The organism is Shouchella miscanthi (assembly GCF_007725405.1).
In the GTDB taxonomy this organism is placed as follows: domain Bacteria; phylum Bacillota; class Bacilli; order Bacillales; family Bacillaceae_D; genus Shouchella; species Shouchella hunanensis.
On sequence record NZ_CP042163.1, the window covers coordinates 1,779,718 to 1,835,176 of the forward strand.

Below are 55,459 nucleotides of genomic sequence, written 5' to 3' on the forward strand. Positions count from 1 at the left end.
GCAAAGCCTGAGTACATTGAAAAAGTGGCCACTCATTTAGCTACCGTGACGAATTTACCGTTCAAAACCGCAGAAGATCTCGTTGATGCGACTCAAAATACAGATGCGTATACAGAGCTATCTAGTTCATTAAAAATATTAGCAATTAATTTATCAAAAATAGCAAATGATTTACGCTTAATGAGTTCAGGACCTCGTACAGGTTTAAATGAAATTAATTTACCAGCACGTCAGCCTGGTTCCTCCATCATGCCAGGTAAAGTGAACCCGGTTATGTGCGAAGTCATTAATCAGCTCTCTTTCCAAGTGATTGGCAATGATCATACAATTAGTCTTGCTTCTGAAGCTGGTCAGTTAGAGTTAAATGTGATGGAGCCGGTACTTGTATTTAATTTATTACAGTCACTTACCATTCTTGAAAATGGAATGCGTGTGTTCCGTGAATATGCGATTTCTGGCATTACAGCAAATATTGAACGTTGTAAAGAACTTGTGGAGAATAGCGTAGGTATTGTGACCGCCATTAATCCGCATGTTGGGTATGAAGTGGCAACAAGAATTGCGAAAGAGGCATTAGAAACAGAGCGACCAGTTCGGGAAATTTGCTTGGAGCGAGGCATCTTATCTGAAGAGGAATTAAATGAAATCCTTGATCCAAAAGAGATGACCAAGCCTGGTATCGCTGGGTCTCGATTCTTACCACTTTAAAAATAAAAGCACTTATGTCATACTAAAATAAATAGCAAAGACTAGGGGTGCCCGATGAAGTTGGGCTGAGAATAAGAACGTGTTTCTTTTACCCTTTAACCTGATCTGGATTACACCAGCGGAGGGAAGTCGGCATACGCAGATGAAACAATGTAGCGTGTAAACCGTAACCCTTGTGGTTACGGTTTTTTTGCGAAAGGGAGTGCAGTGAAGATGAAAGATTTTCAACTTTATGTGATAACAGGAGAAGCATTTCATAAAGGCAAAGAGCTTGTGACGGTAATGGAGGATGCGATAAAGGGCGGCGCCGATTTTATACAACTTCGCGATAAAACAAGCAGTCGAAAAGAAGTTTTCGAAAAAGCTAAGCAGCTCAAAGAACTTTGTCGGTCATATGAAATTCCTTTTATCGTAAACGATTATATCGATATCGCTATGGCTGTTGATGCAGATGGCGTTCACGTAGGACAAGATGATATGCCTCTCGCTCATGTTCGTAAGCTAGTGGGCGACGATAAGATTATTGGTGTCTCTACTCATAAATTAGAAGAAGCGTTAGAAGCCGAGCGAGGTGGTGCTGATTATATTGGTGTCGGCCCAATCTTTAAAACCAATAGTAAAGAAGATGTCGTTGATCCGGTAACAACATCCTATATTAAAGAAATTAAAGCCAATCTTTCCATTCCATTTGTAGCAATCGGCGGTATAAAAACCCATAACGTTCGCGAAGTAATTGAAGCAGGAGCGGATGCGGTATGTGTGATTACAGAGGTTGTTGCAGCTGACGATGTGCAGGCAGCTGCAGAACGGCTGACTAAAGCGATTAATGAGGCGAAAGCATGAAACTAACGATAAATGGAAAAGAACGTATTGTAGAAAGTAAGACATTGCTTGATTTAATGACAGAGTTAAATGTAAATGGGCAGCTTGTCGTAGTGGAATTAGCTGGAGACATCATTCCAAGAGAAAAATGGAGTGTAACCGAGCTCGACGAACAAAAGCCTGTTGAGCTTGTTCATTTTGTTGGAGGAGGTTGAACATGAAAAAAGAATCATTGACTATTAACGGAAAGACACTTCAATCACGCTTTTTCTTGGGAACAGGTCGCTATCCGAACCCGTTTGTTCAAAATGAAGCCATCAAAGCATCGGGAGCAGAGGTGCTAACTTTTGCTTTAAGACGTGTTAATTTGGAGGCGCCAATGGAAGATTCCATTTTGCAACATTTACATGGTGAAACCTTTCAATATTTACCTAATACGTCTGGTGCTTCCACTGCAGAGGAAGCCATTCGAATTGCACGTCTCGCAAAAGCATCTGGTTTAAGCGATTGGATTAAAATTGAAATTAGTGCTTCGGAAAAAACGTTGCTACCTGATCCGATTGAAACGTTAAAAGCAACCGAAGTTCTTGTATCAGAAGGGTTTACTGTTTTACCATATACGTCAGATGACCCTATTCTCTGCAAACGATTAGAAGAAGCAGGTGCACATGCGGTTATGCCAGGCGCAGCGCCCATTGGAACAGGTCTAGGTATACTCAACGAATACAATTTAGGTTTAATTGTAGAAGATGCGAGAGTACCGATTATTGTTGATGCTGGCCTGGGCACAGCTAGCGATGTGACAAAAGCGATGGAACTTGGTGTGGATGGAATTTTAATGAATACGCCAGTTGCAAAAGCAAAAGACCCTGTAAAAATGGCAACGTCCATGCGCTTAGCTATTGAAGCAGGTGAATTGGCGTATGAGGCGGGAAGAATAGCTAAAAAACCATATGCAAGTGCAAGTAGTCCAACAAGTTATTAGATGAACGAGTGAGGTTTTATTATGCAGAAAGTCGTTATTGTTGGCGGGGGTATTATCGGATTATCGATTGCCTTAAGGCTCGCAAATAAAGGGGTACATGTAACCGTTTTGGAAAAGAATACATGTGGGGGACAAGCTTCAGGTGCAGCAGCAGGCATGCTAGCACCTTTTTCTGAAATCGGGGAAGATCAAGATGTGTTTTTTGACTTTAGCTTAGCAAGCCTTCGAATGTACCCTGAGTGGCAAGCGTTCGTTAGAGAAACATCTGGAGTGGATTTTGAATTTTCTCCATCCGGGACCCTACATTGCGTGTACCATGAAGCGGATTTATTGCCCCTATCATCGAGGATATCTTGGCAAAGTGAATACAATGAAGACATGCGCATATTAACTCAAGAAGAAGTATTAGAACGAGAACCCCACTTATCAAGAGACATAAAAGGGGCCATTTATTATCCAAATGAAGCCCATATTTATGCCCCAGATTTTGTGAAGGCTTTAATAGCAGCATGTAGAAATTTAAAAGTAGACATTTATGAGCAATTAGGTGAAGTGGAAATTGTAGAAGGTTCGTCTGTTCGTCTCAAGACTGATACAATGGAATGGGAAGCTGATCAAGTAGTCATTGCCACAGGAGCGTGGGCAATGAAGCAAGGAGAAGCGCTCGGGCTGCAGTTGCCCGTCTATCCAATTCGAGGGCAAATTTGTGCCTATCGACCAGAAAAGCCGCTCTTAAGTCACATTGTTTATACGAGTCAAGGCTATCTCGTACCAAAAGCAAATGGTACAATTGTTAACGGAGCTTCTGAAGACATTGCGGGATTTGAAACAGCTGTTACTGCCAAAGGGATTGATCGCTTAAAACGCTGGAACAAAAAAATGGTACCAGCTCTTGAAGAAGAAACCCCGTTTCATGAGTGGGCAGGCTTGCGTCCGGCCACACAAGACGGTTTTCCGTTTATTGGACGTTTAACCAATCACCCCTCTGTGTATCTAGCATGCGGTCATTACCGTAACGGGATTTTATTAAGTGCGATAACAGCAAAAGTGGTGGCGGAAGATCTTTTAGGCGAAAAGGTTTCATTCCCACTTCAAGCGTTTCATCCTGAACGCTTTTCATAGGAGGAAAAAATGACAATTCCTAAAATGTTGTCCGTCGCTGGATCTGATTCTGGTGGAGGGGCTGGCATCCAAGCAGATATTAAAACAGGTCAAGAGTTAGGTGTCTATACGACAACTGCCGTTACGGCATTAACAGCGCAAAATACAGTGGGTGTGCAAGAGGTTTTTCCGGTTAGTACTGATTTTCTGAAGGCTCAGCTTGAGGCAGTGCTCAGCGACATTGGAACCGATGTTTTAAAGACGGGTATGCTTGTTAGTGAGGAACATATTCAAGTTGTCTGTCATGTAATAGACGCATATTCAATTAAAAATGTTGTTGTCGATCCGGTAATGGCATCAACGAGTGGATCGGGTTTGTTAAATGAGGCTGGTGTTACAGCCTTAAAAGAAACGTTGTTGCCGCGAACGACCGTCTTTACACCGAATATACCAGAAGCGCTACGATTGACTAACACACATGAACCAATCACCATTGCAGATCTAAAGGAACTCGCGGTACAATTGTATCAGTTTGGTCCTGATGTTGTTGTATTAAAAGGTGGGCACTTTAATGGAGACGCAGTGGATGTATTTTACGATGGAACGAAATTAGAATTGCTGACTGAAAAGCGAATTCAACTTACGAATACGCACGGAACGGGTTGTACATTTGCTTCGGCTATAGCAGCTGAACTCGCCAAAGGATCAATCCCTCTTGAAGCAGTAAAGCGAGCAAAAGTTTTTATAACAGAAGCGATCCGTTATGGTCTACCGATCGGTAAAGGGAACGGGCCTACCAATCACGCCGCTTACAAAAAGAGCAGATAAGGAGTAAGAAAAGTGAAAAGGCACTGGGTTGTATTTATTCTACCTGCTATTTTAATGGTTTTTATCGCGCTAGGAGGCTTTATCTATTTATCGCAAGACGATACGTTGAGTAACGAGGAACTACAGAAAGAAGTAGAATTTACTGCTGACTTCCAGCAGCAAGCCGTTACAATCGAATGGGCGTGGCCGCAACTTCCGACAGAAGGCATTTATGGCATAGATTATATCGGGTTGTCGTTTGACGGAGATCCACAAGCCGTTGAAATAGGTCAGGTAACGCTTCCTGTCGAACCAGAACAAACCTATGACGGTTTCGCTGTAGAGAATGGGATTATTTTTGCATTTCCGACAGAGATGCAAGAGCATCAAAGTGTCGGTACAAGAGGCCAACTTATTCAAGGGTTACCGCCAGAAGTAGATGTAGAAAATGTTAAGGTGACGTTGTTACATACTTGGACAAACCATGAGGACCTACTACTTGAAGACGCAACGTTTGCAAATCCTCAATTCGGACAAGCGAAAAATGTTCAGCATTGGGTTAAGACGTATTCATTGGGGGACTTACTTGAGAATTAGTGGAATGTCGTTTGAAAAAGGTGTATTTTTCATGACAAATCAAACACTTGCTTGTAGCTTTCATGATCGAGAGGGTGAGCTTCGTTCATGGAGTAAGCCTCTAAATGCAAAGACACTTGGTCATGCAACACTGCTCGTGTGGCGATCAAGTTCTTTCTGGTTTAAAGCGATTTGTGGACTAGTTATTCTTTTCATTGTTGTACCTAAGCTACTGCCGATATCATGGCAAGGCATTCCCTTTTATAGTTTTTTCTACTTATTATTTGGTACGCATTTTTTCTTTCCGGGCGAGTTAAAACAATATCACGCAGCAGAGCATCAAGTATTTAGCACAAGAGGAAAAGTAAATCATCAAGAGATGGAAAAGGTGGCACAGGCATCGGTACGTAACCGTGGCTGTTCGACTGGACTTGTGGTACTCTACTTTTTGAGTGTCGCCATACTCACTCTGCTTAGTGTGAGCTTCTTTTCTATAATGACAAGCTTAATGCTTGGCTCCTATGTTGCTTTATTGTTTGTAGCGCTATATGTTAGGTTTAATCGCCATTTTACTTTTAAGTGGGTTGTGGCAATTGTATTGCCTCTCTCGTATTGGTTACAAGAACGGGTTACGACAAAAACGCCTACACAAAAGCATCTTGAATGTGCAATTGAAAGTTATGTTCAACTAGGGAAAGTAGCGTTTTCAAGATCACTATTTAAAAAAAGAATGGAAGAGGAGGATAAGTCATGGCAATAGTCGATGTCACCATTATACCAATTGGAACGGAAACCCCTAGTGTCAGCAGCTATGTGGCTACTATCCAAGAAGTTCTAGAAGAAATAACAAAAACCCACGACATTACTTACCAATTAACTCCCATGAGTACGTTAATTGAAGGTGATGTATCCACTTTACTGGATGTGGTTAAGAAAATTCATGAGGTTCCATTTAAACGTGGAATAGACCGAGTGGCTACAAATATTCGGATAGATGATCGACGTGACCAAAAATCTACGCTGCAAAGTAAACTTCAAGCAGTGGAAGCAAAGTTAAAGAAGGAAGATGAACAATAAGTCATCTTCCTTTCTTCATGGAAAAATGAGGAATACCCGCCTCAAAAAAACGCTCTGATGTCTTTAAGTAGCCAAGTCGTAAATAGAAAGCAAGAGCCGGTTCTTGAGCGTTTAGCACCAATTCATCTACGCCTTTTGCGAAACCTACTTCTTCTATTTTTTTCATCAATTGTTCCCCATATCCTTTATTGCGATAAGGTTCTAAAATACTTACTCGTTCAATTTTTCCTGCCTTGCCTACCATTCGTATACGAGCAGCACCGATAGCTTTCTGGTTAGCTGTAAGTAAAAGGTGGGTAGCGGTTTTATCATGCTCGTCTCTTTCTACCTGTGCAGCCACGCCTTGCTCCTTAATAAACACGTCTTCTCTAATCTCGAAGCACTGTGCTTGTAGCGACTCACTAGTAGCAACTTGTACATCAATGTGTTCAATCATGTTGACTGGCCTTGCAAAAGAAATGTTTCATAAACAGTCCACGATTCGTTATCGAGTTGGTAAAGAAGTTGAATACGATCAATGGTCTCTTGATGAGACACATCAATCATTTTAAGTTGACCTACAATATCATCATGTTCTGCCTGCTGTAGCTTTTGTGCAATGGTAATATGGGGTATAAAGACTGAATGCGCACGATCAGTCGGAAACGGTTCTTGATAAAGCTTCTCGTTCAACCAAGAAAGCTGTTTGTTTTCTTTAAGTTTGTAGAAAATGGTAGTTGATTGTGGAAAGAATGTATCTACCTTATACACATGAATATCAATTGGTGGACATTGACGAGCAATATCTCGTAACACGTGAATCATTTTTGGTAATTCCTCATTGCTTATTGAGAAACTTTCTTTTAACGTAATATGAGGTGGGATGTTCGCATAATGGGCATCATAACGCCGCCTTAATCCGTTAGCTGTGTCTTGAAAGGGTTTTGATGGAAAAAGAACAATTCCGTAATTAAGCATTAATCATACCTCCTTTATAATGGAAACAACGATTTTAATCCAGTGGAAAGATAGTTCTGCCAGTAAGTCCACGTATGATCACCATCAAACTCTTCGTACGTGTAGTGAAAAGGTGTGTTGTGGAATACTTCTTTTAGTTGTCTGTTAGGTGTTAAGAAATCTGCTTCTTTTCCGTCTGTCGTTTTGACAACATCTTCTTTTTTGCCAATAATGTGATAAATGGATAAGATGTCTTTTTTCTTGAATTGACTTACTTTATCCTCAACCACTTGATTGACATAAGGGGAGAATAATAAAAGCTTTTTAAATAATGTAGGATATTCTAAAGCAGTTAGCAAGGAAATCGTTGCTGCCAATGAATCTCCCGCCAACATACGTGCTTCTGCCAATGGTTCGACACTGTAGTTTTTTTCTAAATAAGGAAGTAGTTCGCACGCTAGGAATCGTGTATAGGCTACATGGGTCTCATTATTAGGATGATACCAAGTATGTCTCATTGCTACACTTGGGTATGGAACACCAACAACGATAAGTTCTTCAATGTCTAAATCGTCTATTAATGAATCTACCTGCCGGTGCACACGTCCAAAGCGAAAGAAATCTTGTCCGTCTTGACAAATCATTAACCGGTAAGATTTTAGTGGTGTATAATTTGCTGGTAGATAGACAGATAATGAAATGGTGCACTGTAATTGTTCACTTTCAATCGTTGCTTCTGTTATACTGCCTTCGATGTTCGCCATGAATAACTTCCTTTCTAAGGTCTTCTCATACATTAGTTTACCATATTTTTGTGAAAGTGAGGGAGTCTCCGTTTTTTTGACAGTTCTATGATAAAATGAATGATTAAGGATAAACTATTTTTACCAATATCCATCATGAATGGTTAATGGAGGAGTCCGTATGAAATCTAAAAGACCTCATTGGATTTATTATCGAGAGGTATTTCGATCAAAATTTCAAGCAAAGTGTATTCAAGCGAAATTGGAAGACAATTGGGAAAATGGCTATGAAATAGGGCCACTTGTGGAAGTGAAGCGTTTAAAAACGAATAAATATATTGTGCGTTATACGTACGATGAAGTGATGTGACTATAGAAAGTGAGGGAAAGAGAATGGGTGAGAGTCGACTAAGAATGTTGCGCATTCAAAAAGGCTTTAGCTTAGAAGAAGTGTCCAAACAAGTAGGAATCTCTGCCGGATACTTATCGCAAATTGAATCAGGCAAAAGGCAAGTCAATGCATTAATCTCGGAAAAAATCGCGCAATTTTTCAACGTATCTTTAGACGATTTATTTGAAGCTACTCGATATAAAGCTGTATGGGATCATTAATAGAAAAAACGCCCCCTATAAAGAAGGAGCGTCAACTAATTATTTAGGAGAAATCATATTACCTGGTACAACATATTCGTTAAATTGCTCTTCAGTTAACAAACCGCTGCTTATTGCCGCTTCTTTTAATGTCGTATTTTCAGCGTGAGCTTTCTTGGCAATTTTAGCAGCATTTTCATAGCCGATATGCGGATTTAATGCAGTTACGAGCATAAGGGATTCATTTAGCAACTGATCCATTTTTGCTTTGTCTGCTTCTAATCCAATGAGACACTTATCATGGAAATTATTCAGGCCGTCAGATAATAGGCGCATGGATTGAAGGACATTGTATATAATAACAGGCTTAAAGACATTTAATTGAAAATGTCCTTGGCTTGCTGCAAAACCAATAGCAGCATCATTTCCAAGTACTTGTGCTGCAACCATTGTTAGTGCTTCACTTTGAGTTGGATTGACTTTACCTGGCATAATGGAACTACCTGGCTCATTTGCAGGAATGATTACTTCGCCAATACCACAACGTGGACCGCTTGCTAGAAGACGGATATCATTAGCGATTTTAAAAGCGTCAGCTGCAAGTGCCTTAAGTGCTCCATGGAAATAGACGAGCTCATCATGGCTTGTTAACCCGTGGAAATGGTTTTCAGACGCTTTAAAAGAAAAGCCTATCTGTTCGCTAAGTTGCGCTGAGACCTCTTCACTAAAGCCGATAGGTGCATTTAAGCCTGTACCAACAGCTGTTCCGCCGATTGTAAGGGCACGAACGTGATCAAGAGACTGTTCAATCATCGTTGAGCAAGTAGTCAGCATATGTTTCCAACCGCTAATTTCTTGACCGAACGTTAAAGGCGTCGCATCTTGCAAGTGGGTACGACCAATCTTAACGATATCCGAGAATTCTTGTTCTTTTGCTTCAAGCGTTTGTTTAAACTGTCTTAAAGCTGGAATTAATTCAGTCTCAGCGAAAATGACTGTCGCAACATGCATCGCAGTCGGAAATGTATCGTTAGAGCTTTGAGAGTGGTTCACATCATCATTTGGATGAACGGTCACATCGTTATAGCCTTGTTCACTTAAATAACCGTTTGCTAGATAGGCAATGACCTCATTCATATTCATGTTCGACTGTGTACCGCTTCCTGTCTGCCAAACAACAAGCGGGAAGTGATCCTCTAATCCACCAGCGACAATTTGATCAGCGGCATATGTAATGGCTTCAACCTTTTGCGGATGTAGACCTTTTAACTTACCGTTTACAATTGCGGCTGCTTTTTTTAATTCTGCAAAAGCACGAACCACTTCAAACGGAATTTTTTCAGTACCAATTTTAAAGTTTTCCAAACTTCTTTGTGTTTGTGCGCCCCAGTATTTATCGGCAGGAACTTGAATTTCTCCAATTGTATCTCTTTCTGTACGCGTTTTCATTTTCACCATTCCTTTACCCAAGATTGATAACCCAAATCTATCATACCAAAAAACGACAAGAAACTTAACGAAAACATATAAAAAGATCGGTATGGTCGATTGAACTTGCCGCTGTTTTTAAGACCGGCAGGAAGATCACCTAGTCGAAGTAGACAAGGAAAGATCGCTAAAAGCAACAAAAAAAGCGTAAACGATTATACGAGTCCAAAGCCGGAAAAGGACTCATAATCGTTTACGCTCTTCACTCTTAGTCTAGCAAGAAATGTGTTTCGTTTTACGAAAATAATTTTTTGTAAACACTGTAGCCTTCATCATCCAGTTTGTCTTTTGGAATAAATCGAAGCGCAGCAGAATTAATACAATAGCGAAGACCATTAGCTCCAGGACCATCTGGAAAAACATGACCAAGGTGGGAGTCAGCTTCTTTACTACGAACTTCAGTCCGTACCATAAAATGACTACGGTCTTCTTTTTCAAGAATCTCTTCTTCTTCAATTGGTTTTGTGAAGCTCGGCCACCCGCAACCTGCGTCGTATTTATCGTTGGAAGAAAACAATGGCTTACCAGAGACAATATCCACATAAATACCATCTTCTTCGTGATCATAATAGTCGTTTTTAAAAGGTGGCTCTGTTCCATTCTCTTGTGTAACGTGATATTGCATAGGTGTTAGCTTCTTTTTTAACTGATCGTTTGAGTTGTTTGTCATGATGGATCCCCTTTCCAATGTCGTTCAATAAAGTCTGCTCGCCCTGAACCTTTGCGATAGAGTTGATAATGAAATGCATTCTTCTGGTAATAATCTTGGTGGTATTCTTCGGCAGGGTAAAACGGTTTCGCTGGTAATACGAGTGTTGCAATTGGTTTTGAAAATTTACCACTATCTTCTAATGCTTGCTTTGACTGTTCAGCCATTCTTTTTTGTTCATCACTATGATAAAAAACCGCCGTTCGATACGAATCGCCGCGATCGTGGAATTGTCCACCTGGATCTGTCGGATCAATTTGTTGCCAAAACAAAGAAAGAATCGTTTCGTAGGAAATAAGAGAAGGGTCAAATGTTAGTTGAACTGCTTCAAAATGTCCAGTTGTTTCGCTACAAACTTCTTTGTAAGTGGGGTTTTCCGTATGACCGCCAGTATAACCAGAAATGACAGACTCCACACCTTCATATTGATCAAATGGTTTAACCATACACCAAAAGCAGCCGCCAGCAAACGTTGCTTTTTCTAACTGACTCATGTACTCACTCCCATTTCTTTAGATAGTGTTAGTGTAACATACCTACTCTTTGTTCAAAAAACAAACGGCTTTAAACGAAAAGTTTTGACAATGTCAAAAAAGAGTTAAAAAGAAAAAAACATAAAGAACTTTAGCGAAAAAGGGGGTCTTCTTGTCGTTCTTTTTCTTTTTTTGTCAACAAGTTCTGTTCGTAAAATTTGTTATTTAGGAGGAATTTAAAAAGAAAAAAAGAATCAATTGTTGGAATATGTCAAGAATGAAAAGGGGGTTTTATGTCGATGAGATAGTCAATCGCATCGACGGCACGTATGAAGGCGATGATTAAAGAATTACTGAATCAGTCAAACGCACCGCAATGTGTTATTTATGAAGACGTCATCATCATGCGGAATGTAGCTTTTAATAAATTAGCTAAGCTAAGTAATCATAACGATGAAATTCCGATGTCCACAATTTTAAGTTATCAATCAATGGAAGAATGGGTTCTCGAAACAAATCACTCTCCCATCCATTTAACCATTAAGCATGCGGTATTAGATCAAGATTACATGCTCTATACTTTCGAGGCTGATAACAAGACTGAAGACATCCGACTAAGTTTAGTGACAAAGGATTATACAAAGAAATTAAGATGGCTTACAGACGAAGATGGCAAAATCATCGATGGAAGTGCTGTCGGTCGTGAATTTTTAGATGTACATGATTCCATCTGGAGTTTTGTTCCGAAGGAATTAATGTCTAAAGACATGAAAAAGCAACTGATTACGTTTTACTATCAGCATACAGAATATGAAGTTCGAATTATTACCTATTATGGCTATATTTTATTTGATGTCATTAATGCCAAACAACGGGTGGAGCAATTAATTGCGCGCAACGAACTGATTAATATACTAGAGCTATCAAATGAATGCTACATTTTACATGACGATATGACCATTCATTACGCAAATAAAGCAGCCCATCTTTATTTAGGTGTAGAGGAAGAAGAACAGCTTCTTACTGGAAGACCCTTGCGCCAACATATCCAAGCGAGAGAATTAAAGCTCATTAAGGAATCTGTTCGCAATCAACAAGAGGAGATTTTATTTAGACCTGTTAAGTTAATTAATGGGGAAGGCAGTCTACTTTATACGATGTGTGCCATCCTCCCTGTTCATATTGAGGGAAAAAAGCTATATATTTCAGTATTGAAGCAATCACATCGCTCGTCAAAGAAACGAGAGGAAGCAATGAAAGTTGCGTCCCGTTTATCAGCGAGTATGGCACATGAAATTAGAAATCCATTAACGACTATCAAGGGGTTTATGCAATTATACAAGGAAATGAAAACAATACCTGAGAGTCAGCTAGCTGTTATTGATGAAGAACTCGAACAAATGGAAAAAATTATTAATGATTATGTTTTTCTTGCGCAGCAAAAAGGGATGAAACCAAGCGAAACAATTGAAATGAATGATTATTTACAATCTTTCATGAAAAAAGACGAAATACAAGCATTGACTCAACATAACCCAGTCGCTATTTCAAGCGCAGAGTCGTTTTATTTTAACGGTTACAAGGAAGAGTTAGATTTACTCTTTTTAAATTTAATTGAAAATGCTGTTGACGCTAGTGAAAAAACATCAACCATTGAAATACGAGTGACGTCGGAACAAAATCAACTCTGTGTTCAAATTATTGATAAAGGCGTAGGTATTTCCCCGAATCGTCTTTACTTATTAGGCCAGCCGTTTTTTTCATCAAAAGAAAAAGGGACTGGTTTAGGTTTAATGATTTGCCACAAAATTGCTGAACTTCATGGCGGTCGCATGGAAATTAAAACAAAGGCTGGTACAGGGACAATAGTTACTATTTATCTACCCCTTAAGGTGACAACAGCTGTTGAAGATGAAGGGGTTAGAACACCACCTCTGCGAGCTTTAAAGCGAAATGAAAGCCAAACAGTAATAAGCATAGGCCAGCGATAACATTTAAAATTGGTAAAAGAGACTGACTAAGGAACTGTCCAAAATATGAAGCAAGAAACGAGAGACTAATGTTCCATACAAGTATGCCAGTAAATAAAAAACCGATGTAATAGATAAATGATCCTGATTGTTCAGTCATTAACTCTGCCAATGTGGAGCCAAAAATGCCAAACCAAAACATTAAATTAATTGGGTTAAACAAGGCAATGGAAAGCCCTGTCCAAAACGATGCCCAAATTGGTGCTGTGAGGCTGCTCGAACGTTGAAGAGCAGTCTTTCGCTTATTAATCGACTCGATGCCCAGATAAATTAAAAGAGCAGCCCCAAATACATAGAGAATGATTTGTACAGAAGGCATAAAAATAAACTGCGCTAAGCCAAAGTAAATAATGATCATAAAAAGAAGATCAGCAAGAATTGCGCCAATACCAATAAATAACGCAGGAAGAAAACCGTGAGAAACACCTTTTTTTAGAATGGCTAAACAGATTGGACCTACGGGGACGGCCAACGATAAACCTAGAATAAACGCCGAGAGAAAAGCGGGCATTTAAGAACACTCTCCTTACACAACAGACATGCTTTATTCTTATAATAATGTGGGCGTAGACGATTTTAGACATGCTTTATTTGTAAAAAAGTGTCTAGATTCTGTTAGGGCTTCATAAGATGAATAGGAATGTTAAAGGAGGGGTTCTATATGAAAGCATCACGCTTATTAACGACTGAAGACATGCGTTCGGATGCTGTACCAGCCTGGGTGAACGAAAGTTACGAACAATACAGTAATGTTGTGACGGATCAAACTTTTCCATGTTTTTTTGGACAAAAAGGAGAGCGCAAAGGTGAGTTGCGTTATTCCTTTTTATCGCATGCTGATTGGACGTCACTACCGAGTACATTAACAGCATTTCAATCTTTAATGGCGAAACGACCGCTTATTCGGCGTGGACTTTTTGTGTTTATCGAGCCTGAAGAACAGGAGCAAACCTTGGATTACTATCGACGCTATTTTTGGGATATCTTACAATACTTAAATGATAAAGATGAAAGTGTATGGCCAGCTCATACACCGAGTGATCCGAATCACCATTTGTGGTCATTTTGTTTTAATGGTCAATCCATGTTTGCTTTTGCCAATACACCTGCATATAAGCAGCGTATTACACGAGATTTAGGGCAAAGTATGGTCATCGGTTTTCAACCTCGAGAAATTTTTCAAGGTTTAGAGGGGACTGAGCCTAAAGGTCATAACTCTCGAGAAGCTGTTCGGAAAAGGGTAGAGGCGTGGGATCAAATACCGAAACATCCTGATATAAGCCATTATGGTGATGTAGATCACAGGGAATGGAAGCAGTTTTTTATTGGAGATGACTGTGTACCAATTACAGGCGCTTGCCCGTTTCGCGCAAAAAACGACTCAAAATAGATTTTTAATCTTGTAACGTGATAAACTAAGCGTACTACTTATAGAAATAGGGGTATCATGAAATTTAGAATTGGCTATCGAACATTAAAAACGGCGATTGGTGTATTGATTTCACTTTCCATAGCGCAGTTACTTGAATTAAACTTTGCTTCTTCTGCGGCGATTATTACCATTCTTTGTATTTCGGTCACCCGTAGAAATTCATTACTTGTATCATGGGCGCGCTTTATTGCTTGTATCATCGGACTAATAATGAGCTCAGTTTTGTTTGAATTACTCGGTTACACCCCTGTTGCTGCAGCACTCTTTATTTTGCTCTTTATCCCAGTTGTCTTACTCGTAAAAGCAAGCGATGGCATTGTAACGAGTTCTGTTATCGTTATGCATTTATATGTTGTTGGTGAGACGTCTATCGGCTTTTATTGGAATGAGCTACAGCTTATTTTTATTGGGATTGGAACGGCACTAGTGATGAATTTATATATGCCTTCTAAAGATAAACTATTACGACAGCGACGTATGCAAGTTGAAGAGTTGCTTAAGGCAACGTTGAAGCAGCTTTCGATCTACATACGTGCAGGTGAAAGCAATTGGGATGGAAATGAACTTCCTCAGTTAGATAAAGTGTTGAAGGAAAGTAAGAAAGTTGCCTTTGTTTCAATGCAAAATCATCTCTTATCAGAAGAAAATCATTATTATCATTATTTTTCAATGCGCGAAAAGCAACTTGAGATCATTGAACGTTTAATGCCACACTTAACAAGAATTAATGGGTCAGTCCCTCAGCAAGAAAAGGTCGCGAATTTTCTAGAAGAGCTGTCACGCGCAGTTAGTCCTACCAATTCAGTTGCTTATTTTCTCTTGCAGTTAGAAGAAATGCGCACCGAATTTCGGAATATGCCGCTTCCAAAAACAAGAGAAGAGTTTGAAAGTCGGTCTTCCCTTCTTTTAATTGTGTTTGAATTTGAACAATATTTAAAGACAAAAGACGCGCTTTGGGTGCAAAAATCGGATAAAAAGAGATCATTGAGCAAACCCTAAATGGAGTTCAACTTCATAGGGGTGACAAATGTGAAATGGTCTTTTTTTCTGTTTACGTTTATTATGCTATCAACTTTACTTCCAGAACAATTTCCAGTGGAAAAAGCAGCGGTTATTGTGAATGTCCAAACAAATGAAATGGCAATCTTTGAAGCGAACCGTATAAGCGATGTGTTTCCGGTTGCAAGTGGAAAAAAAGGAGAAGAAACACCTCTTGGTGAATTCCATGTGCTTGTTAAAGCAAAGCATCCTTACTATCGTAAAAAGAATATAGCTGGAGGCGATAAACGGAACCCACTTGGCAGCAGGTGGATTGGCTTTGATGCGAATGGAACGAATGGGCGTACATACGGACTACACGGAACAAATCAACCGCATTCCATAGGTTACAACGCTTCGTTAGGCTGTATTCGCTTAGAGAATTCTTCTGTAGAGTATGTATATGAAAGAGTAGAGATTGGAAGTAAAGTCATTGTAGTGAAAGAAACAAAAAGCTTTTCGGCGTTAGGGAAGCAATTTAACTTGTTGAAGTAATAAGGATATGACCACACACATGCTTCAGGCGGAAATCTCAATGAACTCCGCCTGGCTTGTCTACTTTAAAGGTATGATTAGAACATGCCTAAACCGGCAGCTGCGGTAAACACGCCCCCTAATACGAGTGTTGCAATCATAATATAAATAATTAATCGTTGAAATTTTCGTGGCATAGTCTTCACCCCACTCACACTATTCTACTGATAGTGTAACTGATTGCCTGGAAAGCAACAAGAGGTGTTTTATGCTTGATATTAAATTAGATCACATTGCATATGTTGTAAAATCAAAAGAGGAAGTATCTCAATTTTATTCGCTTTTTTCTCTAGCGGAAGGAAATTGTGAAATTGTGCATGAACAGCAAGTGACGGTTTATCATGTGCAAGTCAAATCCTTTTCAATTGAACTACTTTTACCGTTTCCTGAGAATCGTTCCTTGCAAAGGTACTTAGCGAGACGTGCATCTCCGTGTTTTCACCATTTAGCGCTTCTAAGTTCTGATTTACAGTCTCTACAAAACTGTTTAGAAGAGAATGGCTACGAATTTATTTATGAAAAGGCGAAGACAGGTAGTAATCGAAAGCGGATTAATTTTATAAAACCGGCGTGTACAAGCGATGTACTGATTGAATTGTGTGAGCACCAAACATGAAATGTGCGGCAATATTCGTTATGATAGAAGTGATTATGGTTATTGGAGTGAAGAAACGATGACAGAGAGAATCGTCAATGAATTTATTGAATTGGTTAAGGTCAGTTCTGAAACGAAACATGAGGCAGAAATTGCAGCTTTATTAAAAAAGAAATTTTCCGATTTAGGTTTAAAGGTGGAAGAAGATCAGGCGCAAGAAAAAACAGGTCACGGTGCAAACAACTTAATTTGTACGTTGCCAGGAACAAGCACTGAAGAGATTAAAACGATTTATTTTACATCTCATATGGATACGGTGGTTCCGGGAAAAAACATTCAACCGATTGTTGAAGACGAATACATACGAACAGATGGAACGACTATTCTCGGTGCAGATGATAAGGCTGGTATTGCAGCAATGCTGGAAGCCATTCGAGTCTTAAGGGAGAAAGAAGTTCAACATGGTGATATACAATTTATTATTACTGTTGGGGAAGAATCAGGCTTAGTTGGGGCAAAAGCGCTTGATCAGAAATTGCTCCGTGCTGTATACGGCTATGCCCTTGACAGCGATGGGGAAGTGGGAGGCATGATTACTGCAGCGCCTTCTCAAGCGAAACTTGTCACGAAAGTGTTTGGAAAGACAGCTCATGCAGGTGTTGAGCCAGAGAAAGGAATTTCAGCCATTTCAGTAGCATCAAAAGCAGTCGCGCAAATGCCTCTTGGCCGAATTGATCGCGAAACGACCGCAAACATTGGTCGATTTGAAGGTGGTTCGCAAACCAATATTGTGTGTGACTATGTAGAAATTACGGCTGAAGCTCGTTCTCTAGAAAAAGCCAAACTTGAAAAACAAGTATCCGCAATGAAACAAGCATTTGAAAATGCAGCAAAAGAAATGGGCACGTCATGTGAGGTTCAAATTACTTATTCTTACCCAGGGTATAAAGAATCCGAAGATGCTGAAGTTGTTCGGATTGCCCATGAAGCCATTACTACCCTTGGTTTAACACCATCCATGCGGGCGAGTGGAGGCGGAAGTGACGCAAACGTTATTTCTGGCTTTGGTATACCGACAATTAATTTATCCGTTGGTTACGAAAAAATTCATACGACCAATGAACGCATTGCTGTTCATTCACTAGCTAAAATTGCTCAGGTCATTATAGAAATTGTGAAAACAACCGCTAAACAATAATGAAAACAAGCCGTTCACAAATGTGGACGGCTTAGATCAAGTAGTGAGTTTCATTCGCAAACTCCATGCACTCTAATATCTCTTCTTCCGGTATTCCAGTGGCGAGAGACAAATCGTTTATCGTAGGTGCACAATCATGCTTTACCCGGTAATCGTGTAAATAGTGATTGATTTTGCTCATTGTTACTTCATAATAGTATTTAGATGTTAAGTGTGTGTAAAAAAGCATTCTGACACCTCCAGTTAGTTAGGAGGTCTTGCGAATGAATACTCTATTTTACCATTCTTTCAGAAAAAAGTATAGAGCTAGCCTCTTAAGCATTCGATTTGAGGACGATTGGGGAGAAATGTCTTGTTTGAACTTAAGCATATTAATAAAAGTACAAGCTCTTTACCGGCCAGACACGCACAAACAAAAAGCAATGGTTCAGTAAATCAAAAGGAGCGCTTTCAAGAACAATTAAAGCAGCAGGCCCTCAGCAGTTTATTCGAGAAGATTGACCATTTAAAGGCGCAAGGGACGGATTTAGTTAACCAGCGATCCTACGGCGCATTGACGTCTTTTCGTCGTTCATTAGAGGACTGTTTAAAACACGTATTAAATGACAGTTACCATGTGTCAGTAAGAACAAGTCATCAATTTGGTCAATTTAAACAGCATCAACTCGTACAAGTGGTCAATCAAGAGATGGATCTTTTGACGAAAGAGTTATTTGATGAGCAAAAGACGAGTATGGATTTATTAAAAAGGGTAGGGAAACTAGAGGGAATCTTGCTCGAAATTTATGTATGACAACAAGGAGGATGAAATGGATCATTATCTCTTTACGTATAAAACCGACCTTCCTGTTTCCTTAGAAGAGGCCTGGGCGTTTTTTTCAAATCCAAATAATTTAGCGCGCATTCAAACCTTCCCACCTGTAAATGTATCACAAGAGGGCGATTCAATTCTAATTCGAGTTCCTTACACTGGGAATCGTATTCAGTTTAAAACAACCATTTTTTCAGAGAGTCCGCCACATGAATTTAAAGACAAAATGGAAAATCCGCCGTTTCCTTTTTCGTATTGGGAGCATACCCATCAATTTGTTAAAGGAAAAGACGGAACAATAATGATTGATCACGTTTGTTTTGCGTCAGTTGTGCCAGCTAGTTTAGCAGCAAAAGGGCTAACACTTATGTTTAAAAGCCGAGAGAAGCAAGTGAATAACCATCTTAGGCCTTAATGTTGGTGCATGTATTTGCTAATTAATTTTAAAATGGAACGTCTTGTTAAAATCCCGGTAAATGCTTTTTGATCATCGACAACGCATAAAAAGGGATGATTAATGGATAGCGATAGCGCTTTAGAAAATGTTGCTTCTGGACGAATGCAAGGAACATCTTGATTCATACAATCCCCAACTGTTAACGTTGATAACCGATCAAGTTCAAAGTCATGTTCACCCAATAAAGAATCCAAAATTAATGACTTGCTAATCATTCCCCTTAAGTGAAACGAAGAATCTAAAACGGGAATGGCTGTATATCCTGATTTAATAAGAACAAGTAACGCGTGTTGCAATGGATTATTTAATTGAACGTGTGCGACCTTGTCGGCAGATATGATTAATGGTGCGATTTCATTGTCTGTTAATAAACGATCTCGTAATGTTTGCATACATGTATCACTTCTTTATGTTAGATTTTCATGTGCTCCTTATAATCGTAAACGCTCTTTTCGAGTCCGTCAAGAATAGTATCCTCTGAATGAGCGCGAAAATCCTTGGGTAAAATAAAAAGAAAAAGGAGCGCGACCTTACGATATGCACTCAAAACAAACAGTAAAGTATATATGTGAACAATATACGTCCGGATCGATTTATTATTTTAAAATGGAATACATTACCCATGATAAGTGGAGTAATCTTCATTCTGTTGAATGGTCCGCGCCGAGACCTATTCGTCGCGAAACATTTTTAAAAAGAAAGAGACAAGGGTATTTGTGCGAATTTCATCAGCGATCATCTGCGAAGGTGGTTCCTTTCCAAAAAGAATGAAAAGAAATTTGTTTACTAATATGTCTTTTAAAAGAAAGAAGCGCATTCAATGAAGACGCTACATACCGTGCACCGGTACGAGCGTTCATGAATAGCGCTTTTTTATTTAATGCTTTGCATGAAGAGTATCTTTAGTCAATCGATGTAAGTGTGTCGTTGACATCAATTTCTCCATAACCGTAATAAACGTTAAAATCCCCGTCACCTAGCTGATTCGCATGACCTAAAATAAGGTTTCCAATTTCCTCATTCGATAGTGAAGGGTTAGTGGAGTGCACGAGTGCCGCTAAACCAGCTACATGTGGGGCGGCCATAGAAGTACCAGACAATAAAATATACTGGTTTTCAAGGTACGTACTAGGGATATGCTCACCAGGAGCTGAAACATCTACATAATCCCCGTAATTCGAGAAGAAAGAGCGGTTCTTATCTTGATTAACAGAAGCAACCGTGATGACCTGTGGATAGGCAGCAGGATACATTTGGTCATCTGTATTTTCGTTACCGGAAGCGCTAATAAGTGTAACGTCTTTACTATATGCATATTCAATGGCATCGTACAAAACATCAGAGTGATAATAATCACCTAAACTCATATTAATGACATCAGCTCCATGATCTACCGCCCAATAAATCCCTCTAGCAACAGAAAAGGAAGAGCCTTCTCCATCTGTATTTAATACTTTAATGGGCATAATTTTACTTTGCCAAGAGACGCCGGCGATGCCTTCAACATTGTTTGTTAACGCTGCAGCGATACCAGCAACATGCGTGCCGTGACCATTATCATCAATTGCGTTGGATGTATCATCAATTGCATTGTAGCCTTCTACTAACTTCCCTTGAAGGTCTGGGTGCTCTGGATCGACACCTGAATCAATGATTGCAATCGTTGTGTCTGAACCATTGGCATAATTCCAGCCCTCTTCAATGTCAATTTGTTCTAAATTCCATTGGTACGGTTTAAAGAATTCATCATTTGGTTCTACTTTCGTTTCTTGAATAACGGCTTTATTGACGAAAGAGTAATTGTGCTCAGCGAAAATGACGGCTTCATCACTCTTTAGCTTTTGGATATAAGCATCTTCTTCAATGGTTGATTGTAATACAACGTAAGGATGATTTTCCTTTAAAATAGTATGATCGTTTTTTATGGCCCACTGCTCAACGTTTGTGTTGGGGGCTAGTTTTACAATGACTTCTTCAGCGACGATAGGGTTATTTTGACTTTTTGTTTGTGAATTAACGTAAATATTCCAATTTAAGCCTGGAACGGTTGTTGCTTGTTGGCCATCTGGTAGCGTTGTTTGTTGATTAAAGTCAACCTGGGCGTTTTCGCCAGACATAAAGAGTGTTCCTTCGCTATCAGCGATCATGGCGTGCTTTGATAGGAATGATTGAATAAAAGCCAGATTGATTTCGCTAATAACGGTGTTGCCGGATGCTAATGCCTTTTTAACCATAATGTAAGAGTGATCTTCTTTTTGATATGGAAGAGAATACTGAATCGCATTATAGGTTGTAGTAAAAACGGGCAACTCGTTAAGGTCTAAAGAAGAACCTGCCTTTTCAATAATTTGATTCGTACCATCTACAAGTGCAATTCCTTCTATATAAGGATGCTGTTCAACTTCTTCTTCAAGCTTTCTGTCAAGCTGCTCTCTCGTTGTCCATTCTTCTAAGCTTGTCGTAAACGAATGAAACATCATATTAGTGGTGAGAGCAAGATCTTCTGCTTGCAAGTGATCGATTGCTTCTTGAGAAACAGAGGCATTAAAATGATTATTGGATTGTTGATGAATGGACGCGCGATGCATGTTTGGTGCTGGTTTAATAATCAGCATGCCAATGATTAGTGTACTTGCTAATGCAATAGCCCATTTTTCAGAACGTCGTAACATAATGATTCTCCTTTTTTACATGTAGTTGCTTAAAATCTTTTTCGACTTGCGGTGCTATCCATTGAGATGGATAAACGAGGGTGATGTTGGCTTCCGAGAATAAGCGTTTCGACTCTTTTAATGCGTTATACGTTTCATTCCCTTTAACCCCAACATGTCCAATTGCAATAGGGTACTCATGGCGGTCAGTGGTCTCCATAAATGTTTGAAGCTGTTTTTTCACGTAAGAATACGAGGACAAAGAGTCATCAATAAAAAGGGTTCGCTTAAAGCAAGGTACAAGGTATTGATTTGCAATTTCTGGCATAAGTGATTTTGGTGTTGTTCCACTATCAAGCAAATAAAGACCGTTTCTCTTGGCGAACTGGACAATTAGCGTCACTATTCTTTTGTCTTCCATTCCTTTTGAACCCATGTGATTATTTAATCCTTTTGCATGGGGAACACGCTCCAATGCCTGATTTAAACGATGGTTAATTTCGTCGTCACTTAAATCAGAAGTAATGGGGTTAGGCCCTAACCAGGATTTTTTACCTACTTTTGGCTCTAGGGGTAAATGTATAATCACTTCTAACCCATGCTCAGACGCTAATTTATCTTGTTCTTGCGCCTGATCTAAAAAAGGCATAATAGCGGCAGTGATTGGGATATCACCAGTTAAAAATTGTTCGACTCCTTTCACTTCTCCTCCAAAATCATCAATAATGATTGCCACCTGCTTGCTAGACGCCAGTACAGGGGTTGAACTAATAAGGAACGCTGTAATAAGCATCAAACAAATTGAAAAAAAAGATTTGACCATGTTTCTACTCCTTTTTGCTATTAGTTTGCTGCAAAAACAGGCGCTTTCATGTTAGGAAGTAAAAGGAAATTCCAAAAAAAAAAAACAACTAGGTTAAAAACCGTAGTTGTTTCTGTTATTTCCGAATATTAAAGGCAGCGTTAAGCTGTCCTCGGAGCATCTTTTCTCTAACTTCCTGTTTGCGAATCGCTTTTTGTTCCATGCGTCTTATTTCGAAAGTTTGCATACCATCTTCCATTTTGTTTGCAATATCAACTAATCGTTCAACGTCTAAAAAAGAGTACTTTCGTGTTCCACCCTTTGATCGTTCTGGAAAAAGCAGTTTTCTTTCTTCATAATAACGTATTTTTCTCTCCGTTAAACCAGTTAGTTCACTAACCATCCCAATGGTAATGACCTTTTTATCTTTGTATGACAACCCTCTCCACCTCACAGTTGAGTTTACCCACGATTGTTGTGTAATAATATATCATAGCTAAGAGAACGATGTGAATAAAATTGTAAGATTTTCTTACATAGTCGATCGATGGAATCGTAATTACTGTGAATACGCACGTGATATACCAGTAAAAAGGTTTAATAATATAGTTGCTTAATCAGGATGTTAAACCAGAAAGTGATTTTACTTAAATGGAAGACGAACATGGTGAGCCATTTAAAAATCCATAATTTTATTCATAATTCAACGGATGTTGTGAATCAATTCGATTGGACAAAGGCGGAAGGGGAGGGCATACATAATGATACAATGAACTATACGAAAGGTTTAATTCGACTAAGAAGGTCATCTAATGCATTCCGTTTAGGAAGTTTGTCAGTTATTGAAGAGCACGTCTCGTTAGTTGAAGCGCCTGAAATAGAGCAGGAAGACGTTGTGATCGGCTATACGCTTAAATCAACGGATGAGAGCGAGACATATACTGCTTTTATAAATGGCGATACGCGAAATCGGACATTTTGCTTGAATCCGATCTCTCCTCTTCAAATGTGCTTGTGGATCGGGAAAAAGCTGGAGTTGAGCCAATTGACGATCTATCGGTGTCTCCTTTGGTGGAAATAAAATGGTGATTGCTCCGTTAACAGTTATAATTATTCAATCCGAATCATGAAGATTTGGTAAGAAGCAAGTGTGAAAGAAGAGTAAGCAAATACTGGTTAAACAGTATTTGCTTTTTTATCTGTTGAAGTGAAAATTCATTTATTGCTTTCGTAATGCTAAGAGAAGTTGTAAACTGGTGTCAACTGCATGTCATAAAGTGAAAGGCTTTCAATTAAAGTCTGATACAAAAAGAGACATAAAGTACATAGGGGGAAGAACGGTGAGGAAGCATAGATGGTTAATTGGCGTCGTAGCAAGCATACTTATTATTATACTTGGTTTTGTTATCCAAGTTGAATATGGAGCGGATGAGTCTGACCGCGTTATCGTGGACTACACGTTGAATTTATACAGTGCACCTGAATGTTTTAACGAGGCTGGTTTTACAAATGATATTAGTGATGCAACGTACGGAGAAGTGGAGGAAAGCGGCGAGTTTTTACCTGAATCTTCGTGTACAGCTGTTGCGTTTCAAACGTCACGCGGGCCGTTATGGTTTGCTTGGTTTATGAGCTAGCTACGCATGACATAAAAAGCAAATGTAATTGCGACTTTTCTCTATAAAAGGAGAAGAAGTCGCTTTTTCATTCGGTTAGCTGTGGCTTAACAAAAAGGATTATGATAATATGAGTAATTAAAACAGAGAGAAAAGTGGAGAGTGAGGAACGTAACGTGAAAGTTGCAAAATTTGGTGGCTCTTCAGTTGCCAACGCTGAACAAATTAGAAAAGTGGCTGCGATTATTCAAGCGGACGAAGAAAGAAAGATTGTTGTTGTCTCTGCTCCAGGCAAACGAAACAAAGAAGATGTGAAAACAACAGATTTATTAATTGAATTGGCGCAATATTGCATGGACGGTAATGAAGTAAAGCAGGAACAATGGCTTCAAAAAGTAGTTGATCGCTACGCACAAATGGTGTTAGATTTAGGCCTTGATGAAGCAACAACAATCGAAATTCGTAATGACTTAGTGAATCGAATCCAAGCACCATATAAAAATACACATCAATTAATAGACTCATTAAAAGCAAGCGGTGAAGATAACAACGCAAAGTTAATTGCTGCATATTTTCATTCCATCGGCATGAATGCGTCCTATGTAAATCCAAAAGATGCTGGGTTACTTGTCAGTGATGAGCCAGGGAATGCTCAAGTACTACCCATTGCCTATGAACGCTTACATCAGTTGAAAGAGCAAGAAGGAATTATTGTCTTTCCTGGATTTTTTGGCTTTTCTGAGAACGGCACACTTGTGACATTCCCGCGAGGTGGTTCTGATATTACCGGTGCCATATTAGCGGCTGCTGTAAATGCGGATCTCTATGAAAACTTTACTGATGTTGATTCAGTGTACGCAGCTAATCCAACGATTGTTGAAGATCCATTTGAGATTAAAAAAATGACTTATCGAGAGATGCGTGAACTCTCTTATGCTGGTTTTAGTGTATTTCATGATGAAGCCCTTATTCCAGCATTTAGGAACGGCATTCCTGTATGTGTTAAAAATACAAACAATCCGAAAAGCGAAGGCACGTTGATTGTGGCAGAGCGAGAAGTGTTTGATAACCCTGTTATTGGTATTGCTGCAGATGAAGGGTTTGCGACCATTTATGTGCGAAAGTATTTAATGAACCGCGAAGTAGGATTCGGAAGACGATTATTAGAAATTTTAGAGGATAGCTCGATTTCGTTTGAACATATTCCGACTGGTATTGATGATACGAGCGTTATTATTCGCGAAAGCCAACTGACAGAAGATGTGGAAAAACAAATAATTGGCCGTATTAAAACAGAATTACAAGTTGATGATGTCCATATAGAACGAGGCTTTGCAATGGTGATGCTTGTTGGAGAAGGTATGCACAATTCAATTGGTGTCATCTCAAGAGCATCAGGCGCATTATCAAGAAGAAATGTGAACATAGAAATGATTAACCAAGGTTCATCCGAGACAAGTCTTGTATTTGGAATCCATCAAGAAGATGCTAAAACAGCTGTTCAAGAACTGTATCAAGAATTTTTTAGTACGCGAGTTCTCGCCTAAGAAGAAAAGCGCTATAAACGGAGACAGTCGTTTATAGCGCTTTTGTGTTATTCTTTCGAAGGTTGATGAAGTTTTTTTAATTCTGTCTGGATCGCTGCAAGTTGCTGTTCTAATCGTTTAACGTCTTCTGCTGTAGCTGGTGCTTGTTTTGCTTCATTGTCCGTGTCTTCTTCTGAATCATTTGCTTTTTCAACATTATTAACGATAACACCAATAAACAGGTTAAAGATAATAAACGTACCCACGAGTACAAAAGAAACGAAATAAATCCAAATCCATTGATTGTAGGCCATTAAGGGACGCATAATACCACTTGACCAAGAATCTAATGTGACAATTTGAAACAAAGTAAGAATGGTCCGTTGTAAGTTTCCAAAGTATTCAGGTGCAATTCCACTGAACAACATCGTTCCAATCACTGCAAAGATATATAGAAAGATTCCCATTAAAAACAAGATGTTACCAAGAGAAGGAATGGTCATAACTAGTGCATCCACTAAGCGCCGAAGAGAAGGAATAACGGAAATGGCGCGTAGAACCCGTAATACCCGCAGGACTCGAAGAACTGTGACAAAATGACCACCAGTAAACAAATGTCCAGCTAAAATGATGATGGTGTCAAACCAATTCCAGCCGTTTTTAAAGAATGAACGAACAGAAGTTGAAAAAAAGCGCATGACAATTTCAATTGTGAAAAGCCACAATAAAAGACGATCAGCAAGATAAAAAAAGAAAGAATAATGCTCATAGATGGAATCGTATGTTTCGATTCCAACCAAAATGGCATTTGCAATAATTAAAATAATAACGGTTGATTGAAATGCTTTATGATTTACGATGGTATGTAATCTGTTTCTCAAACGAAATGCCCCTCTCCATTTCCTCCAACTATCATAGCAAGAAAAAAGTTGAAGGAAAAGGAGAATCCATTGTAAGCTAAAGCGTACAGAAGAAGAAAAGGAATTGTGATCGCAAATGAAAACGATATGGATTACAGGAGCATCGAGTGGATTAGGTGAAGCCGTGGTCAATCAATTAAAGGGACATCATTTTCAGATTGTTAAGCTGGCAAGTCGTTATCAAAACTTAATAGAAACGGAGCCTAATGTGTTTGAATGTAAACTTGATCTAAGCGACATCACGTCTATTCATCATGTTGTTGGTGAACTGAAAGAAGCAAACCTTATTCCTGATATCGTCATAAATAATGCTGGAATTGGTCAGTTTGCTGAGTCGTGGGAGATTGCCGACGAGGACGTAGAGCGGGTTTTTCAAGTCAACATTGTTGGATTAATACAATTTACGAACCGAGTAATCCCTTTAATGATGGCAAATGGGCATGGTCACATTGTTCAAATTGCTTCTCAAGCAGGGAAAGTGGCAACCGCAAAAGCGAGTGTATATGCAGCGACAAAACATGCATTAATTGGCTATTCAAATGGCTTACGACTTGAATTAAAGCCGTATGCTATTGACGTATCCGTTATGAATCCAGGGCCCATTCATACACCTTTTTTGAAAAGCGCTGATAAAAGCGGCACATATGGTGAAAAGATGGGTGCTCATTTATTGCAACCAGATGAAGTAGCCAAACGAGTTGTGAAAACGTTGAGCTCTAAAGAAAGAGAAATCAATTTGCCAAATTATATGACGGTTGTAGCGAAAATGTATCAACTTGCCCCGGGTCTAGTAGAAAAAATCGGCAAACGTTTCTTTTATAAAAAAGAATAAAATAACTGTTTAAGTAGGAAGAAAGAGATCAAATTACAAAACGTCCAGTTCCTTCAAAAAGAGGCACTTTTGGCTTTTTCAATGAATAGCATAGGTTAGGAGTGAGGAAATGTAAGGTTGCATAGGACCGTTACATTCCAGAAGGAGCTGGTATTCAGATGTGCGGGATTACAGGGTGGATTGATTGGCGGCGAGATTTAAGAGGCGAAAAAAAAGAAATTGAACAAATGGCAGCGACGTTAAACCGAAGAGGGCCTGATGCATTAGAGTCATGGACAGACAAACAAGTAGCGTTTGGTCATGCGCGCTTAATTGTTGTTGATCCAGCAGGTGGCATTCAGCCAATGACACGGACCGTTGCTGGAAAAACGTATACGATTGTTTATAACGGTGAACTGTATAATACAGAAGATATCCGGAAAGAGCTGCAGCAATACAATCATACGTTTTCAGGGCACTCGGATACAGAAGTGTTGTTAAAATCATATATACAATGGAAAGAAGCATGCTTACAAAAATTTAACGGTATTTTTGCCTTTGCCATTTGGGAACATACTACGCAGACCTTATTTATGGCACGAGATCGAGTAGGAGTGAAGCCGTTATTTTATACGGTTCGAGATGGATTTTTAGTATTTGGTTCAGAATTGAAAAGTATATTGGCTCATCGTGATATTAAGCCCATTGTGGATCGTACGGGCTTAGCGGATATAATGGGGTTAGCGCCATCGCGATCACCAGGAAATGGCATTTTTAAACATGTTCATGAGTTAAAACCAGCTCATTTTTTAGTCTATACAAAAGATGAGCTACGTTTGCGTCGTTATTGGCAATTAAAAAGTGAACAGCATACGCATAATGTTGAAGAAACGGCCGCACATATCCGACAGCTGTTGGAAGATATCGTTTCAAGACAGCTTTTTGCTGACGTTCCGGTTGGAATGTTTTTGTCAGGCGGAATTGATTCTAGTGCACTGACGGCTATTGCTGCAAATCATTATAAACAGGAAGGAAAAGGGCCGATTGCCTCCTATTCTGTTGATTATGAAGAGAACGATAAATACTTTAAAGCAAGTGCCTTTCAGCCAAATGCTGATGGAGAATGGATCAAAAAAGTATCGAGTTATTGCCAAACCAATCATAAAAACTGTGTCATTCAGAACATCCAATTGGCTGAGTTATTAAAAGAAGCAGTACTCGTTCGCGATACACCTGGAATGGCAGATGTTGATTCTTCATTGCTATGGTTTTGTAAAGAAATTAAAAAAGATGTAACGGTGGGCTTATCAGGTGAATGTGCGGACGAAATTTTTGGTGGCTATCCGTGGTTTCATAAACCTGAGGTAATGAATATAGATGGGTTTCCCTGGATGAGATCCATAGACGAGCGAAATATGCTCTTAAAGGCTGATTGGAAAAAGAAGCTTGATTTAAAGAACTATGTCTATGACCGTTATGCGGAGACGATTAGCGAGACGCCGACATTTTCAAAGGATACAAAAGAAGAAGCACGAAGACGAGAAATCTCATATTTAAATATGATCTGGTTTATGACAAACTTACTCGACCGAAAAGATCGCATGAGTATGGGAGCATCGTTAGAAGTGCGGGTTCCATTTTCAGATCACCGCTTAATTGAGTATGTCTGGAATATTCCATGGGAGATGAAAGTGCATGGGGGAAGGGAAAAAGGAATTTTACGAAAAGCATTAGAAGGCTTACTGCCTGATGATGTGCTCTATCGTAAGAAAAGTCCGTATCCTAAAACGCATCATCCAGATTATACAAACGCTGTAACAAAGGAAATTCAAGCTATTGCAAATCAAGCTGACTCGCCTTTATTTGATTTTATCGAACGTAAGCAATTGAAAAACATTGCAGATACTGGTGGCTTTGATACAGGGAAGCCGTATTTCGGTCAATTAATGGCAGGTCCGCAGTTATTAGCACACTTCATCCAAATGGATTTCTGGCTTAAACACTACCAAATTAAAATTGAGGATGCGTAATAGAGAGGACCAGGAGTGATGAAGCCCCTGGTCTTGTTATATTTCTTTTTTATACCGACTTGTCCTCAACCAGAGGCGATAACAGCCATAGACGAATAGAAGAAAGGCTAAATAATAAAGAATGACAATCATTAATTGCTGAGGATCATTGAATAGTGCGTGCCCAACTGTGGCAAATAAAATCATTGAAGGAACCTTGCCTAACGAAGACGCCACAATATAGTGCATTGGCGAAACCCTGCTTAGAGCAGAATAGGCATTAACAAGGATTGAAGGGATTATGGGAATCAATCGCGTAATAAATATAGTCATAAACGCGTTTTTCTCAAATAATCTTGTTATCGTTGATGTGAGCTGGTAGCGATGGATCATCTTAAGACCTATATCTTGATAACCATACCGAATAAAGGTAAAAAAGAGTATAGAGGCAATGGAGGAGCCTAACCAAGTGACAAGACTACCGAGATACGGTCCGTATGCAGCTCCAATTAGTCCACCAATGAGCGGGTACGGAATAACAGGAAATAAAGAGAGTAAAGTGGCAATCAATGTAGTTAGAATAATGGATTGGTCACCTAGCGTCTCAATGGCATTGAGAAAGCGATCTTGATACATAAAAACAAGTGTACCTAATCCCACTAGGAAGATGGATACGATGATTTTCTTTTTCATGCTTCACCTCATAGATTAATTCGTTCTTAGTGTAACAAAAGAAAAGCTGTAAAAGGAGATGGAGATGCGTTTAATTTTTGACAATATCTATGAAACTGTGAAGCAGATTCCAGCTGGAGAAGTTGCTTCATACGGTCAAATTGCCCGATTAATTGATGCTCCCCGAAGTGCGCGGGTTGTTGGTTGGGCTATGCAAAAGGCACCAAAAGAAGTACCGGCACACCGTGTTGTGAAAAAAGATGGCAGTGTAAACGAAGGCATTTTATTTCAAGGCTCTTTTAGCCAAAGAGAGCTTTTAGAAAGAGAAGGAGTACGTTTTTACAAAGACGGTAGAGTTGTGATGGCTTCGCATAGTTAGAAATAACTAGGTGTTTAGAAATCTATCAATTCGGGTATGAAGAACAAGAAAATGTAAATGAATTAGGGTGGATGAATGAAAAAAATTACAATCATAGGTGCTGGACCTGGTGGTTTAGCAACAGCATTACTACTAGCAGGAAAAGGATATCAGGTAAAAGTTGTCGAAAAAGAAGCATATGTAGGGGGACGTACATCAAGCTTTGAGCAAAATGGCTTTACTTTTGATCGCGGCCCGACATTTTTTAGTATGCCTCATCTTTTAGAAGACTTGTTTGCACAAGTAGGTCGAAAACTATCTGATTATTTAACGCTCAAAGAAGTAGATCCTCTATACAAGTTACAATTTGATGATGTAGCGTTTGTTCCGCATCGTGATGAGCAACAAACATATCAAGACATTGAACAGTTGTTTCCATCAAATGGAGCTGGATATATTCGCTTTATGAAGGAAACCCGAAAGAAAATGAATGCATTAATGCCGCTTTTACAAAATAAGCATAATTCTCTCTTTGACTATACAAGGCTACGTGCTATAAAAGCTTTACCCAGCTTGTCGTTAGGAAAAACGCTTTACGATGAATTAAGTAAATATTTTACTGACGAACGCTTAAAGCTATCGTTTACGTTTCAATCAAAGTATTTAGGGATGTCTCCGTGGGAATGCCCTGGAGCATTTAGTATATTGTCGTTTATGGAACATGAGTACGGTATTTATCACCCAATAGGTGGAGTCAACCAAATTACAAAAGCCCTCGCAAAAGCTTTTACGGAACTAGGCGGGACAATCGAATTAAATCGCTCAGTCAAAAATATAATCGTTAAAGAGGGACGCATCTATGGCTTAACCTATGAAGATGGTGAGCAGGAGCAAACAGATGAACTTGTGATTAATGCTGATTTTGCTTACGCTATGAGTGAGCTTGTGGAAGAAAAGCATTTAAAAAAATATACGCGAAAAAAACTTGAAAAGAAAAACTACTCTTGCTCTACGTTTATGATTTACGCGAATGTGGAAAAGGTGTATCAGGAGCATCATCATACGGTTTTGTTTGCGAGTGATTACCGAAAAAATGTCGAAGAAATAACGGGTTCAAAAACGTTGTCTGCTGACCCATCTATTTATATCCATAACCCAATCGTGACAGATCCAACGCTTGCACCGGAAGGAAAGTCACCCCTTTATTTGTTGGCGCCAGTGCCAAATAACTTTAGTAAGCTTGATTGGGAAGAGCAAAAGGATACGTTTGCAGAACTGGTATTTGATCAAATTGAGAAAAAGTCGGGTTTTAAAGATTTAAGACGTCATATTTCGTCCTACTCGATACTAACACCTAATGATTGGGAGCAACGTTTCAATGTGTACAAAGGCGCAACGTTTAACCTTTCTCATAATTTAGGGCAAATGATGTATTTTAGACCACACAATCAATTTGAAGAAATAGAGAATTGTTGGTTAACAGGTGGGGGGACTCATCCTGGTAGTGGACTACCTACGATTTTAGCGTCAGCAACCATTACAGCGAACGGTATTTTCAAAAAGGATAAGAAAGGAATTCTTATACAATGAAATCAATAGTTGTTGGCAGTGGGATTGGTGGTTTAGTATCAGCTTTATATTTAAGCCAGGACGGTGATGAAGTGGTTGTCCTTGAGAAGAATGATTATGTTGGAGGGCGATTAACTTTTCATACCCATGGGTCTTTTAAAGTAGATCAAGGTCCAACCATTGTTCTTTTACCGGAAATGATTACTTCTATTTTGGAAGAGGCGGGTATGGATACCCAAAGCCTAGATTTTATAGACATCGATCCTCTTTATAAAATGAGCTATCCTGACGGGACAGATTTCTGGAAATACCGTAACCTTAAAAAGCAAGAAGAAGAAATAAAACAGGTTTTTCCTGGTGAAGAGGGGCAATTTCCTCAGTTTATGAAGTCGATGGAACACCACTTTACAAAGGGAAAAGCTGCATTCTTGGATAAAAGTTTTAATCGAAAAAAAGATTTCTACACGGCGACGAACTTAAAAACGTTATACGAGTTAAAAGCTTATCAATCTGTAGACAAAATGATTCGGCAGTTTTTTACACATAAACGGCTACAAAATGCATACAAGCTTCAATCTCTTTATATAGGCGGAAACCCAACTAATTCTTCTGCACTGTATTCGCTCGTATCTTATAGTGAGCACGCCCACGGGATTTGGTATTTACGAGGTGGTTATGCTTCTTTAATAGAGAAAATAGTGGAAGAGCTTAACAACCGGGGAGTTCAATTCGTATTAAATGCTGAGGTCAATGAAGTCCTTTACGAAGATAGTGTTGTTAAAGGGGTTAAAGTAGACGATACGGTTTATCAAGGTGATCGTTTTATTATGAACATGGATTTCCCTTTAGCCGAATCTCTCGTTGAACGAAAACCAATAAAGAAAAAGTATGTCCCATCTTCAGGATGTTTGCTTCTCTATGTAGGCTTAAAGAAAATATATAAAAATAATCCAATGCATCAATTTTTAATGTCTGACGATTTTGATCAGCATATGAACGATGTTTTTTATTCACGAGAATTGTCGACACTACCGTCGATTTATGCTTTTCACCCATCGGTTCTTGATGAGTCCCTGGCTCCAGCAGGAAAAGGCGTCCTTTATGCGTTAGTACCTGTACCAGCAAAAATGTCAGATGACCAGTGCAACGAATTGGTAGACATTGTGCTGAATGAACTAGAGCAACGCGCGTTTCCAGAGCTGAGAAGTCAAATGGAATGGCTCGATATTCGTACTCCTCATGATGCGAAAAAAGCCGGTCTATTTGAAGGAGGAAGCTTTGGACTTGCACCAACTGTTACACAATCAGCTGTTTTTAGGCCGCAATACCAACCATTTAAAGCGAAAAACATCTACGCAGTTGGTGCTTCTACCCATCCAGGCGGTGGGATACCGATTGTTATGCAAGGAGCAAAATTGTTAGCGAATGAGCTACTTCTAACGCCAATGAAGGCTATGACGAGTAGATGAAACATGGAGGAGATGCTATGAATACAAAGGATGCTTATGAAATATGCCATACAATCATCAAACAGCATTCTAAAACATTTGCTAAAGCCTTTAGTACGTTACCTCAGAAAAAAAGGCAAGCCGTGTGGGCGATTTATGCTTTCTGTCGGACGGTTGATGATATCGTTGATGAAGGGCAATCCCCTTCAAGTGAACTGGAGCTATTTGAAGATCAATTCAACCGGTTTATACGAAAGGAGCTCCCTTTAACAGACCCTAAGTGGATTGCATTAGACGACGTGTTTCAACGGTTTGAAATGGATACAACGCCTTTCTTTGATATGATGAAGGGGCAGCGAATGGATTTATATTTAAAACGATATGAGACGTTAGACGAAGTAGAACAATATTCGTATCATGTGGCGAGTACAGTCGGTTTGATGCTTTTACCTGTACTAGCCCCTAACAATCATCAGCAACTTCATAACAGTGCGATTGCGTTAGGAAAAGCGATGCAGCTCACGAATATACTTCGAGATATCGGTGAAGATTTAAATCGTGACCGAATTTATTTACCGCAAGCTATAATGGATGCTTACGATGTAGCAGAAAAGGATTTACTGATTGGAGAGCGAGGAACAGGGTTTATTAACATGTGGGAGCACATTGCTGCGCGTGCAGAAGACCTTTATCAAGAGGCGTTTAAAGACATGTACCTTTATCCAGTTGATGCAAGAATCCCCGTTCAAGGAGCAGGCATGATGTACCGAGCCATCTTGAAAGCAGTACGGTTGAACCAGTACAATGTGTTCTCACAAAAATCGTTTGTACCAAAAGATGAAAAAGAAATTATTCTAAATGAGCTTAAAGCCTAGTCGGTACTGTAAGGCTATCGTGTGAAACCAAAACGCCATATGCTCCCCTCAAAGTGGGCACTTCATTTGTAAACACTTTGGAGGGAGCTTTTTATTTAAACCTGTTGCGACGTACTCCATTGAAAAGACCATCTAAAATGAAATTTTAAAAGTCAGAATAATAAAGAAAAAAGGAGCGGTGTTCATATGAAAGAAGAGGAACGAATCCTAAAGGGTATATTATTTTCTCCAGCAAACGAAGATTTGCAAACAATCAAATTACGTGCTCACAAACTTAGCAATCTGTATACACAGCTGCCAGAAGATAACCGAGAAGAACGAAATAAGATATTGAATGAATTAGTAGGGAGTATAGGAGAAAATAGCTTTATACTAGGTCCAGTATTTTTTCATTATGGCATTCACACCAAAATTGGCAGGCATTTTTTTGGGAACTATAATTTGACCATACAAGATGACGCGCTGGTGACAATTGGGGACTATGTAAGCTTTGGACCCAATGTAACGATTGTCACACCTATTCATCCATTGGTTGCTTCAGAGCGTAGGCAAATGATACACGCTAATGGAGAATCTAAAGCATTGTGCTATGCAAAACCCGTTTCAATTGGAAACGATGTCTGGTTTGGGGCAAATGTGACAGTGTGCGGTGGTGTTACTATTGGGGATGGCTCTGTGATTGGCGCTGGTAGCGTCGTAACAAGCGATATTCCTGCTAACGCACTTGCTGCTGGTGTGCCTTGCAAAGTGATTCGGTCTATAACGGATGCGGACAGTATGACTTATAAGCCTGAAATACTTGGTGGCTGTCAGGTGTTGAAATAAGGGCTAGCTTAGGTTTGTGTATGATTTATGTTTCTACAAAACAATGGATGAATCTTGTCGCTTAGCATGTTGTTTAATGGAAATCTTGCATTGCTGGATGTAGGTAACGAGTAATGGCTATTCCTGATTTAAGAGGTAGCGGAATTACACCGTTTATAGTGACCTTTATGAGTAAGTCTAGTATTGCTGCAAATGAACTTGGAATGAATCTTATCTAATAAATAGCCTGCCGACTGTCTTAATGTTCCAACACTCTGTCGGCAAGCTAAGTGAGCCTATACCGTTATTTCAGGCTTTTTTTCATGAGGTTAGCCGCATTTCGTCCACTTTGTACGACCATTGGTGATCCCCCACCCGGATGAGTAGAGCCACCAGTAAAGTATAAATTTTTAATGTCTTTTCCTTTAGTAGCAGGACGGTTAAACGCTTGCGAGAGCGAGTGAGAGGTGTAGCCGTATAAACCACCAAAGTAAGAGTGAAATTCCTCTGACAGCTGTTGAGGGGTAATGACAAGGTCGTCAATAACAAACTCTTTAATAAAAACACCTTTTTTCTCTAACAGTCTATACACCCAATTTTTTAAGTCTTCTTTATCAACGTAACGGTTATCGTTTGTTAAAGATGGTGCGTTGACGAGAATAAATAAATTATCCCCTCCTGTATTGGACACTGCACTCGTATCTACTGTAGAAGAGTTGCTTATGTAAATGGTTGGGTCCAATGGATACGATTTCTTAGAAAAAATATCTTCAAATTCCTTTTCATAATCATGGCTAAAATAAACTTGGTGGTAATGCTTTGCTGCTGTTTTACGATTGGTAGCAGATAAAATAACAAAAGCAGAACTAGTAGGTTCTTTCACGTTTACATCCTCTGTAAATGAAGGGCGATAAGCTTTGTCAACAAGCTTAGGATACACCGTTAAGTAATCACCATTTAGCAAATAGCCATCATAATGTAGTTGCTCGTTTTTTTTAGTCGATAAAGACGTGATCGTTTGCTGATCATTTATCTGTAGCTGTGTCACTTCTTCGTTAAAATGAAAAGTCACGCCTAATTCCTGCGCTCGCTTATGAAATGCTTCGGCTATAGTCGGATTTCCGCCTGGAACGTAGTACACACCGTCAACATATTCCAAATACCCAATCATCGCGAATGTAGCCGGCGTTAAATACGGCGAGGAACCAATGTATGTTGCATAGCGATCAAGCATTTGAACAATCCGTTTATCTGTAAAAAAAGATTGATGAAAGTCGTGCATCGTTGTTAATGGCTTTACAGCTGAGATTGAACGAAGCAGGCGAAATGAAGCATACTCCTGCAGGCTAGAGAAAGTTCGTGGGAAAAACTCTTTCACAGCATGAGTATATAACTTCGTAATACTCTTCACATATGAATCATAATGGGTAGCACCGATGTTAAATGTAGCAAGCTGTGCTATCATCCTCTCGCGATCACTTGAAGAGAGAAAAGTGGAGCCGTCAGGAAAATAATTCATCGTATGATTTTCTAATTTCTTAAATTGCACGTAATCGTCTGGATTTGCTCCGCTTAATGTGAAAATTTCTTTGAACACATCCGGCATTGTTAGCGTATTTGGTCCAAAATCGAACCGAGCTCCTCCAATGTGATAACGTTTCATTTTTCCTCCAGGGTAGGAATGTTTTTCGAACACATCCACTTTATAGCCTGAAGAGGCAAGCAGAACAGCAGCAGCAAGTCCCCCTAACCCAGAGCCGATAATAGCAATTGACTTCATTTGTACACTCTTCCTTTCCATGTATAACCAGCTCGTTTTGAAAGTAACATTGAATAAAGCAATAGACTCATAAGGCTTAAAGCAGAGAATGGAACGAGTAGGCTTAAGACGAGTCGTTGTTTTGCTTGAGCATTAATCCACACCATCATTAAGACCGTAAGCACATACGGAAGAATAAATTGCAAGTGGAAGGTTAACAAACCGTAAAGGGCGAAAAAGAACGGTGCCACAAAAGCAACGAGGTAAAACAATAGTAAACAACCACCCAAGATGTACGAACGACCAATACCTGGGAAGCTATTTTTTGAAAATCCTGCCCACACTTCGCCATTCGTATCATACATGACACATGATGCTACCCCTGTGTTGTTAACGAGTCGTGTAGTAAAACCTGCTTTTTTACTATTGCGCATTAGCTGAATATCTTCAGTCAAAGAATTATAAATCGCTTTGTGTCCACCAATCGCTTCATAACAAGTGCGTGAAAAAAACAAAAAGGATCCATGTGCAGCGGACGCCATAGGCATACGAGTATAGTTTGCCAAAAAGAGCGGGAGATGGAGATAAATAATGACATGCTGCATAGGCACAAGAAGCTGACATAACCAAGCCGTTCCCTTAACAGGGAACTTAGGGAATCCCGAAACAAGACCGAGGTGTTTTGGACGAACTTGCTGAAGTAAGGCTTCGATTGTATGTGGTTGAAGCGTAATATCTGCATCTAAAAAGAAAAAATAGTGACCATTGGCATGACGACTCAATTGGTGGCACGCATGTACTTTTCCAACCCACTTAGCTGGTAGTTCTTTGCCCTCTATTACGGAAGCATTCGGTAATGTATGAATCATTTCCTTTAAACGCAGAAGTGTATCATCTGTAGATTGATCATTAAGAAAAATGAACTCCACATTTTGGTAAGTGAGACGTGCTAGGCTGTGGATGAGCGGTGCCACATTATTTTCTTCATTTCGCATCGGGATAAGAATGGAAACAAGTTCTTGTTCCTGATCGTTTTGCTCCATGGGTCTTTTTACTAACCTAGGCATAAAAAAAGAATTAATTAGCACCCAAACAAGGATGAAACCTAACCCAACATTCAAAATATCGATCATGTTCGTCGCCTCTTTGTTTAAACAATTTTAATGAAGCACTGTATAACGGGAGTAGTCGTTTTGAATAATGGTCTCCCGCTGTTTATCGAGTTGAGTAGTAAGTAGTTTTTCCACTTGTACCGTTTTCTCATGTTTTGAGCCGTGCAAGCTTGTTACGGGATGAGTAGAGCCGATATGAATGAACACGTTAGGCTTACGCTTGTCTGCAAAAACATACGATATGGTGACAGGTAGAATGGATGCTTGTGAAGGTGCGTGTTCACAAAGCCAACCAATTCCATTTGAAAAGTCTAACGGACGTTTTTCCAATGCTTGCTCTTCCCCTTGTGGGAAGAGCCAAACCGCATGACGATTTTGTAATTGCTCCTTTGCATAGTGAAGTGAAGCCATCATTTCTTTAGGTTTTGTAGGGTTTATTGAAAAAGCCCCAAAGTAACGAAAAAATGAGTATGTCTGTAGTCCTTTTTCTGACATCATCATATAGAGGGGTTGCTTGATATAGTTCTTTGTAAGAAGAAGTGCAATCATACCGTCCCACCAACTAGAGTGATTAGCAATAATCAAACTAGGCTGATTGGTAGAGATCCTCTTATCCACGCGCACATAGATGTTTGCGAAAGAGCGTTTTGCCAAAAACACTCGGACATAAAAACGAAAAAGGTCAAGTGCGACTGGTTTTCGCTTTGCTTTAATCATTGACTCCTCCTAAATCGTTTATAAACCCATAATAAAGCACTCATTAACACTAATGTGAGCAGAGGTGCAAATAGGATGTTGTTTATAAATGCAATTACGCTAAACATAGCAATCATTAAGCTATAAAGTAGAACCATCCGGGAGTGCCAATAAGGATGATAGCTCGTTGTGCGCTTTAAATACCGTACACCAAGCCATAACAATGCATGTAACGTTAAAGCGATAAAAAACCAACCGACAAAATTTGAGAAGGGAATACCGTAGTATAAACCATCTCCGTGCCAAACCCAATACTGCTTAACGTTTGCGGCAACAGGATCAAGGATTAAGTCCATAACAACCGCGGCAATTGCGCCAACAATAGCATAGACGACCCATTGAATAACAGGCTGCTTTATTGCAAGAACCATAGGCTTTACTAATGCATGTGTTGTTGCAATCACCATTAGCCAAGCGGTACCTATGGTCAAAGGAATATCTGCTATGTATAATCCGAAATCAGGGTTATAAAAATAATGCCCGAAGAAAAGCCCGTATTGTACACCTAAATACTCAACTAGAATGGTAGAAAATAAAATGAAGAAGCTAAACAAAAGCCCAAAGGTTTTATATTCACGGTAGAAATAAAAACCTCCTAAAGCACCAGCTGCAATTAAAAAAACAGCATTTGCCCATTCTAACCACGATGGAAGCAAATCAAAACCAACTAATAGAACCCCGCAACTATACCAAAGAATAAAAAAACGAAAAATAATACGATCTACAATAGAAATCAACCTCCAAGTTCAATGATGCAATTGGTTTACCTTAGTTTATTCCCAGACCACTAGAATTACAAACGTGAAGCAACTGCTATCCTTGTCTATCTTATGAACGTGCTCATTTGTTTAATGTATTAAAAACCGGGAATAGTATAGATTGACACAACCGCTTAAATCAACGTAAAATACGATTTTATGAGGATATATGCCTCATTGATAAAGGGAGTGGAATCAATGTTAAAGAAATTATTTGGAAAAAAACACGCGGAGCCGGAAACACTTGTAGCCCCAATCAATGGAACTGCTGTTCCGATAGAGGAGGTTCCAGATCCAACGTTTGGTGAAAAAATGATTGGTGATGGTCTAGCCATTCAACCGACAGAAGGCAAAGTGGTTGCACCAATAGCTGGTAAAGTGGTACAAGTCTTCCCAACGAAGCATGCATTTGGAATTGAAACAGATAATGGAGCAGAATTGCTCGTTCACATCGGTCTTGAAACAGTTGCGATGAATGGAGAGGGTTTTACAGCTCATGTTCAAGAAGGCGATAAAGTAAAAGCTGGCGATGTTTTAATTGAATTCGACCTCGAACTTGTCAAAGAAAAAGCTTCAAATACCATTACGCCAATTGTTGTAACAAATCATGACCAATTTACGATTGAAAAAATCGCTGAAGGCAATGTCATTGCAAATGAAACGCCATTTTTAAAATTAACGAAGAAGTAGAAAGGTAAGAGATGGTGTTGCCGTCTCTTACACTTTTTTGTTTTGATCTTTATTTGAAAGTAAAATTGGATCACTTCATTGTACAAAAAGACGTTTTTCCAGCGTGTTGAAACAAAAAAAGTTGTTCACGAAACTTTTTCTAGCGTAATGAGAATGAACCTGTTAAACTACGGAAAGATTCGGTTCATATCGAGTCCAATAGATACTGTTGTATTGGAGTGAAGTGCTTTGCTAGTAACGGCTTTAATAATCTTTTTTGCGCAATTGATCTATGTTCCAATTTTAACATTACGGACAATTATGATGGTCAAAGGATTAAAACACCGCGCTGCTGGAATGGGCATTTTGGAAGGTGCTATATATGTCGTTGCGATCGCTATCATCTTTAATGATTTATCAAATTATTGGAATATGGCTGCATATGCATTAGGCTTTGGTATTGGACTATTCTTAGGAGCTTTAATTGAAGAAAAATTAGCAATCGGCTATGTAAGTATAGAAGTGAATATCCCGGAAAAAAACCAACCTTTAATTGATCGTTTACGAGAACTTGGATTCAGTGTATCGAGTTCATACGTAGAAGGAATGAATTCGAATCGTTGTCAACTTGACTGCACAGCAAGAAGAGACCGTGAAAAGGAATTTATTGAAGTTGTGTCGTCTTATGAGCCTGCTGCATTTATTGTTTCGTTTGAACCACGTAATTTTAAAGGTGGCTATATTACGAAAGCAATGAAACGAAGAAGAGAACGCTATTTAAAACGGAAACAAAAAGCTGAGAATTCAGTTAATTAATCATGGTGAGCATTAAATCTTGACAGTTTGTCTGATTTTCTAGATGATTAGGCTAATCGTTTTGTTAGAGGGAGGATAAGGAATTGGCGCATATAGAGGCAATTTATTACGTTACGGAAGAAAAAGAGCATATTGAATTAAAAGCTGAAAGAATGGCAACTGGCTTAACTGCAAAACCTTGGCAGGAAATGCCTGAATCGGAAAAAGAGCAGAGTCTAGCGTATAAAGGAAAAGTGGTATCGATAAAAGAAGATGCGGCGTATGGTCCAGGTTACCTCGTTACCATATCGTTCCCGGTCGCGTATGAAGTTCCTGATTTCCCTTCCATATTGACGACAACGTACGGAAGGCTTTCATATGAACCAAATGTCAAGTTAATAGACCTCCAATTTTCAGACGATCTTGTGCGATTGTTCCCAGGACCTCGACTTGGAATAGAGGGTATAAGGGATCTAGTTGATGTACATAGTCGGCCATTAGCAATGAGTGTCGCTAAAGGAGCTATTGGTCGTTCAGTTGATTCGTTTCATGAGCAAGTACTTAGTCATTGTTACGGTGGAATTGACATTATTCAAGATGATGAGCGTCTGTTTGAACATGATTGGACACCACTTGAGCAGCGGGTACCGGTTGGGTTAGCGGCGATCGCTGAAGCAGCAGAAAAAACGGGTAGAACGCCTCTTTATGTGGTGAATGTGACAGGTAAGACGTTTGAACTTAAAGAGAGAGTGAAAGAAGCCATTGGACTTGGTGCCCCGGCTATCTTACTAAACGTGTTTGCTTATGGCATTGATGTGCTCCAAGGGTTACGTGAAGATGAAGAAATTGACGTACCAATCTTTGCTCATTCCTCTTTGGCAGGAATGATGATTCGCTCTAAGCAACACGGAATCTCGTCACGACTGTTGTTAGGGAAACTAATGCGAATGGCTGGAGCAGATGCCGTCTTATTTCCATCGCCTTATGGACGTATGGGGATTAATCATGAAGAAGCACAGCACGTAAAAGAACAGTTAACACAAGAATTAACGATGAAACCAACGTTTCCGATTCCATCAGCTGGAATTGATTTTAATACGATTGAAGACGTTAAAAAAGATTTCGGGAAAGAAGTCATTATTAATTTAGGTGGTAGCGTTCATCGATATACAGGCGGTATAGAAGAAGGTGGAAAAGCTTTTATTCAAGCCATTGAATCAAATTAAAAAAGCGGCGTAAGCCGCTTTTTTATATGTCTGTTGTGCCTAATGAATCACGGAAAATAAACACAAGAATCGCTACGATAAAACAGTAGACAGCAAAATAGACAAGTTTACTTTTTCGAACTAAATTAATAAAAAAGACGATCCCAATCCAAGAAGCAACAAATGTAACTAGAAAAGAGAGTCCTAAAGCTGTCACAGTCGTCTGTTCCAATAATTCTCCAGATGTTAAATCACGAATGGCAAGAACCGATGAACCTAAAATAACAGGAATGGAAAGAAGAAATGAAAATCTTACTGCCGTTTCTTTTGACAGACCGGCAAACATTCCAACAATTAGTGTTGTACCTGAACGCGATAAGCCGGGAATTAAGGCGAGACACTGACCAAGACCAACAAAAATCGAATCCCAAATGGTCATTTCTTTCTCTGTCCGGTTTCCTAGTTTTACAAAACGTTCTATAATAATAAGAAATAGACCCGTAATAGCTAATGCAAGGGCAATAAAAATGGGTGCTCGGAAGGTTTCGCCTATGTAGTCTTCAAACAAAATACCGGCAACACCAGTAATACCTGTAGCGACGATAAGGTAAACCGCAAACATAAACATGGAGCGATTTTGGGGCGTCCGGTTTGTGAAAAATGCAAAGAATCCTCTAATAATTTCATAGATATCTTTGCGGTAATAAAGAATAACAGCTAATACAGAAGCTAAATGCAGTAAAATTTCAAAGCTGAGCCCTTCAAATGTCATGTTAAACATGGATTGAACGAGAATAAGATGAGCAGAGCTTGAAATCGGTAAAAATTCCGTTATCCCTTGTACCAGACCTAATATTATTGCCTCTAGTAAAGTCATTTCACGATTCCCTTCTAAATAAAGTAAGCTTGTGCAACACTTGCTTATTTTAGCAGACTTTCTAGAACTCGAAAAGAGGTGTTCGTATGAAACGTAAACGAATCATAACGCTTATGGTGGTATTGCTTGCCATAGCTGCTACAGCGTTTGTTTTCATTGACCGCCATTCAACATCCGGGCCATTACAAAAAGGCGATCGAATGCCCAATATCAGCATGGAGCAATTTGATGAGGAGGTCGTCTCATTGGGAGACTTCCAGAATGATGTTATTGTCCTCAATGTATGGGCATCATGGTGTGAGCCTTGTGTAAGAGAAATGCCTGAATTAATGGCTATCGATGATACAAACGATACAGTTGACGTGGTAACGGTTAATATGCTCACGAAAGAGTATAGAGCATCTGATCCAGTCGACTTTATCGAAGAAATAGGGCTGACATTACCTGTTCTTTTTGATGAAGACGGTGCTTTTATACGTGAAGTGGAGCCTTCTCGTTTGCCCATGACCTACCTTTTAGATTCAAACCTTCATATTCAAGATGTTATAATAGGAGAAGTAACACAAGATTTGTTAATGGAGCGTATTGATACTGCGTTTGCAAACTAATGTTATTTAATTCGTTTGATGACTTTTCTTTTGTGACCATATCCGTGTTCAAGTTGAATCCATTCTTGCACAAATGTATAGTGTAATGCGGCTTTTTTTAGTTCCAATAAAACATCTGTTTTTGAACCAGCTAGATAGACTTGATTAGGTCGAATGTGTTTTTTCAAGACCGATCACCTCCCTATCATTTTAGGAAAACCATAATCTGCTTATACATAGGACATGTTAGGAGAATGCATTTCATGACAACTTTTTTTGAAAAGACGATAAAGAGTGAACCGATTTACAAAGGAAAAATAATTGATGTTTCGATTGCGACGATAGAGCATGAAAACGGGGAACAAGCGAAAAGGGAGCTAGTTAAACACCCTGGTGCTGTAGCGATTATAGCGGTTACAGATGAGAATAAACTTGTGCTCGTTGAACAGTATCGAAAGGCACTTGAGAAACCAATAATTGAAATACCTGCTGGAAAAATTGAAGTGGGGGAAGAGCCGATAAAAACAGCTTACCGTGAATTAAAAGAAGAAACGGGTTACAGCACATCGTCATTAACAGAAATTGCTTCATTTTATACGTCACCAGGTTTTGCAGACGAATTGGTCTATCTTTATGAAGCGTCAAGCTTGGAAGTAGGTGAACAGCAGCTCGATGAAGGAGAATATGTTCATGTTGTGACGAAATCATTAGCTGAATGCGAGGAATTAATAAGAGAGCAGCGAATTCACGATGCGAAAACGATGTATGCGATTCAATACTTAAAGTTAAAAGAATAATAAACAATAGACATAGCCCTCTTTTCTTCTTCATATAGTGAAGAGAGGAGGGACAGGCTATGAAACGAATAGAATTGCTTGAGCAGTTGAAGAATCATATTAAACAAAGGAAATCGGTTTATTTATTTGTTAGTATTTTGTTTTTAATGGGGATTATCTTTGGAGCATTTCTTGTTAATAGCATTAGTCTAACTCAGCGGCATGATTTATTTTTGCATTTAAGCCAGTTTTTTCATGAGATGAATAACGGACATATTGAAGCAACTGCAAATGAATTGTTTATAAATAGTATTGTGCATTATAGTAAATACATTGGTCTTCTTTGGATATTGGGAATTTCAATGATTGGTTTGCCTATTATCTTTATTTTGTTATTCATGAAAGGAATTGTGATTGGATTTACTGTTGGATTTCTAGTTAATCAAATGGGGGCTCAAGGGTTTGTCATTGCGTTCGTTACGGTTTTTCCGCAAAATATTATTTTAATTCCTGTTTTCATTGCTGTTGGCTGTTTAAGCGTTCGTTTCTGTATTCGATTGTTTAAACATACGTTTATGAAAGGAATTCATGAACCGATTTTCCCTCATTTTCTCAGTTATACCGTGACGATTGTTTGCTTATTAGCAGTGACCTTTATTGCGGCACTGTTTGAATCGTATTTGGCGCCATCATTGTTAAAATGGACATTATCATTATTTTAGAATCAATCTAAAATAGTAATTAATATTCATTTTCAATTTATAATAATTATCAATTGACAACAGTTTTCTTCCATTTTATAATAAAGAAACTAGATCGCTTGGACGGAGGAGGCTGTTATGGAAAATCGATTAGAGCGAATTAAGAAGCAATTACATGCTCAAAGCTATAAACTAACGCCCCAGCGGGAAGCGACTGTGATGGTTTTATTGGAGCATGAAGAGGATCATTTGAGTGCTGAGGATGTTTATTTACTTGTAAAAGAAAAAGCACCTGAAATTGGTTTAGCTACCGTTTATCGTACATTAGAATTGTTAACTGAATTAAAAGTAGTTGATAAGATTAACTTTGGAGACGGTGTTTCACGCTTTGATTTACGAAAAGAAGGCGTCAACCACTCCCATCATCACCTTGTTTGCATAGAATGTGGTGCCGTTGATGAAATACAAGAAGACTTGTTAGGTGAAGTGGAGAAGATTGTAGAAAAAGATTTTCACTTTAAAGTAAAAGATCATCGTCTTACCTTTCATGGAATATGCCATCGATGTCATGGACAATCTGCTGTTAAAGAAGAAGCAGATCCATCTTTAGCAGGGAACGTATAACCGCATATATAAGCGGTTTTTCATTTTTATTCAATTGAGAATGATTATTTGTTATGAAAAATTAAAAGGCAGTGACCATCTATCAGTATGGTCGCTGTCTTTTTTTGGTAGTGAAAAAAGTGCTTGATTTTGTATTTTTATAAGTTGTATACTTGCCTTACAACTTTTTTAAGCGCTTTCATAAAGGGGAGATGTATGATGAACAAAAAAGGTCATTTTGGCATGGTACTTGCCACTACAGCGATTTTACTATCGGCCTGTGGAAACGAAGATAATCATTATTATTCAATTGCAACAGCGTCTACTGGTGGAACCTATTACCCAATCGGTGTGGGAATGGGAAATCTTTGGACAGAAGAGTTGATCGATCAGGGGATACGAGCAACAGGACAATCGTCAGCAGGATCGGTTGAAAACATTGATTTGCTGCGAAAAGAAGAAGCGCAATTTGGAATTTTACAAGGGCTTATTGCGGACCAAGCTTATCGAGGTACGGGTATTTATGAAGGAAGTGCTTATGAAGACTTGCGAACCGTGACGATGCTTTGGTCAAATGTCGAACACTTTGTTTTAATGAACAGCAAAATTGAAAGCGGTACCATTTCAGATGTTGAAGGAACCTCTTTCTCAATTGGTCCGCAAGCTAGTGGAACTGAGCAGTCAACGAGAGCATTAATTAATGGGATTGGTTTAAGTGTGGACGATGTATCACCAGATTATCTGGGCTACGATGATACGATATCATCCATGCGAGATGGACGTTTAGATGGTGGCTCTTTACCAGCAGGTGTGCCGGTAACTGCCATTACGGACATGTATGCTAGTGGTGTTCGTGCCACGGTTCTAGATGTGACGGATGAGCAATTGGATTCAATCAATGCACTGTATCCTGTTTTCTTTCGATATGAAATTGATGCAGGCACATATCCACGACAAGAGGAGCCGATCTATACAATCGCACAGTCAAATGTACTAGGAGTTGATAAGCAGCAAGATGCTGATCAAATCTACTTACTAACAAAAATTTTATTTGAAAATTTAGAGACCATGTATGAAGTACATAATTCGGCTCGTGAGATGACCCTTGAAACCGCACTAGTTGGTGTGTCGGTTCCGCTTCATCTTGGAGCTTATCACTATTTTGTTGAACAAGGAATTGACATTCCAGACGAATTGGTACCACCAGAGGCAGAGGAGGGCGAGCAAGGATGACGACGAAAGAAGATATGTTGGATGAAACAACAAGGGAGCAGGCTGGAATTGGTAGGCAATTAAGTGGTTGGCAATATCGTATGATGTCGGTAATCGCTATTTTTTTATCTGCATTTGCTATATATGTAAACAGCTTTATGAATATTCAAGAGATTTATCGAAATATTTTATTCTTACTATTACTCCTTATTCTCGCATTCTTGCTCTATCCTGCGACGAAAAAAAGTTCAAAAAAGCGATTCACATCTTTAGATCTACTGTTAGCAAGTTTAGGAATTATTGGAACTGGTTACTTATTGCTTTTTTATACGACCATTCATGTTGACCGGATGTCTCAAGCGGTGACGCTTGATTATGTATTTGCTATTTTAACCGTTCTATTATTATTGGAAGCAACTAGAAGAACTCTTGGTACGTTTATACCAATATTAGCAGCAGTTGCAATCATTTATGCTGTATTCGGACCCTATTTTCCAGGAATGTTTGGACATGCAGGATTTTCTTTTGAACGACTACTGTATCGCGTTTACATGACGACAGAAGGGGTTTTTGGCATTACATTGTCCATTGCCTCTACGTATATTGTTATTTTCATTTTGTTTGGTGCATTTTTAAGCGTTAGTGGCGCTTCAAAATTATTTAATGATTTAGCGATAGCGGTTGCTGGTCAACGAAGGGGTGGACCTGCGCAAGTGGCTGTTATTTCTAGTGCACTCACAGGCTCATTAAATGGTAGCGCTGTTGCCAACGTAGCCACAACTGGCGCATTTACGATCCCCCTTATGAAACAAGTTGGATTAAAGAAAAATTATGCTGCTGCGGTTGAAGCTACAGCATCGACAGGTGGTATGATGATGCCACCAATCATGGGAGCTGCCGCGTTTATCATGGCTGGATTTCTAGGCGTTCCTTATTCAACGATTGTCTTTGCAGCATTAATCCCAACATTTCTATACTTTGTCGCACTTGTCATTGCGATTGATTTAGAGGCAAAAAAACAAGGATTAAAAGGCATGAGTAAAGAATCGATTCCACAAGTATGGGATGTGTTAAAAGAGCGCGGATTGCTGTTACTACCAATTCTTGTTGTTATTGGAACGTTATTAGCTGGATATACACCATTGTTTGCAGGATTTTCTGGTATTGTTATTGTGATTGTCGCAAGCTGGCTTACAAAAAGTAAAGAAACACGAGTGACATTGAAAAAGGTTAAAACAGCCTTTGTTGATGGTGCAAAGAGTACCATCCAAGTTGGATTAGCTTGTGCGTCGATAGGAATTATTATTGCTGTCGTGACAATGACAGGTCTTGGATCGGCGATAGCGTATAACGTTTTAAATGCCGCTGATGGTGTCTTATGGATTGCACTCGTTCTTGTTATGGCTACATGTATCGTCTTGAGCATGGGACTGCCTTCGACGGCACTTTATATTGTTGTTGCTGTTACAGCTGCACCAGCATTAGTTGAAATTGGTGTGAATCCGATTGCTGCTCATTTCTTTGTATTCTGGTTTGGTGCTTTATCCAACATTACGCCACCAGTTGCACTTGCTTCCTATACGGCAGCTGGAATAGCAGGTGCTGATGCGATGAAGACGTCCTGGACATCTGTAAAATTAGCACTTCCAGGATTTATTATTCCATTTATGATTGCCTATAATCCGGCGATGGTTCTACAAGCGACAGAAGGAAGTTCATTATCAGTTGTTACCGTTATCGTGACGCTTGCAACGTCAGTAATTGGGGTGTTTGCAATTGCTGTTGCGTTGAGTGGATTCTTATCTGTGCCTTTACGTATCTATGAACGAATGATTTTCTTTGTGGGCTCTTTGCTATTAATTACACCAGGTATGACCTCCAATGCTATTGGTTTAGCGGTGCTATTAGCTGTAACTATTTGGCACATCATGCGTTCAAAAAAGGTTCAAGGAACGAATCAAGTAGTACCACCTATTTCATAGACAGAAAGGTGAGTTAAATGAGTGGACTTATTGAGCGAAAAAAAGTGTCGCTGCAAGTTTTAGACTATTTAAAAGAAATGATTCAGCAGGAACCTTACGTAAATGGTGAGAAGCTTCCATCTGAAATGGAATTGGCAGAGCGGTTTCAAGTTAGTCGAGCGCCAATACGAGAGGCTTTAACGGTGTTAACGGCAATGGACGTTATTGAGTCAAAACAAGGTGGCGGCAGATGGGTTAAAGATCACACATTAATGTCAATGATGGAACACATAAAACTTGGAATGGTTTCCATTGATGAAGTGCACAGCTTACTTGAAATGCGTCATATTATTGAGACGGAAGCAGCTGCACTTGCCGCGATTCGAGCTACACCTGATGAGGTTCTCACCTTAGAGCGAGCACTAATCGCTTTCTCTGAAACGGTTATTTCAAAGGAGACGATCGGGAACGAAGCTGATTCTCATTTTCATTTCATTCTTGTAAAAGCAGCAAAAAACCCATTTTTAACGGCAACGTTAGAAAATATGAAAGAGCTTCTTGACCATGCCATTGAGTTCTCGCTACGGCTTAACATGGGGAAAGTAGAGAAACGAAGAAACGTGTATGAAGAACACAAAGCAATCTATGAAGCTATTGCGGCAAAAGATGCCCAAGCGGCTCGAGAAGCCATGAATACACACCTCGTCAATGTAAGAAAGAAATTAGGAGATCCACGTATTTAACAAGGGGGAGAGGAACCATGCCGATAAAGAAAGAAACACAGAAAAAAAAAGACATGCGTTTTCTGCAAGAACTTGAACAGCGAATATCCATTGATACAAAGCGAATCTTGACCTCACCAGCAGATTGTGCGAGTTATGGCTACGATGCTTCTTTTGGTGCCTATATTCCTGATCTCGTTATTCAACCACAGTCAAAAGAAGAAGTCGTAGAGATTATGAAGTTAGCAAACGAGCACCGGGTCCCTGTTTACCCACGAGGACAAGGAACAAGTTTAAGTGGCGGACCGCTACCAGTGCATGGTGGGATTGTGCTGGACTGTTCGCAATGGCGGGATAAACTTGTTATCGAGCCAGATGATATGATTGCAATTGTGTCACCAGGCGTGCTAACAGCTGCCATTAATGACAAAGCAAGCGAGTACGGATTTATGTATCCACCTGATCCAAGTAGTGCACATGTTTCAACGATTGGTGGTAACTTAGCAGAAAATGCCGGTGGTCCTAGAGGCTTAAAATATGGCGTGACAAAAGACTATGTGCTTGGTTTAGAAGTTGTAACACCAGAGGGAAAGGTTGTAAAAACTGGAGGGCGAACGGTGAAAAATGTGACGGGCTATGATGTAACCAAGTTAATTGTTGGTTCTGAGGGGACGCTAGCCATTATTACAGAAGCCACCTTGAAATTAGTACCGAAGCCAAAAGCGAGTAAGACATTGTTGGCACTATTTGAAGATATTGTCGATGCAGGAAAAGCCATCTCCGCTTTACTGAAAAATGGGATTGTCCCGGCGAAATTGGAATTAATGGATCAAGCGTCTATTGCTGCTGTAGAAGCATATGAATCAATTGGCTTACCAACTGACGTTGATGCGTTATTACTAATTGAATTAGACGGTCACCCTGCGGCGATAGAAGAGGAGATTTTAGAAGTAGAACAGTGGTGCTTAGAGATGAACGCTCGAGAAGTGACTGTAGCACAAACAAATGAAGCGGCGGCTGAACTATGGAAAGCAAGAAAGTTAGTTTCTCCTGCCATTGTAAGGCTAAAGCCAACGAAAATTTCTGAAGATGCGACAGTACCTCGAAGTAAAATACCAGACATGTTTGCTGCTTTGAAAGAAATTAGAGAGACGTATCAGATTGATTTAGTTGTGTTTGGCCATGCTGGAGACGGGAATTTACATCCAAACATTATTGCAGATGTTCGAGATCAAGAAGAAATGAAACGGGTGGAACAAGCAGTTGCTGCAATCTTTGAAGCTGCTGTGAATCTTGGGGGGACGCTTTCAGGAGAGCATGGCATTGGCACAATGAAAGCACCGTTTATGGAGATGGAAGTAGGGAAAGATGGACTCGATTTAATGAAGCGAATTAAACAAAGCTGGGATCCAAATAACATCTTAAATCCTGGAAAGATCTTTCCTGAGAAAGATCAAAAGTTGGTGTTATCAAATGGCTAAGCTTGCTTATGAGGAAACCTTTGATTGTGTACAATGCGGCTATTGTTTGCCAGCTTGTCCGACGTATCAGACGATGGAAAAAGAAACACACTCTCCTCGTGGTCGCATCAATCTCGTGAAAATGGCAGCAGAAGGAAAGATTAGTACTGATGAGCTAAAAGAGCCGATTGATCTTTGCTTAGGCTGTCGCGCCTGTGAGACCGCTTGTCCAACTAATGTACAATACGGTCGTATTCTTGAATCGGCTAAAGAAGTATTAGCCGAATCTTATCCATCATCTCTTACCCAAAGAATGGTGGAAAAGACGGTCTTTAAAGGCTTGCTGCCATCAACTCAAATGCTACGTGTGATCGAGTTTGGCTTACAAGCCTATCAAAAGTCGGGTGTGCAAACATTAGTACAAAAAAGTGGAATCTTACCGAAGTTACTACCACAGGGAATGGCTGAATTTGAAGCAATGATGCCTACCATTAAAAGACGTAAGCAGAAGAAACCGTTAACTGCTCCATCGACTAGCTATAGAGTAGCTTATTTTACAGGCTGTTTAATGGATACGATGTTTGGCAGCATTAACGAGCAAGCCATTGCTTTACTAGAACGAGTCGGTTGTGACGTTCACGTGATTCCTAGTCAAAGCTGTTGTGGTGCTTTACAGCACCATGCTGGGGACATTGGAACAGCCAAAATGTTAGCAAAAAAGAACATCGCCGCGTTTGAAGAAGAGCACTATGATTATATCGTTTCCAGTATTGGCGGATGTGGCGCAATGCTCATGGAGTATGGCGAATTGCTGCGACACGAGAGCGACTGGCATAAACGAGCGGAGCAATTTGCACGTAAACATGTTGACGTTTCCATTATATTAGAGAAAAATGGCCTACCTTTTAGTGGGGAAATGAACAAAACAGCGGTTTATCAGCCTTCTTGTCATATGACTCATGTTCAAAAAAACACCGCTGCGCCACTAGCGCTCATCCAATCGATTCCAGGGTTAACTTACGTGGAAGTGGATAAGCAAGAGATGTGCTGTGGTTCTGCAGGCATATACAATTTGCTTCATTATGAAGAAGCAACGGCTATCGTAGATAAGAAAATGCCTCATGTTCAAAAGGCCAAGCCTGATTTACTCATTACAACCAATCCAGGTTGTCATTTACAAATGAAGCTTGGTGTTCAACGGGCCGGTTTAGCTGAAAAAATTGAAGTGAAGCATCTAGTCGAAGTCTTGGCAGAGGTAACGGAAGGGGTAAGGAAAGATGTTTGATTACAGTATTATTGGTGGCGGAATTGTAGGTCTCTCTGTCGCCTATGCCCTACAACAAAAACAACCCGAAGCGCGCATTCAAATTATTGAAAAAGAAAGCGAAGTAGCTTGTCATCAAACAGGGAACAATAGTGGCGTTATTCACTCGGGTATTTATTACAAACCAGGTAGTTTTAAAGCGCGTTTTGCAAAAGCAGGCAGCGAATCGATGCGTAAGTTTTGTTTAGAGCATGATCTAGCGATTGATATTTGTGGAAAAGTTATTGTTGCAACGGAAGAAAAAGAACTTGAACATCTTCATGCACTTTATCAAAGAGGGCTTGACAATGGTCTCCATGTTCAACTGTTAACAAAAGAAGAGTTAGTTGACATTGAACCTCATGTAAACGGCATAGCAGGAATTCGCGTACCGACTGCCGGCATCGTTAATTACAAACAAGTGTCAGAAACGTTAGCGACACTGTTTATACGAGCAGGGGGTACACTAACCCTTGCTGAAGAGGTTCGATCCATCAAGGAGCATCACGATCAAGTGATTGTTCAAACAGATCAGAAAACGTACTATACTCAATACGTCATTAATTGTGCAGGGTTACATAGTGATCGAATTGCCAATTTAGCTGGCTACCATTTAGACATGAAAATCATTCCGTTTCGTGGAGAATATTATAAATTGAAGCCAGAAAAACGGTATTTAGTGAACCATTTGATTTACCCAGTGCCTGATCCAAACTTTCCTTTTTTAGGCGTACATTTCACTCGTATGATAAATGGAGAAGTAGATGCAGGACCCAATGCTGTCCTATCATTTAAGCGAGAAGGTTATAAGAAAACCGATTTAAATGTAAAAGATTTAGCAGAGACATTAGGTTATAGAGGGTTCTGGAAAATAGCGAGTAAATACATGCAAAAAGGGATGGAAGAAATGCGTCGTTCCTATAGTAAGAAATTATTTGTAGCAAGCCTCCAAAAACTCATTCCGGCTGTGAAAGAAGACGACTTGATACCAGCTTCTAGTGGAGTACGTGCTCAAGGGTTAACGGTGAATGGAGAACTTGTGGATGATTTTCATATTGTTACAGGGAAGAGGAGTTTACACGTCTGTAATGCGCCTTCTCCAGCAGCGACTGCTGCACTAGAAATTGGGAAAGAAGTGAGCAAACGAATGGAGCGACTGGCACAAGTAAAAGTTCTTTAGGGTGCACGAGTAGAAGAGTGGAGGAGATAATGACGAAAAAGCCTACTAAATAGGCTTTTTCGCTGTGCACATTTTTGAAGAAAATCAGTTGTTACTTTTTCCTGCGAATGCCTATGAGGGTATTGGCGCCTTTTGGCCATTGGTCGAATGAAGCGTGTGGCATGTCGGCTAGCTTTTCTTCAACAATAGGCGGAAAGGGTGCTGGACGCCGCGTCTCATTGTCCATGCCCATGATCATTTGTTCACTTGTTGCAAGAAGCTGATTAGAATCATCCTTTAATTCAACCCAGAGATGGGCACGCTTCACATCACGATCAAGAATGAGGATGGATGCTTTAAGAGGTGCCCCCTTATGAGCTTCTGCCAAGTATTTAATGTGATTTTCCAATGTGAAAATGGTGTATTGATGTTGTTGACGTCCTTTATCACCTAGTTCAATGTGTTCCATAAATGCTTCTAACGCACTACTAAAAACACGTGCATATTCCGCATCATTCATATGGCCGTTATAATCTACCCACTCAGGCAACACGCTACCTGTCCACAGTGTCAATGTTTCGTTCATAAGCAAGTACCCTTTCTGACGGCCAAAAGCCTTCTTCTTCTAGTAAGTCCATTAGTTTAATTAAAAATCGATCTCGACGATGTTCCATATCTGCAATGGGAATTTCTCCACACTGAGCCGATGTACCATCAATGACTTTTTTCTTTAAATCTTCTGTTAGCTCTGGCGCGATCAGACGAGTCCATGGCAACTTAAGCGCTGGGCCAAACTGTTCTAGCATATGTTTCATACCTTCATTTCCACCAGCAAGGTGCAATGTGAGGAACGGTCCCATTAATGCCCAACGTAAACCAGGACCATACACAATCGCTTTATCAACTTCTTCTGTCGTGGCAACACCGTCGTTCACAATATGCAGCGCCTCTCTCCATAAGGCTTCCATTAAACGATCACCGATATGTCCATCAATTTCTCCTGACATGACAAGCGGCTTCATGTTTAATTGATCATATATCTGTTGTGCTTTATTGATTGTTTCCGTTGCTGTTTGTTTTCCTCCGGCAATTTCTACAAGCGGAATGAGGTAAACAGGATTAAAAGGGTGAGCCACAATAACCCTTTCAGGATGCTTAACGCATGCCTCCTGCAAAACAGACGGCATGTAACCAGATGTAGAGGAAGCAATAATGGCATCCGGCTTCGCATAATGATCAATGGACGCAAGCACTTGTTTTTTTAACTTTTCACGTTCTGGTACGTTTTCTTGAATCAAATCTGCATGGGCCACGGCATCTTCTAGAGTTTGCACAAATGTTAGGTTGTCTTTAGCGGCGTTTTCATCTATACCATACTGGATTAATGTTGACCAACTATCATCCAGCATTCGTCTTGTATTTGCTTCGGCTTCTGGAGCTGGGTCATAAGCGAGCACACGGTGTCCGTTCGCGATAAACCGAGCAATCCATCCATTACCAATGACACCTGTACCAATAACAGCCATCGTTCGTTGTGACATTTGAATCAAACCTCCTTTAGTTTACTCGTTTCGTTAATCCTAAATAGTTTCGAGCTTCATCTGGTGTTGCAGGTTCTAAGTTTTCTTTCTGAAGCGCATGAACGGCTTTATCGACGAGTTGTTCATTTGTACCAAGTACACCTTTTTCTAAATAAAGGTTATCTTCTAAACCGACTCGAACATTGCCACCTAATTTGGCTGCTTCTATTAAAATTGGAAGCTGTTTTCGACCGATTCCGAAAGCAGACCATGTAGCGCCTTCCACAATTCGACCGCGCATATACTCAATTGTTTCTCGATCTGCATCTGCCCCCCAAGGAATGCCAAGGCA

Annotated in this window: 66 protein-coding genes and 1 riboswitch (2 of these 67 running past the window's edge); of the genes, 42 read left to right on the top strand and 24 right to left on the bottom strand. The window is 39.6% G+C overall.

Translation table 11 applies throughout. The annotated features are described in order from the left end of the window. From aspA to FPV17_RS09045, 9 genes are all read left to right on the top strand, one after another. Window positions 1–708 carry the 3' portion of an aspartate ammonia-lyase gene (aspA, locus tag FPV17_RS09005; RefSeq protein ID WP_060705081.1) on the top strand. It extends 708 nt beyond the left edge of the window, so only the last 708 of its 1,416 coding nucleotides appear in the window; its start codon lies off the left edge, out of view; the stop codon is at window positions 706–708. 33 nt (window positions 709–741) lie between these two features. Further along, window positions 742–852: riboswitch (TPP riboswitch) on the top strand. Window positions 853–921: 69 nt separating this feature from the next. Next, complete coding sequence (gene thiE, locus FPV17_RS09010; protein WP_035398092.1) at window positions 922–1,551, top strand: thiamine phosphate synthase; 630 nt, start codon at window positions 922–924, stop codon at window positions 1,549–1,551. Continuing rightward, window positions 1,548–1,745 (top strand): sulfur carrier protein ThiS, encoded by a 198-nt coding sequence (thiS, locus tag FPV17_RS09015; RefSeq protein WP_035398090.1) that lies wholly within the window; start codon window positions 1,548–1,550, stop codon window positions 1,743–1,745. The genes thiE and thiS overlap by 4 nt, the downstream gene beginning before the upstream one ends. A gap of 2 nt (window positions 1,746–1,747) precedes the next feature. Continuing rightward, on the top strand, window positions 1,748–2,515 hold the full coding sequence (locus tag FPV17_RS09020) for a thiazole synthase (RefSeq protein WP_144558784.1): 768 nt from the start codon (window positions 1,748–1,750) through the stop codon (window positions 2,513–2,515). A gap of 21 nt (window positions 2,516–2,536) precedes the next feature. Beyond that, window positions 2,537–3,637, top strand: a complete 1,101-nt coding sequence (gene thiO / locus FPV17_RS09025) for a glycine oxidase ThiO (protein ID WP_144558785.1) — start codon at window positions 2,537–2,539, stop codon at window positions 3,635–3,637. A 9-nt stretch (window positions 3,638–3,646) separates the two neighbouring features. Beyond that, window positions 3,647–4,444: a bifunctional hydroxymethylpyrimidine kinase/phosphomethylpyrimidine kinase gene (thiD, locus tag FPV17_RS09030; RefSeq protein WP_035394162.1), complete on the top strand. Its 798-nt coding sequence runs from the start codon at window positions 3,647–3,649 to the stop codon at window positions 4,442–4,444. A 12-nt stretch (window positions 4,445–4,456) separates the two neighbouring features. Then, a complete protein-coding gene (locus tag FPV17_RS09035) occupies window positions 4,457–5,020 on the top strand; it encodes a hypothetical protein (RefSeq protein WP_144558786.1) in 564 nt (187 codons plus the stop codon). A 31-nt stretch (window positions 5,021–5,051) separates the two neighbouring features. Next, window positions 5,052–5,759 (top strand): DUF1385 domain-containing protein, encoded by a 708-nt coding sequence (locus tag FPV17_RS09040; RefSeq protein WP_186370765.1) that lies wholly within the window; start codon window positions 5,052–5,054, stop codon window positions 5,757–5,759. Continuing rightward, on the top strand, window positions 5,750–6,076 hold the full coding sequence (locus FPV17_RS09045) for an MTH1187 family thiamine-binding protein (protein ID WP_144558788.1): 327 nt from the start codon (window positions 5,750–5,752) through the stop codon (window positions 6,074–6,076). Before FPV17_RS09040 ends, FPV17_RS09045 begins: the two co-directional genes overlap by 10 nt. 1 nt (window position 6,077) lies before the next feature. Here FPV17_RS09045 and FPV17_RS09050 read toward each other — a convergent pair whose 3' ends face one another. Genes FPV17_RS09050 through FPV17_RS09060 form a run of 3 tightly spaced genes read right to left on the bottom strand, consistent with a single transcriptional unit; the run spans window position 6,078 to window position 7,776 of the window. Further along, window positions 6,078–6,512 (bottom strand): GNAT family N-acetyltransferase, encoded by a 435-nt coding sequence (locus tag FPV17_RS09050; RefSeq protein ID WP_035394154.1) that lies wholly within the window; start codon window positions 6,510–6,512, stop codon window positions 6,078–6,080. Next, on the bottom strand, window positions 6,509–7,033 hold the full coding sequence (locus FPV17_RS09055; protein ID WP_035394151.1) for a 2'-5' RNA ligase family protein: 525 nt from the start codon (window positions 7,031–7,033) through the stop codon (window positions 6,509–6,511). The genes FPV17_RS09050 and FPV17_RS09055 overlap by 4 nt, the downstream gene beginning before the upstream one ends. A 14-nt stretch (window positions 7,034–7,047) precedes the next feature. Beyond that, the gene (locus FPV17_RS09060; RefSeq protein WP_144558789.1) at window positions 7,048–7,776 is read right to left on the bottom strand and encodes an alpha/beta hydrolase; all 729 of its coding nucleotides are present in this window, start codon (window positions 7,774–7,776) and stop codon (window positions 7,048–7,050) included. Between the two features lie 160 nt (window positions 7,777–7,936). Between FPV17_RS09060 and FPV17_RS09065 the strand changes: the two genes are divergently transcribed. After that, on the top strand, window positions 7,937–8,125 hold the full coding sequence (locus tag FPV17_RS09065; RefSeq protein WP_035394150.1) for a hypothetical protein: 189 nt from the start codon (window positions 7,937–7,939) through the stop codon (window positions 8,123–8,125). A gap of 23 nt (window positions 8,126–8,148) precedes the next feature. Further along, entirely contained in the window at window positions 8,149–8,367 is a 219-nt protein-coding gene (locus FPV17_RS09070) for a helix-turn-helix domain-containing protein (RefSeq protein ID WP_038479087.1), read from the top strand. Between the two features lie 39 nt (window positions 8,368–8,406). Here FPV17_RS09070 and fumC read toward each other — a convergent pair whose 3' ends face one another. The 3 genes from fumC to msrA form a co-directional block, all read right to left on the bottom strand. Beyond that, window positions 8,407–9,795, bottom strand: coding sequence for a class II fumarate hydratase (gene fumC, locus FPV17_RS09075; RefSeq protein WP_035394148.1), 1,389 nt, complete (start codon window positions 9,793–9,795; stop codon window positions 8,407–8,409). Between the two features lie 274 nt (window positions 9,796–10,069). Beyond that, window positions 10,070–10,504 (bottom strand): peptide-methionine (R)-S-oxide reductase MsrB, encoded by a 435-nt coding sequence (msrB, locus tag FPV17_RS09080; RefSeq protein WP_035394146.1) that lies wholly within the window; start codon window positions 10,502–10,504, stop codon window positions 10,070–10,072. Beyond that, window positions 10,501–11,037 carry a peptide-methionine (S)-S-oxide reductase MsrA gene (msrA, locus tag FPV17_RS09085; protein WP_144558790.1) on the bottom strand — a complete coding sequence of 179 codons (537 nt, stop codon included), beginning with the start codon at window positions 11,035–11,037 and terminating at the stop codon, window positions 10,501–10,503. The genes msrB and msrA overlap by 4 nt, the downstream gene beginning before the upstream one ends. A gap of 308 nt (window positions 11,038–11,345) precedes the next feature. On the opposite strand from msrA, the gene FPV17_RS09090 reads away from it, so the two are divergent. Continuing rightward, entirely contained in the window at window positions 11,346–13,007 is a 1,662-nt protein-coding gene (locus FPV17_RS09090; RefSeq protein ID WP_144558791.1) for an ATP-binding protein, read from the top strand. Here FPV17_RS09090 and FPV17_RS09095 read toward each other — a convergent pair. Beyond that, entirely contained in the window at window positions 12,937–13,557 is a 621-nt protein-coding gene (locus FPV17_RS09095) for a LysE family translocator (RefSeq protein ID WP_035394139.1), read from the bottom strand. The genes FPV17_RS09090 and FPV17_RS09095 overlap by 71 nt on opposite strands. 150 nt (window positions 13,558–13,707) lie before the next feature. Between FPV17_RS09095 and FPV17_RS09100 the strand changes: the two genes are divergently transcribed. From FPV17_RS09100 to FPV17_RS09110, 3 genes are read left to right on the top strand one after another with little or no spacing between them, the layout of a single operon-like run. Continuing rightward, entirely contained in the window at window positions 13,708–14,436 is a 729-nt protein-coding gene (locus tag FPV17_RS09100) for a YqcI/YcgG family protein (RefSeq protein WP_035394137.1), read from the top strand. A gap of 57 nt (window positions 14,437–14,493) precedes the next feature. Then, window positions 14,494–15,477 carry an aromatic acid exporter family protein gene (locus tag FPV17_RS09105; RefSeq protein WP_035394136.1) on the top strand — a complete coding sequence of 328 codons (984 nt, stop codon included), beginning with the start codon at window positions 14,494–14,496 and terminating at the stop codon, window positions 15,475–15,477. A 30-nt stretch (window positions 15,478–15,507) separates the two neighbouring features. Next, a complete protein-coding gene (locus tag FPV17_RS09110) occupies window positions 15,508–16,011 on the top strand; it encodes a L,D-transpeptidase (RefSeq protein ID WP_246117160.1) in 504 nt (167 codons plus the stop codon). Window positions 16,012–16,088: 77 nt separating this feature from the next. Here the strand turns inward: FPV17_RS09110 and prli42 are convergent, their stop codons facing one another. Continuing rightward, window positions 16,089–16,187, bottom strand: coding sequence for a stressosome-associated protein Prli42 (prli42, locus tag FPV17_RS21870; protein WP_152980813.1), 99 nt, complete (start codon window positions 16,185–16,187; stop codon window positions 16,089–16,091). Window positions 16,188–16,258: 71 nt separating this feature from the next. Here prli42 and FPV17_RS09115 point away from each other — a divergent pair, with 71 nt between their 5' ends. Together FPV17_RS09115 and FPV17_RS09120 are read left to right on the top strand one after the other, a co-directional pair. After that, window positions 16,259–16,666 (top strand): VOC family protein, encoded by a 408-nt coding sequence (locus FPV17_RS09115; protein ID WP_035394133.1) that lies wholly within the window; start codon window positions 16,259–16,261, stop codon window positions 16,664–16,666. Window positions 16,667–16,724: 58 nt separating this feature from the next. Further along, a complete protein-coding gene (locus FPV17_RS09120) occupies window positions 16,725–17,843 on the top strand; it encodes a M20/M25/M40 family metallo-hydrolase (protein WP_035394131.1) in 1,119 nt (372 codons plus the stop codon). A 31-nt stretch (window positions 17,844–17,874) separates the two neighbouring features. Here FPV17_RS09120 and FPV17_RS09125 read toward each other — a convergent pair whose 3' ends face one another. Next, on the bottom strand, window positions 17,875–18,072 hold the full coding sequence (locus FPV17_RS09125) for a hypothetical protein (RefSeq protein WP_035394129.1): 198 nt from the start codon (window positions 18,070–18,072) through the stop codon (window positions 17,875–17,877). 123 nt (window positions 18,073–18,195) lie between these two features. Here FPV17_RS09125 and FPV17_RS09130 point away from each other — a divergent pair, with 123 nt between their 5' ends. Continuing rightward, window positions 18,196–18,636 carry a DUF327 family protein gene (locus FPV17_RS09130; protein ID WP_035394127.1) on the top strand — a complete coding sequence of 147 codons (441 nt, stop codon included), beginning with the start codon at window positions 18,196–18,198 and terminating at the stop codon, window positions 18,634–18,636. A gap of 16 nt (window positions 18,637–18,652) precedes the next feature. Then, window positions 18,653–19,069, top strand: a complete 417-nt coding sequence (locus FPV17_RS21875) for an SRPBCC family protein (RefSeq protein WP_186370766.1) — start codon at window positions 18,653–18,655, stop codon at window positions 19,067–19,069. Here the strand turns inward: FPV17_RS21875 and cbpB are convergent. The 4 genes from cbpB to FPV17_RS09160 form a co-directional block, all read right to left on the bottom strand. After that, window positions 19,066–19,503, bottom strand: a complete 438-nt coding sequence (gene cbpB / locus FPV17_RS09140; RefSeq protein WP_035394123.1) for a cyclic-di-AMP-binding protein CbpB — start codon at window positions 19,501–19,503, stop codon at window positions 19,066–19,068. The genes FPV17_RS21875 and cbpB overlap by 4 nt on opposite strands. 510 nt (window positions 19,504–20,013) lie before the next feature. Next, a complete protein-coding gene (locus tag FPV17_RS09150) occupies window positions 20,014–21,783 on the bottom strand; it encodes a S8 family peptidase (RefSeq protein ID WP_144558792.1) in 1,770 nt (589 codons plus the stop codon). Then, window positions 21,767–22,585, bottom strand: coding sequence for a divergent polysaccharide deacetylase family protein (locus FPV17_RS09155; protein WP_144558793.1), 819 nt, complete (start codon window positions 22,583–22,585; stop codon window positions 21,767–21,769). Before FPV17_RS09155 ends, FPV17_RS09150 begins: the two co-directional genes overlap by 17 nt. Window positions 22,586–22,700: 115 nt before the next feature. After that, on the bottom strand, window positions 22,701–23,003 hold the full coding sequence (locus tag FPV17_RS09160; RefSeq protein WP_035394121.1) for a MerR family transcriptional regulator: 303 nt from the start codon (window positions 23,001–23,003) through the stop codon (window positions 22,701–22,703). Between the two features lie 198 nt (window positions 23,004–23,201). On the opposite strand from FPV17_RS09160, the gene FPV17_RS09165 reads away from it, so the two are divergent. The 3 genes from FPV17_RS09165 to FPV17_RS09175 all read left to right on the top strand — a co-directional run bounded on the left by FPV17_RS09165 (window position 23,202) and on the right by FPV17_RS09175 (window position 25,727). Next, window positions 23,202–23,645, top strand: coding sequence for a hypothetical protein (locus FPV17_RS09165; RefSeq protein ID WP_144558794.1), 444 nt, complete (start codon window positions 23,202–23,204; stop codon window positions 23,643–23,645). A gap of 259 nt (window positions 23,646–23,904) precedes the next feature. Continuing rightward, window positions 23,905–24,201, top strand: coding sequence for a hypothetical protein (locus FPV17_RS09170; RefSeq protein WP_035394118.1), 297 nt, complete (start codon window positions 23,905–23,907; stop codon window positions 24,199–24,201). 155 nt (window positions 24,202–24,356) lie between these two features. Next, window positions 24,357–25,727, top strand: a complete 1,371-nt coding sequence (locus FPV17_RS09175; protein WP_144558795.1) for an aspartate kinase — start codon at window positions 24,357–24,359, stop codon at window positions 25,725–25,727. 47 nt (window positions 25,728–25,774) lie between these two features. On the opposite strand, the gene FPV17_RS09180 is transcribed toward FPV17_RS09175, so the two are convergent. Then, window positions 25,775–26,587, bottom strand: a complete 813-nt coding sequence (locus FPV17_RS09180; protein WP_035394115.1) for an ion transporter — start codon at window positions 26,585–26,587, stop codon at window positions 25,775–25,777. 115 nt (window positions 26,588–26,702) lie between these two features. Between FPV17_RS09180 and FPV17_RS09185 the strand changes: the two genes are divergently transcribed. Together FPV17_RS09185 and asnB are read left to right on the top strand one after the other, a co-directional pair. Then, window positions 26,703–27,458 carry an SDR family NAD(P)-dependent oxidoreductase gene (locus FPV17_RS09185; RefSeq protein WP_144558796.1) on the top strand — a complete coding sequence of 252 codons (756 nt, stop codon included), beginning with the start codon at window positions 26,703–26,705 and terminating at the stop codon, window positions 27,456–27,458. A 158-nt stretch (window positions 27,459–27,616) separates the two neighbouring features. Then, window positions 27,617–29,467 (top strand): asparagine synthase (glutamine-hydrolyzing), encoded by a 1,851-nt coding sequence (gene asnB, locus FPV17_RS09190; RefSeq protein ID WP_144558797.1) that lies wholly within the window; start codon window positions 27,617–27,619, stop codon window positions 29,465–29,467. Window positions 29,468–29,503: 36 nt separating this feature from the next. Here the strand turns inward: asnB and FPV17_RS09195 are convergent, their stop codons facing one another. After that, window positions 29,504–30,139, bottom strand: a complete 636-nt coding sequence (locus FPV17_RS09195) for a TVP38/TMEM64 family protein (protein WP_144558798.1) — start codon at window positions 30,137–30,139, stop codon at window positions 29,504–29,506. Window positions 30,140–30,203: 64 nt separating this feature from the next. On the opposite strand from FPV17_RS09195, the gene FPV17_RS09200 reads away from it, so the two are divergent. From FPV17_RS09200 to FPV17_RS09220, 5 genes are all read left to right on the top strand, one after another. Beyond that, window positions 30,204–30,497 (top strand): MGMT family protein, encoded by a 294-nt coding sequence (locus FPV17_RS09200; RefSeq protein ID WP_144558799.1) that lies wholly within the window; start codon window positions 30,204–30,206, stop codon window positions 30,495–30,497. A 75-nt stretch (window positions 30,498–30,572) separates the two neighbouring features. Next, window positions 30,573–32,066, top strand: coding sequence for a phytoene desaturase family protein (locus tag FPV17_RS09205; protein ID WP_144558800.1), 1,494 nt, complete (start codon window positions 30,573–30,575; stop codon window positions 32,064–32,066). Further along, window positions 32,063–33,514, top strand: coding sequence for a phytoene desaturase family protein (locus FPV17_RS09210; RefSeq protein ID WP_144558801.1), 1,452 nt, complete (start codon window positions 32,063–32,065; stop codon window positions 33,512–33,514). The genes FPV17_RS09205 and FPV17_RS09210 overlap by 4 nt, the downstream gene beginning before the upstream one ends. 17 nt (window positions 33,515–33,531) lie before the next feature. After that, a complete protein-coding gene (locus tag FPV17_RS09215; RefSeq protein WP_035394105.1) occupies window positions 33,532–34,368 on the top strand; it encodes a phytoene/squalene synthase family protein in 837 nt (278 codons plus the stop codon). Window positions 34,369–34,554: 186 nt separating this feature from the next. Next, window positions 34,555–35,193, top strand: a complete 639-nt coding sequence (locus FPV17_RS09220; protein ID WP_035394103.1) for a sugar O-acetyltransferase — start codon at window positions 34,555–34,557, stop codon at window positions 35,191–35,193. A 283-nt stretch (window positions 35,194–35,476) separates the two neighbouring features. Here the strand turns inward: FPV17_RS09220 and FPV17_RS09225 are convergent, their stop codons facing one another. The 4 genes from FPV17_RS09225 to FPV17_RS09240 are packed head-to-tail and all read right to left on the bottom strand — an operon-like array spanning window position 35,477 to window position 39,527. Next, window positions 35,477–36,952: a phytoene desaturase family protein gene (locus FPV17_RS09225; RefSeq protein WP_186370767.1), complete on the bottom strand. Its 1,476-nt coding sequence runs from the start codon at window positions 36,950–36,952 to the stop codon at window positions 35,477–35,479. After that, on the bottom strand, window positions 36,949–38,064 hold the full coding sequence (locus tag FPV17_RS09230; RefSeq protein ID WP_144558803.1) for a glycosyltransferase family 2 protein: 1,116 nt from the start codon (window positions 38,062–38,064) through the stop codon (window positions 36,949–36,951). The genes FPV17_RS09225 and FPV17_RS09230 overlap by 4 nt, the downstream gene beginning before the upstream one ends. 27 nt (window positions 38,065–38,091) lie before the next feature. Beyond that, a complete protein-coding gene (locus FPV17_RS09235) occupies window positions 38,092–38,760 on the bottom strand; it encodes a lysophospholipid acyltransferase family protein (protein ID WP_035394100.1) in 669 nt (222 codons plus the stop codon). Beyond that, complete coding sequence (locus FPV17_RS09240) at window positions 38,757–39,527, bottom strand: carotenoid biosynthesis protein (protein ID WP_144560450.1); 771 nt, start codon at window positions 39,525–39,527, stop codon at window positions 38,757–38,759. The genes FPV17_RS09235 and FPV17_RS09240 overlap by 4 nt, the downstream gene beginning before the upstream one ends. Before the next feature lie 228 nt (window positions 39,528–39,755). Between FPV17_RS09240 and FPV17_RS09245 the strand changes: the two genes are divergently transcribed. From FPV17_RS09245 to FPV17_RS09255, 3 genes are all read left to right on the top strand, one after another. Beyond that, window positions 39,756–40,247, top strand: coding sequence for a PTS sugar transporter subunit IIA (locus FPV17_RS09245; protein ID WP_035394097.1), 492 nt, complete (start codon window positions 39,756–39,758; stop codon window positions 40,245–40,247). 228 nt (window positions 40,248–40,475) lie between these two features. Further along, window positions 40,476–41,042, top strand: a complete 567-nt coding sequence (locus FPV17_RS09250) for a DUF2179 domain-containing protein (RefSeq protein ID WP_035394095.1) — start codon at window positions 40,476–40,478, stop codon at window positions 41,040–41,042. 83 nt (window positions 41,043–41,125) lie between these two features. Further along, on the top strand, window positions 41,126–42,247 hold the full coding sequence (locus FPV17_RS09255; protein WP_144558804.1) for a 2,3-diketo-5-methylthiopentyl-1-phosphate enolase: 1,122 nt from the start codon (window positions 41,126–41,128) through the stop codon (window positions 42,245–42,247). Window positions 42,248–42,269: 22 nt separating this feature from the next. On the opposite strand, the gene FPV17_RS09260 is transcribed toward FPV17_RS09255, so the two are convergent. Beyond that, entirely contained in the window at window positions 42,270–43,103 is an 834-nt protein-coding gene (locus FPV17_RS09260) for an undecaprenyl-diphosphate phosphatase (RefSeq protein WP_035394093.1), read from the bottom strand. Window positions 43,104–43,189: 86 nt separating this feature from the next. Between FPV17_RS09260 and FPV17_RS09265 the strand changes: the two genes are divergently transcribed. Further along, window positions 43,190–43,711, top strand: a complete 522-nt coding sequence (locus FPV17_RS09265) for a TlpA family protein disulfide reductase (RefSeq protein ID WP_060705054.1) — start codon at window positions 43,190–43,192, stop codon at window positions 43,709–43,711. Window positions 43,712–43,713: 2 nt separating this feature from the next. On the opposite strand, the gene mciZ is transcribed toward FPV17_RS09265, so the two are convergent. Continuing rightward, on the bottom strand, window positions 43,714–43,878 hold the full coding sequence (gene mciZ, locus FPV17_RS21880) for a Z-ring formation inhibitor MciZ (protein ID WP_186370768.1): 165 nt from the start codon (window positions 43,876–43,878) through the stop codon (window positions 43,714–43,716). A gap of 75 nt (window positions 43,879–43,953) precedes the next feature. Between mciZ and FPV17_RS09270 the strand changes: the two genes are divergently transcribed. The 9 genes from FPV17_RS09270 (at window position 43,954) to lhgD (ending at window position 53,608) form a co-directional block, all read left to right on the top strand. After that, complete coding sequence (locus FPV17_RS09270; RefSeq protein ID WP_144558805.1) at window positions 43,954–44,487, top strand: NUDIX hydrolase; 534 nt, start codon at window positions 43,954–43,956, stop codon at window positions 44,485–44,487. Window positions 44,488–44,546: 59 nt separating this feature from the next. Further along, the gene (gene spoIIM / locus FPV17_RS09275; protein ID WP_035394087.1) at window positions 44,547–45,188 is read left to right on the top strand and encodes a stage II sporulation protein M; all 642 of its coding nucleotides are present in this window, start codon (window positions 44,547–44,549) and stop codon (window positions 45,186–45,188) included. Window positions 45,189–45,305: 117 nt separating this feature from the next. After that, window positions 45,306–45,791, top strand: coding sequence for a ferric iron uptake transcriptional regulator (gene fur, locus FPV17_RS09280; RefSeq protein ID WP_035394086.1), 486 nt, complete (start codon window positions 45,306–45,308; stop codon window positions 45,789–45,791). A gap of 195 nt (window positions 45,792–45,986) precedes the next feature. Continuing rightward, on the top strand, window positions 45,987–47,003 hold the full coding sequence (locus tag FPV17_RS09285) for a TAXI family TRAP transporter solute-binding subunit (RefSeq protein ID WP_035394084.1): 1,017 nt from the start codon (window positions 45,987–45,989) through the stop codon (window positions 47,001–47,003). Continuing rightward, a complete protein-coding gene (locus FPV17_RS09290; protein WP_144558806.1) occupies window positions 47,000–48,964 on the top strand; it encodes a TRAP transporter permease in 1,965 nt (654 codons plus the stop codon). Before FPV17_RS09285 ends, FPV17_RS09290 begins: the two co-directional genes overlap by 4 nt. 17 nt (window positions 48,965–48,981) lie before the next feature. After that, a complete protein-coding gene (locus tag FPV17_RS09295; RefSeq protein WP_144558807.1) occupies window positions 48,982–49,686 on the top strand; it encodes a FadR/GntR family transcriptional regulator in 705 nt (234 codons plus the stop codon). Window positions 49,687–49,739: 53 nt separating this feature from the next. Then, window positions 49,740–51,146 carry an FAD-binding oxidoreductase gene (locus FPV17_RS09300; protein ID WP_060705130.1) on the top strand — a complete coding sequence of 469 codons (1,407 nt, stop codon included), beginning with the start codon at window positions 49,740–49,742 and terminating at the stop codon, window positions 51,144–51,146. Then, window positions 51,139–52,410, top strand: coding sequence for a (Fe-S)-binding protein (locus tag FPV17_RS09305; protein WP_144558808.1), 1,272 nt, complete (start codon window positions 51,139–51,141; stop codon window positions 52,408–52,410). The genes FPV17_RS09300 and FPV17_RS09305 overlap by 8 nt, the downstream gene beginning before the upstream one ends. After that, complete coding sequence (gene lhgD, locus FPV17_RS09310) at window positions 52,403–53,608, top strand: L-2-hydroxyglutarate dehydrogenase (RefSeq protein ID WP_035394079.1); 1,206 nt, start codon at window positions 52,403–52,405, stop codon at window positions 53,606–53,608. The genes FPV17_RS09305 and lhgD overlap by 8 nt, the downstream gene beginning before the upstream one ends. Before the next feature lie 91 nt (window positions 53,609–53,699). Here lhgD and FPV17_RS09315 read toward each other — a convergent pair whose 3' ends face one another. The 3 genes in view from FPV17_RS09315 to FPV17_RS09325 are tightly spaced (at most 16 nt apart) and all read right to left on the bottom strand, a layout consistent with a single transcriptional unit that may run on beyond the window. Next, the gene (locus tag FPV17_RS09315; protein ID WP_144558809.1) at window positions 53,700–54,173 is read right to left on the bottom strand and encodes a thioesterase family protein; all 474 of its coding nucleotides are present in this window, start codon (window positions 54,171–54,173) and stop codon (window positions 53,700–53,702) included. Then, entirely contained in the window at window positions 54,142–55,128 is a 987-nt protein-coding gene (locus FPV17_RS09320; RefSeq protein WP_144558810.1) for a 3-hydroxyacyl-CoA dehydrogenase NAD-binding domain-containing protein, read from the bottom strand. Before FPV17_RS09320 ends, FPV17_RS09315 begins: the two co-directional genes overlap by 32 nt. Before the next feature lie 16 nt (window positions 55,129–55,144). After that, on the bottom strand, window positions 55,145–55,459 hold the 3' end of the coding sequence (locus FPV17_RS09325; RefSeq protein WP_144558811.1) for a beta-keto acid cleavage family enzyme. Its footprint extends 570 nt past the window's final position; only the last 315 of its 885 coding nucleotides appear in the window; its start codon lies off the right edge, out of view — the gene reads right to left on this strand; the stop codon is at window positions 55,145–55,147.

What these genes read in the sequence shown, in the direction of transcription:
- thiE (WP_035398092.1), top strand. Translation starts at nt 922, where the DNA reads ATGAAAGATTTTCAACTTTATGTGATAACAGGAGAAGCATTTCATAAA.
- thiS (WP_035398090.1), top strand. Translation starts at nt 1,548, where the DNA reads ATGAAACTAACGATAAATGGAAAAGAACGTATTGTAGAAAGTAAGACA.
- FPV17_RS09020 (WP_144558784.1), top strand. Translation starts at nt 1,748, where the DNA reads ATGAAAAAAGAATCATTGACTATTAACGGAAAGACACTTCAATCACGC.
- thiO (WP_144558785.1), top strand. Translation starts at nt 2,537, where the DNA reads ATGCAGAAAGTCGTTATTGTTGGCGGGGGTATTATCGGATTATCGATT.
- thiD (WP_035394162.1), top strand. Translation starts at nt 3,647, where the DNA reads ATGACAATTCCTAAAATGTTGTCCGTCGCTGGATCTGATTCTGGTGGA.
- FPV17_RS09040 (WP_186370765.1), top strand. Translation starts at nt 5,052, where the DNA reads ATGACAAATCAAACACTTGCTTGTAGCTTTCATGATCGAGAGGGTGAG.
- FPV17_RS09045 (WP_144558788.1), top strand. Translation starts at nt 5,750, where the DNA reads ATGGCAATAGTCGATGTCACCATTATACCAATTGGAACGGAAACCCCT.
- FPV17_RS09050 (WP_035394154.1), bottom strand. Translation starts at nt 6,512, where the DNA reads ATGATTGAACACATTGATGTACAAGTTGCTACTAGTGAGTCGCTACAA.
- FPV17_RS09055 (WP_035394151.1), bottom strand. Translation starts at nt 7,033, where the DNA reads ATGCTTAATTACGGAATTGTTCTTTTTCCATCAAAACCCTTTCAAGAC.
- FPV17_RS09060 (WP_144558789.1), bottom strand. Translation starts at nt 7,776, where the DNA reads ATGGCGAACATCGAAGGCAGTATAACAGAAGCAACGATTGAAAGTGAA.
- FPV17_RS09065 (WP_035394150.1), top strand. Translation starts at nt 7,937, where the DNA reads ATGAAATCTAAAAGACCTCATTGGATTTATTATCGAGAGGTATTTCGA.
- FPV17_RS09070 (WP_038479087.1), top strand. Translation starts at nt 8,149, where the DNA reads ATGGGTGAGAGTCGACTAAGAATGTTGCGCATTCAAAAAGGCTTTAGC.
- fumC (WP_035394148.1), bottom strand. Translation starts at nt 9,795, where the DNA reads ATGAAAACGCGTACAGAAAGAGATACAATTGGAGAAATTCAAGTTCCT.
- msrB (WP_035394146.1), bottom strand. Translation starts at nt 10,504, where the DNA reads ATGACAAACAACTCAAACGATCAGTTAAAAAAGAAGCTAACACCTATG.
- msrA (WP_144558790.1), bottom strand. Translation starts at nt 11,037, where the DNA reads ATGAGTCAGTTAGAAAAAGCAACGTTTGCTGGCGGCTGCTTTTGGTGT.
- FPV17_RS09090 (WP_144558791.1), top strand. Translation starts at nt 11,346, where the DNA reads ATGAAGGCGATGATTAAAGAATTACTGAATCAGTCAAACGCACCGCAA.
- FPV17_RS09095 (WP_035394139.1), bottom strand. Translation starts at nt 13,557, where the DNA reads ATGCCCGCTTTTCTCTCGGCGTTTATTCTAGGTTTATCGTTGGCCGTC.
- FPV17_RS09100 (WP_035394137.1), top strand. Translation starts at nt 13,708, where the DNA reads ATGAAAGCATCACGCTTATTAACGACTGAAGACATGCGTTCGGATGCT.
- FPV17_RS09105 (WP_035394136.1), top strand. Translation starts at nt 14,494, where the DNA reads ATGAAATTTAGAATTGGCTATCGAACATTAAAAACGGCGATTGGTGTA.
- prli42 (WP_152980813.1), bottom strand. Translation starts at nt 16,187, where the DNA reads ATGCCACGAAAATTTCAACGATTAATTATTTATATTATGATTGCAACA.
- FPV17_RS09115 (WP_035394133.1), top strand. Translation starts at nt 16,259, where the DNA reads ATGCTTGATATTAAATTAGATCACATTGCATATGTTGTAAAATCAAAA.
- FPV17_RS09120 (WP_035394131.1), top strand. Translation starts at nt 16,725, where the DNA reads ATGACAGAGAGAATCGTCAATGAATTTATTGAATTGGTTAAGGTCAGT.
- FPV17_RS09125 (WP_035394129.1), bottom strand. Translation starts at nt 18,072, where the DNA reads ATGCTTTTTTACACACACTTAACATCTAAATACTATTATGAAGTAACA.
- FPV17_RS21875 (WP_186370766.1), top strand. Translation starts at nt 18,653, where the DNA reads ATGGATCATTATCTCTTTACGTATAAAACCGACCTTCCTGTTTCCTTA.
- cbpB (WP_035394123.1), bottom strand. Translation starts at nt 19,503, where the DNA reads ATGCAAACATTACGAGATCGTTTATTAACAGACAATGAAATCGCACCA.
- FPV17_RS09150 (WP_144558792.1), bottom strand. Translation starts at nt 21,783, where the DNA reads ATGTTACGACGTTCTGAAAAATGGGCTATTGCATTAGCAAGTACACTA.
- FPV17_RS09155 (WP_144558793.1), bottom strand. Translation starts at nt 22,585, where the DNA reads ATGGTCAAATCTTTTTTTTCAATTTGTTTGATGCTTATTACAGCGTTC.
- FPV17_RS09185 (WP_144558796.1), top strand. Translation starts at nt 26,703, where the DNA reads ATGAAAACGATATGGATTACAGGAGCATCGAGTGGATTAGGTGAAGCC.
- asnB (WP_144558797.1), top strand. Translation starts at nt 27,617, where the DNA reads ATGTGCGGGATTACAGGGTGGATTGATTGGCGGCGAGATTTAAGAGGC.
- FPV17_RS09195 (WP_144558798.1), bottom strand. Translation starts at nt 30,139, where the DNA reads ATGAAAAAGAAAATCATCGTATCCATCTTCCTAGTGGGATTAGGTACA.
- FPV17_RS09200 (WP_144558799.1), top strand. Translation starts at nt 30,204, where the DNA reads ATGCGTTTAATTTTTGACAATATCTATGAAACTGTGAAGCAGATTCCA.
- FPV17_RS09205 (WP_144558800.1), top strand. Translation starts at nt 30,573, where the DNA reads ATGAAAAAAATTACAATCATAGGTGCTGGACCTGGTGGTTTAGCAACA.
- FPV17_RS09210 (WP_144558801.1), top strand. Translation starts at nt 32,063, where the DNA reads ATGAAATCAATAGTTGTTGGCAGTGGGATTGGTGGTTTAGTATCAGCT.
- FPV17_RS09215 (WP_035394105.1), top strand. Translation starts at nt 33,532, where the DNA reads ATGAATACAAAGGATGCTTATGAAATATGCCATACAATCATCAAACAG.
- FPV17_RS09220 (WP_035394103.1), top strand. Translation starts at nt 34,555, where the DNA reads ATGAAAGAAGAGGAACGAATCCTAAAGGGTATATTATTTTCTCCAGCA.
- FPV17_RS09225 (WP_186370767.1), bottom strand. Translation starts at nt 36,952, where the DNA reads ATGAAGTCAATTGCTATTATCGGCTCTGGGTTAGGGGGACTTGCTGCT.
- FPV17_RS09230 (WP_144558803.1), bottom strand. Translation starts at nt 38,064, where the DNA reads ATGATCGATATTTTGAATGTTGGGTTAGGTTTCATCCTTGTTTGGGTG.
- FPV17_RS09235 (WP_035394100.1), bottom strand. Translation starts at nt 38,760, where the DNA reads ATGATTAAAGCAAAGCGAAAACCAGTCGCACTTGACCTTTTTCGTTTT.
- FPV17_RS09245 (WP_035394097.1), top strand. Translation starts at nt 39,756, where the DNA reads ATGTTAAAGAAATTATTTGGAAAAAAACACGCGGAGCCGGAAACACTT.
- FPV17_RS09260 (WP_035394093.1), bottom strand. Translation starts at nt 43,103, where the DNA reads ATGACTTTACTAGAGGCAATAATATTAGGTCTGGTACAAGGGATAACG.
- FPV17_RS09265 (WP_060705054.1), top strand. Translation starts at nt 43,190, where the DNA reads ATGAAACGTAAACGAATCATAACGCTTATGGTGGTATTGCTTGCCATA.
- FPV17_RS09270 (WP_144558805.1), top strand. Translation starts at nt 43,954, where the DNA reads ATGACAACTTTTTTTGAAAAGACGATAAAGAGTGAACCGATTTACAAA.
- spoIIM (WP_035394087.1), top strand. Translation starts at nt 44,547, where the DNA reads ATGAAACGAATAGAATTGCTTGAGCAGTTGAAGAATCATATTAAACAA.
- fur (WP_035394086.1), top strand. Translation starts at nt 45,306, where the DNA reads ATGGAAAATCGATTAGAGCGAATTAAGAAGCAATTACATGCTCAAAGC.
- FPV17_RS09285 (WP_035394084.1), top strand. Translation starts at nt 45,987, where the DNA reads ATGATGAACAAAAAAGGTCATTTTGGCATGGTACTTGCCACTACAGCG.
- FPV17_RS09290 (WP_144558806.1), top strand. Translation starts at nt 47,000, where the DNA reads ATGACGACGAAAGAAGATATGTTGGATGAAACAACAAGGGAGCAGGCT.
- FPV17_RS09295 (WP_144558807.1), top strand. Translation starts at nt 48,982, where the DNA reads ATGAGTGGACTTATTGAGCGAAAAAAAGTGTCGCTGCAAGTTTTAGAC.
- FPV17_RS09300 (WP_060705130.1), top strand. Translation starts at nt 49,740, where the DNA reads ATGCGTTTTCTGCAAGAACTTGAACAGCGAATATCCATTGATACAAAG.
- FPV17_RS09305 (WP_144558808.1), top strand. Translation starts at nt 51,139, where the DNA reads ATGGCTAAGCTTGCTTATGAGGAAACCTTTGATTGTGTACAATGCGGC.
- lhgD (WP_035394079.1), top strand. Translation starts at nt 52,403, where the DNA reads ATGTTTGATTACAGTATTATTGGTGGCGGAATTGTAGGTCTCTCTGTC.
- FPV17_RS09315 (WP_144558809.1), bottom strand. Translation starts at nt 54,173, where the DNA reads ATGAACGAAACATTGACACTGTGGACAGGTAGCGTGTTGCCTGAGTGG.
- FPV17_RS09320 (WP_144558810.1), bottom strand. Translation starts at nt 55,128, where the DNA reads ATGTCACAACGAACGATGGCTGTTATTGGTACAGGTGTCATTGGTAAT.